The sequence below is a fragment of the Agromyces tardus genome (genome assembly GCF_003710805.1).
GTDB classification, from domain to species: Bacteria; Actinomycetota; Actinomycetes; order Actinomycetales; family Microbacteriaceae; genus Agromyces; species Agromyces tardus.
The window spans coordinates 1-57,091 of sequence record NZ_RHHB01000005.1 but is presented as its reverse complement, the minus strand read 5'-3'; the positions used below and the strand labels follow the sequence as shown (position 1 = coordinate 57,091).

Below are 57,091 nucleotides of genomic sequence, written 5' to 3'. Positions count from 1 at the left end.
GTCATCGGTGCAATCGTCGCGGTCCTCCTCGCTGTCGCGGGCGGGGTCGTGCTCTTCTTCTACGTGCAGGGCGCCGATAAGCGCGCTGCCGACGGGGCCGAATTCCAGAAGGTCTACGTCGTGAAGACGGATGTACCCGAGGGCACCCCTGGTGAGGCCATCGCCGACTTCCTCGAAGTGGATGAACTCCCCGCGATCGCCATCCAGCCCGACATCGTCACCGACCTGAGCACCCTCGAGGGACTCGTCACCAACGCGGATCTCGTTCCCGGTGAGCAGCTCATCACCGCGCGCTTCTCCGACCCGCAGGACCTGCTCGCGAACGGCGAGGTCGAGCTGCCCCCCGGCACGCAGGAGGTGACCGTTCCACTCTCGGTGGCGCGCGTCGTCGGAGGCGTCGTGAAGCCCGGTGACACCGTCGGGATCGTGTACAGCACGAACACTGACACGCGAGCGAAGGACACGGCGGTCGCGGTGACCCAGTTCATCTACCACCGCCTGCTCGTCACCCGGGTGGCCCCGGGAAGCACGTTCCTGCCGACCGATTCGACCGAGAACGGCGACGTGCAGCCGGTGGACACCATCATGGTGACCTTGGCCGTGACGACACCCCAGGTCGAGAAGATCGTCTACGGCGCGGAACAGCAGGAGGACGGTTACGGCGGTATCTGGCTCACGCTCGAGCCCGAATCCGCAGACCAATCCGGCTCGACGTCCCGCGACGGGGGGAACATCTACCAGTGACCCGCTTCCTGCTCGTCAGTCGCAGTGCGGAGTACGAAACGCGTCTCCGTAGGCTTCTGCGAGCCCGGCTGCAGATCGTGCCGGGGGAATATGTCACGTTCGGGGCGAAGGCGGTCGTCGACCGTGTCGATGATCGACCGCGCATCGCCCTCCTCGGTCCGCTGCTCAGCTTCGAGGAGACCCGAGCGCTGAGCGATGAACTCTCCGAGCGGTTCCCCGGTATCGGCCTCATCGTCGTGCGCGAGCAGCGTTCCGACCTCGAGGATTGGGTCGACGGCATCGAGATCCATGCGGTGCTGAGTCCCGAGGCGAGCGATGCGACCTCCGAGGCGCTCATCGACCGACTAGACGGCTGGCTTACCGCCTCCGGCCGCCTGCCCGACCAGGGACTTGGCGACGATGAGGAGGAGGCCCTCGACACGGGGGATCCGGAGCTCCTTGCGCTGCTGAACCCCCAGTTCGAACGGGAGTCGGCCCCCGAGGCGGCCGAGGCCGACGAAGAGGTCCCCGAGCCCGAGGTCGAGCCCGAGCCCGAGCCCCTGGAACCCGAATGGATCCTCCCGCCCATCGAGGAGGGCATCCGCACCGAGGTCATCGTGGTTGCCGCCCCGAAGGGCGGTCAGGGCAAGACGACGACCGCAATCAATCTTGCAGCCGGGCTGGCAGAGGTGGAACCGAACTCCGTCGTGCTCGTCGACGCCGATGTGCAGTTCGGCGACATCGTGAACGCCCTCGAGTTGAAGGCCCCGTACTCACTGGCCGACGTGGTCCACGCGGGCAATGATGAGGTCGCGCTGAAGGCCCTCTTCGCCCATCACGAAGATGACTTCTTCGTCATCGCGGCGCCGCCGTCCCCCGAGCTCGCGGATTCGATCAGCGGTGACGCGCTCGGCGAGCTGCTGAAGCGGCTCGCCACTATGTTCCGTTACGTGATCGTCGACACCACTCCGGGCCTCGGGGATCACACGCTGGCGGCCCTCGAGCAGGCGACCGACGGGGTCTTCGTCACGAACATGACCGTTCCGAGCCTGCGCGCCCTCCGCAAGGAGTTCGAGCTCCTTGTCACGCTCGGCCTCGTTCCGACGAACCGCCATATCGTGCTGAACTTCGTCGAGAAGAACACGGGCATCCTTAGGAAGGATGCCGAGACGATCCTGGGCGCGAAGATCGACGTGGAGATCCCCCGGTCGACGGCGGTCGTCGTGGCGTCGAACGAGGGCACACCGATGATCCATCACGACGTGCGCGATCCGGCGGCGAAGGCGCTCCGTATGGTCGTCCAGCGCATCGATCCCACTGCGGTTCCCACCCGGAAGCGCATCCACAGGAAAGCGAGGGCCTCATGAGCTTGAGCGATCGCCTCGAGCGCGCCAAGGGCGTGCATCGAGCACCCGGTCTCACCGAAACGGGATACGACCCCGGTCCCGAACTGCCCATCGTCGACGGCCAGGTTCCGACCCAGGGCCCGGAGGTGACGGAGACACTCGAGCCGGCCGCCGAGACCCCCGTCGCGGCGGAGCAGCACACGAGCACCTGGGCCGCATTGGCAGGCACCCCTGAGCAGGCACCTGTCTCCGATGCACTTGTGGAGCTGAAGGAGCGGGCAGCGCAAGAGCTCTTCCGCCGGATCGGTTCACGGCTGAACGACGCGACGCTCACCGAGGAGCAGTTGCATGCGCTCGCGCGCGAAGAACTGAGCTTCATCGTCGAGTCGGAGCAGGTCGCGCTCACGAGCGCTGAGCGCAACCGCCTCATCACCGAGATCGGTGCAGACGTCCTCGGATTCGGTCCCCTCGAACCGCTGCTCGACGACGAAGCGGTCACCGAGATCATGGTGAACCGATTCGACCAGATCTATGTCGAGCGCCTGGGCAAGCTGTACGAGTCGCGCAGCAAGTTCACGAGTGAGGCCCAGCTCCGCCGCGTGATCGAGCGCATCGTGTCTAGGGTCGGACGTCGCATCGACGAGTCCTCGCCCCTCGTCGATGCGCGTCTCGCTGACGGATCCCGCGTGAACGCGATCATTCCTCCGCTCGCGGTGGACGGATCATCGCTCACCATCCGAAAGTTCTCACGCACACCCCTGACGGTCGACGACCTCATCGGCTTCGACACGCTCACGCGCGAGATGTCGACCCTCCTCGACGCCGCGGTGCGAGCGAAGCTCAACATCCTGGTCTCGGGTGGAACCGGCACCGGTAAGACGACGCTGCTCAATGTACTGTCGGCGTTCATCCCGAATGACGAACGCATTATCACCATCGAAGATGCTGTCGAGCTTCAGCTCCAGCAGTCCCATGTGGTGCGTCTCGAGTCGAGGCCGGCGAACATCGAGGGTCGTGGAGAGATCGCGATCCGCGACCTCGTTCGCAATTCGCTGCGTATGCGGCCCGACCGCATCGTGATCGGCGAGGTCCGCGGAGGCGAGAGCCTCGACATGCTCCAAGCGATGAACACGGGTCATGAGGGCTCGATTTCGACGATTCACGCGAACTCGCCGCGTGACGCGCTCGCCCGCCTCGAGACCCTCGTGCTCATGGCGGGTATGGACTTGCCGCTTCGCGCGATCCGGGAGCAGATCGCCTCGGCGATCGACATCATCGTGCAGATCTCGCGTCTTCGCGACGGCACTCGCCGTGTCGTGAGTATCACGGAGGTGCAGGGCATGGAGGGCGAGATCATCACCATGCAGGACGCCTTCGCGTTCGACTACGGCGCCGGCGTGGACGCTGACGGTCGGTTCAGAGGGCACGCAGTGCCGACCGGCGTGCGGCCGCGTTTCGTGGACCAGTTCATCGATCTCGGTATCGATATTCCGTCGAGCATCTTCCAGTACCGGCCGCGGGAGGACTACCTCTTGGGGGAGATCCGGTGACTCTCCCGTTCGCGCTCGGGATCGTGCTCGCGCTCCTCGCGCTGCTCGCATTGGTGTTCCTGGTCATCTCGCCGCCCGTCAAGCGAGTGTCGGTCGAGCGACGGATCGCGCCGGGCACGGAGTATGTCTCCGCGCTCACGAAGGCCACGGACAAGACCGTGGCGACGATCGAGTCGGCCATGTCGCGACGGGACCAGCGCACCTTCGGCGAGGAACGCCTCGAGCTCGCAGGGGTTCGAATGACTCCCTCCGCGTTCGTCTTGGTCGTGTTCGCGTCCGGCGCGGTGCTTGCAGTGATCGGCGTCGCGATCGGCTTCGGTTCCTGGTGGTCGCTCTTCTGGGCGGTGATCCTCGCCGCTCTTGCGCCGCTCTTCGCGAACATCTTCCTCAACGTGAGGACCAGCAATCGGCGGGCGAGATTCTCAGACCAACTCGATGACACCCTCCAGTTGGTGTCGGGAAACCTGCGCGCCGGCCACGGGCTGACGCAGGCCATCGATTCCGTCGCGCGATTCGCCGACCCTCCGACGTCAGAAGAGTTCACGCGGATCGTGAACGAGTCGCGGATCGGGCGTGACCTGGGCGTAGCTCTTGCGAGTACCGCCGAGCGCATGAGATCCGACGACTTCAACTGGGCTGCGCAGGCGATCGCCATCAATCGGGAGACCGGCGGCAACCTGGCCGAGACGCTCGAGCGCACCGCTGCAACGATTCGAGAGCGCAACCAGATCCGCCGTCAGGTGAAAGCGCTGAGCGCCGAGGGGCGTCTATCGGCGATCATCCTCATCTCCCTTCCGATCGCGGTGTTCATCCTGGTGTCGTTCCTGCAGCCGGGGTACCTCGCGCCGTTCTTCGAGTCGTTCCTCGGCTGGCTGGCGCTGGCTGCCGCGGTCATCCTCATGATCGTCGGCACGGTGTGGATGTTCTTCGCCGTTCGAGTGAAGTTCTAGGGCGGAGAAATGACCATCATCGCCTACGCCGCGATCCTCGGGCTCGTCTTCGGGGTCGGACTGCTCGTGTACCTCGTGTTCGCGGCGATTCCGTCGAAATCGGACGTAGTCGCAGTCGTCGCGCCGCCGAGCGAGGCCGAGCGAGAGCGCGTCGAGCGCGCGACGTTCTCCCAGTCACTCGCGGCCGTGATGCCCAGCGGTTACACCGGCTGGGTGCAGCGCAAGATCATCTTCGCTGGAAAGGCGGGCGACTGGACGGTGGGCGGATTCCTCATCGTGCGGCTGGTCGTTACGATCGTCGTGGTCGTCATCGTGGTCGGCGCCCTGGTGTTCGGCGCGGGCATCTTCCCCAAGGTCCTCGGTGTGGCCTTCGCCGTTCTGCTCTTCGTCGTGCCCGAAGTCATCCTGAGCAGTCGGGCGGATGATCGTCAGAAGGCGATCCTGCTCGCCCTCCCCGACACCCTCGACCAGATGACCATCGCGGTCGAGGCCGGCCTCGGTTTCGAGGCGGCGATGGCCAAGGCGGCTCAAGGTAGCCGCGGGCCGCTGTCCGAGGAACTAGTCCGAACACTCCAGGACATGTCCATCGGCCGCTCGCGCAGTGACGCCTACTCCGCGCTGCTCGCCCGCACCGATTGCGACGACCTCAAGCGGTTCATTCGTGCCGTCCAGCAAGCAGACCGGTACGGTATCGCGGTCGCAGATGTACTGCGGGTTCAGGCCGGCGAGATGCGTGTACGTCGGCGGCAGCGGGCGGAGGAATCCGCGATGAAGGTGCCGATCAAGGTGGTCTTCCCGCTCGTGTTCGCCATCCTCCCCGTGCTCTTCATCGTGCTGCTCTTCCCCGCCGTGCTCGGCATCGTCGGCGCCTTCTCCTGAGTTCGAAAAGCCTCGCCCGCCCCGCGGCGTCCGTTGCCTGGGCTGGATCCCAGCGGACCGGGCGAGGTGGCATGAGCGGCGACGACGGCGACGGCTGGCGCCCCGACGTGCTCGGTGAGGGGTTCGAGCAGCTCGAGCTTCCGCTGGGGGTCGACGACGAGGGTGAGGTGGTCGCGACGCTCGTGCGGCACCGGCCGAACGCGGCGTCGCGATTCCGGTGGCCGTGGCAGAGCGAGCGCGGCGCGGCATCCGGAACCGACGTGCTCTACGTGCACGGGTGGAGCGACTACTTCTTCAACCCCGAGCTCGCCGCATTCTGGAGCGGCGCCGGCGCCCGCGCTACGAGAAAGTTGCCATCGTCTACCTCGGTGGCGCCGTATTGAGAGCCATCACGCTTTGGCTGAACGAACCGGTGAACGCGCGCTGGCGGCACGGGCACCCTCGCCGTTGATCTCGCGGCAGACTAAGCATGTGCCCACCCGCGCCGAACGATTCCTCGACCATCTCGACAAACTGAGCGGCGGGATCGAGCCGCGCTTCTTTCCGCTCGAGTCGACGAAGCCCGGGCTCAAGGGACTGACCGTCATCGTGTGGGACGACCTCCCGGAGGCGGGAATGATCACCGGCGTCACCTACGGGCTGAGCCTGGCCGAACACCCCGAGTGGCGCCTGGGCAGACCGGAACTGTGCATCAGCGTCCGATCCAACGATCTGAACTGGCCGCTGGCGATGGGGCACCTCGCCGAAACACAGCGGCGGCACAACCCGTTTCACCACGGAGACACGATCAACTTCGGCGAACGAATCGCAACGGAGTCAGTGATGACCGCGTTCCTGATCTCCGCGCCCCCGGTCCTGGATCGAGCCGACTACACGGGCATCGACGTTGGGGAGGAACTTCCTGTCAACATCACAGGGCTCTACCCGATCCATGACGGAGAGCGCCGCTTCATCAATAAGCACGGACTCGAGACTTTCTGGAATCGCGACTGGGATCCCCACGACGTCCACCGGGAGGCGGTGGCTTAGGAGTGGTCATCTGAGCGCCTGTCAGGCAATTCGTCGTTAGGCGCGGCCAGCGGCAGCGCCGCCCGAACCCATATCAAGCGTTGCTCGATGCCGAGGCGAAAGAGGAGAGACGCCGTGGAGGCGGCGCTCACCGCGTGGGCCGGGAGCGTGTCATCAGGGTGTCCAGCGTGCTGGGCGATACCTCGCCCCATGCCCTGTACGTGGCTAGCAAAGCTGGCTAGAATCGTATCGGGAGGTCTGCATGGAAACGGTCAACGTGCTCGACGCGCGCAACAACCTGTCCCGGCTGATCGCGATCGCCGAGCACGGAGGTGAGGTGGTCATCGCGCGGCGGGGCCGGGCGGTCGCGAAGATCGTGCCGATCGGTGCTCAGCCCGGGCGCACCGCGTCGTCGTTCGCGGAGTGGGCGCTCGCCAACGAGGTGCCCGCTGTCGGTGCGAGGCCGATCGGCGCGGTCGACCTGCAGATCGCGCAGGAGCGGGCGGGGTGGGACGAGCCCCTCGAGTGATCTACCTCGACAGCTGCATCGTGATCTACGCGGTCGAAGACCGCAGCGATCGCGGCGATCGCGTGCGGGCGCGGCTCGCCGAGGCTGGTGACGAGGTCGTCGCGATCAGCCCGCTCGTCGTTCAGGAGTGCCTGGTGGGTCCACTCCGTGCCGACGACCTGGCGCTGCACGACCACTACATGCGGTCGTTCGAGCACTTCGAGCTGATCGAACTCGAACTGCGGCACTTCATCCGGGCCGCCGAATTGCGAGCTCGCACGGGCGTCCGCACGCCCGATGCACTCCACCTCGCGGCTGCTCAGCTCGCGGGATGCGACGCGCTCTGGACCAACGACCGACGTCTCGCCGCAGCATCCCATGGCCTCGCCATCGACATCATCGACACCGCATCATGACTGACGGCGACGGCTGGCGCCCCGACGTGCTCGGTGAGGGGTTCGAGCAGCTCGAGCTTCCGCTGGGGGTCGACGACGAGGGTGAGGTGGTCGCGACGCTCGTGCGGCACCGGCCGAACGCGGCATCGCGATTCCGGTGGCCGTGGCAGAGCGAGCGCGGCGCGGCATCCGGAACCGACGTGCTCTACGTGCACGGGTGGAGCGACTACTTCTTCAACCCCGAGCTCGCCGCCTACTGGAGCGGCGCCGGCGCCCGCTTCTTCGCGCTCGACCTGCGCAAGTACGGGCGCAGCCTGCGCCCCGGGCAGACCCCCGGCTACGTCACCGACCTCGCCGCCTACGACGCCGACATCGAGGCGGCGCTCACCGCGATGGGGCAGGGCCGGGCGGATGCTGCGGGCCCCGGCCGCACACGACCGCTCATCCTGCTCGGCCACTCCACGGGCGGCCTCACGCTGAGCCTCTGGGCGGCGCGCAACCCCGGGCGGGCGGCGGCGCTCGTGCTCAACAGCCCGTGGCTGGAGTTCCAGCTGAGCGGCATCGGACGCGAGGCCATCGCGCCCGTCATCGGCTTCCGCGCGCGGATCAACCCGATGGGGCCGCTGCCCAATGTCGACCTCGGCTTCTACTCGCGCTCGGTCTCGAAGGACCAGGACGGCGAGTGGGAGTTCGATCACGGCTGGCGACCCGACCGGGGGTTCCCGATCCACCCCGCATGGCTCACCGCGATCCTCGCCGGGCACGCCACCGTCGCCAAGGGCATCGACGTGGGCGCGCCGGTGCTGTCCCTCCTGTCGGCGCGGTCCACGATGCTGCCTCGGTGGGATGCCGCGATGCTCACGAGCGACATCGTGCTCGTCGTCGACGACATCGCCGCACGGTCGCTGCGCCTCGCGCCGGAAGTCGCGGTCGCGCGCATCGATGGCGCCCTGCACGACGTGTTCCTGTCGCGGGAGCCGGCGCGGGCGGCGGCGTACGCCGCCATCACGCACTGGCTCGAGGGGTACGCACCGCGCTGAACGCGCCCGGCCGCCCGCCCGCCCGCGCTCGGAGCGGCGCGACTGACGGGTTACGCCCGTCACCCGGTGACCCCTTCTCCCGGTTACTCGGCCTTGCGCGCGCCCGCCTCGAGCACGTCGCCGGTCGGCAGCTCCTGGTGGCCGCCGAACTGCAGTCGCATCGCCGACAGCAGCTGGTTCGCGTAGCGGTCCTCGTCTCGGGACGCGAAGCGCTCGAAGAGGGATGCCGCGAGCACCGGCACTGGCACGCCGATGTCGACGGCGGCCTTCACCGTCCAGCGGCCCTCGCCCGAGTCCGAGACCCGTCCGGCGAGGCCATCGAGCGTGGGATTCTGCTGCAGCCCCGCGGCGGTCAGATCGAGCAGCCACGAGGAGATCACCGACCCGCGCCGCCAGAGCTCGGCGACCTTGGGCGTGTCGATCGTGAACCGGTAGAACTCGGGCTCGCCGAGCGGCGCGATCTCGGCCGAATGCTCGGCCTCGCGCATCCCGGCATCCGCGTTCTCGAGGATGTTCATGCCCTCGGCCAGGGCCGCCATGATGCCGTACTCGATGCCGTTGTGCACCATCTTCACGAAGTGGCCGGCGCCCGAGGGGCCGCAGTGCAGGTACCCGAGCTCCTCGGCCGCGAGATCGCCCTCGCGGCCGGGCGTGCGCGTGAGGTCGCCTGCGCCGGGCGCGATCGTGCGGAAGATCGGTTCCAGCGCCGCGAACGCCTCGTCGGGTCCGCCGATCATGAGGCAGTATCCGCGCTCGAGGCCGAACACGCCGCCGCTCGTTCCCACATCGAGGAAGTGGATGCCACGGTCCTGCAGCGCGGCCGCGCGCCGCACGTCGTCGCGGTAGTTCGAGTTGCCGCCGTCGATGATCATGTCGCCGGGTTCGAGCACCGCCGCGACCTGGTCGACGACGCCGCCGGTGAGTCCCGCGGGGACCATGAGCCACACCGCGCGCGGCCCGCGCAGCTTCGCCGCGAGGTCGTCGATGCTGTCGGCGCCGGTCGCCCCCTCGGCCGCGAGGGCGGCGACGGCATCCGGATTCACGTCGAACACCACGCACTCGTGCCCGTCGCGCATCAGCCGTCGGACGATGTTCGCCCCCATCCGGCCGAGCCCCACCATTCCCAGTTGCATCGCGTTCCCCTTTCGGCGGCGACCCGGTGTCTCCCGGTCGGCGCGGTCCACGCGCAGTCTAGGAAGACTGGGGCGTCGCCGCACGGGGTTCCGCCAGCGGTGGTGGGTGTGCGTTCGTCGGATGCCGCAGGCTTGGCATCGCAGGATGCCGCGGGCTCGGCGCGCTGAGCGGCATCCGCTCAGCTCGGGCCCCCGTGTCGGATGCCGCGGGCTCGGCGTGCCGCGTGGCACCCGCTCAGACCTGGGCCGCCGTGTCGGATGCCGCGGGCTTCGCGCCGCTACGCCGTCGGCGCGAACGGCCCGCGCAGCGCCGCCCACTGCAGCAGCATGATCGTCTTGGCGTCGACGATGTCGCGGCCGATGCGGTCGAGGGCGTCGTCGAAGGCGAGCTCGAGCACCTCGATGTCCTCGCCCTCGTCGGCGAGCCCGCCGCCGGCGCTCGAGCGGGTGCCGCCGCCGTAGGGCGCCGCGAAGAAGTGCAGCTTCTCGGTGACCGAGCCCGGGCTCATGTACACGTCGAACACGTGCTGCACCTCGCCCACGGTGTGCCCGGTCTCCTCCTCGGCCTCGCGACGGATCGCGGTCTCGGGGTCGTCCTCGTCGAGCAGTCCCGCCGCGGTCTCGATGAACATGCCGTCGGGATGCTCGTTCACGTACACGGGGAAGCGGAACTGCCGCGTGAGCAGCACCGTGCGCCGCTCGGCGTCGTACAGCAGGATCGTGGCGCCGTCGCCGCGGTCGTAGGTTTCGCGCTCCTCGGTGGTCCACCGGCCGTCGGCGTGCTGGAAGTCGAACGTGGTCGCCCGCGTCACGTACCAGTTCGAGGTGAGCACGCGCACGTCGCGCACCCGCACGCGCGGGTTGCGGTCGAGGTCGCGCCCTACGCGATCGAGTCCGGTGCGTCCGCGGCGGTCGGGCACGTCGACGCCCGGCTGAGGCACGCGCTGCGGTGCCTGCGCGGAGTCGTCGACCGCGCCACGTGCGGCGGCGTTGTCGGCGTCAGCCGGAGGCATCCGCTCGCCGTCGGTGCCGGCGACGCCCGTCGCGTCGCGGTGGTCGGCGTCAGCCGGAGGCATCCGCTCGCCGTCGCCATTGTTGCTGCCGCTGTCGGCCACGCCGATCAGCGGAAGTTGACGAACTGGAGGGCCACGTCGAGGTCCTTGCCCTTGAGCAGCGCCATGGTCGCCTGCAGGTCGTCGCGGCTCTTGGAGGAGACGCGCAGCTCGTCGCCCTGGATCTGCGACTTGACCGACTTGGGCGCCTCGTCGCGGATGATCTTCGAGATCTTCTTCGCGTTGTCGCTGTCGATGCCGTTCTTGAGGCCCACCTCGATGCGGAACTCCTTGCCCGACGCGAACGGCTCACCCTCGTCGAGCGAGCGCAGCGTGATGCCGCGCTTGATGAACTTGGACTCGAGCACCTCGAGCACCGCCTTCACGCGCTCCTCGGTGTTCGCCTTGAGGAGCACCTTCTCGCCCGACCACTCGACCGACGCGCCCACGTTCTTGAAGTCGTAGCGCTGCTCGACCTCCTTGCGCGCCTGGTTGACGGCGTTGTCGGCCTCCATCTTGTCGACCTTGCTCACGATGTCGAAGGTTGCATCTGCCATGCGGGCCAGTCTACTGAGCGGGCTTCCGTCCTCGCCTGCCTGCGCCGCCTCCGCCCCCCGCCCGCGGGCCCCCGCTCGGTCTGCGCGCGGGAGTGAGGTTTCTGCGCTGGAGTGGTTGAGCCAACGGCCCTCCCACGCAGAAACGTCACTCCGGCGTGCGCGGCGCGGTGCTGCCCGCCCCGCCGAGGCGAGCGCGACTCGTCCTCGACAGCGCGATGCTCGGGCGTGAAGCCATGCGCCGCAGCCGGCGAGCGGATGCCTCCCGGTCGCCGCGCCACAGTCGACTATGCGTTCCGAGCTTCCGACCACCACCCAAGGGTTCGTGCTCGCGCGAGACATGCGCGAAGCCGGGCGCGAGGCCGAGCTCTACGCGGCGGTGCAGAGCGGGCGGTTGCAGCGTGTGCGGCGAGGGGTGTACTCGGCGCCGCGACCCGACGACGGCGCGATGACACCGCCCGAGAATGACGCGCTTCGTTACCGCGCCCTCGTGCGGGCCGCGGCGCAATCGCTCGACCGTCCTGTGTTCACGAGCTACTCCGCGGCAGCGCTGCTCGAGCTGCCGGTGCTCGGCCGGTGGCCCGATTCGGTCTACGTGATGTCGCGCGATTCCAACGGGAACAGGCGACCCGGCGTCATCTCCGTCGCGCGCACCACCGACACGCACATTCGGCACGTCGGTGGCTTCGCCGTGACATCCGTGGAATTCACCCTCATCCAGCTCTGTCGACATGCCTCGCTCGGTGCGGCACTGACTGCGGTGGATGCCGCGTTGCATGCCGGGCGTACGTTCCGCGCCCCGCCCCCGCTCACCACCATCGACCGACTCGTCGAGGAGCACGAACGGTTGAAGCCGTATCCCGGCAGTCGCCGCACGGACGAGGTGCTGCGACGTGCCACGCACCTCGCCGAGACTCCGCTGGAGACCGCGAGCCGGCTCGTCATCGAGGAGCTCGGCTTCCCGCCGCCAGAGCTTCAGCGCGAACTCTGGCTGCCAGAGCTCGGCCGTCGGGCGTACCTCGACTTCGGCTGGCCCGAGTACGACATCGGCGCGGAAGCCGACGGGCGAGGCAAGTACCGCGGCAGCGGGGACGTCGAGGTGGCGATCGACACGGTGATGAAGGAGAAGGAGCGGGAGGATGAGATCCGCCGGCTCATCCGCGCCTTCACCCGGTGGGACTGGAACGAGATGTGGGCGCGCAGGCCGATCGACCGGCGGCTCCGCCGGGCGGGCCTCCCGGTCGTGCGGCGACCGAGGCGTCTGCTCGTGGCATCCGATCGTTTCGCTCTGCGCGCCAACGCGGGGGAGTGAGGTTTCTGCGGAGGAGGCCACGAGCCACTGGACCTCTGGCGCAGAAACCTCACTCCCATGCGAAAAGGGCGGGCCAGCGGGTCAGCGCAGCCAGACCGTGGCGGCGGCGGGGAGCTCGCCCGCGGCGGTGAGGCCGCCCGGCACGCTCGAGACGAGCAGCTCGAGGTTCGTGAGCTCGAGGGGCAGCGTCGCGGTCGCGTCGCCGAAGTTCGTCACCACGATCCAGCCGCCGGGGCGCTGGAATGCGAGCACGTCGGGCGTCTCGGTCGGGAGGGTGACCCACGACAGCTTCTCGGTGCCCTGCAGCTCGTGGCGCAGCGCGAGCGCTCGGCGGTACAGGTTGAGCGTCGAGTCGGGGTCGGCGTCCTGCACGTCGACCGCGTACGACGAGAACCACGCCGGCTGCGGCAGGTGCGCGGCATCCGTGGGCCCGAAGCCGAACGACGGGGCGCCCGCGACCCAGGGGAGCGGCACGCGGCATCCGTCGCGCCCGACCTCGACGCCGTGGTTGCGGAAGAACGTCGGATCCTGCCGTGACGCGTCGGGGATCTCGGCGACCTCGGGCAGGCCGAGCTCCTCGCCCTGGTACAGGTACGCGCTGCCCGGAAGGGCGAGCAGGAAGAGCGTGGCCGCCCGCGCGCGCCGCAGCCCGAGTTCGAGGTCGACCGCTGCGGGGTCGCCGCCCGCGAGCAGCCACTGCTTGCCCACGTCGCCCTCGCCGCTGTGGTCGGCGGGCAGGCCGTAGCGCGTCGCGTGGCGCACGACGTCGTGGTTGGAGAAGACCCACGTGTTCGACGAGCCCGTCTCGCCCGCGAACACCATGTTGCGGTCGACGATCTCGTGGAACTCGCCCGCGTCGAAGTTCGCGCGCAGCAGGTCGAAGTTGAACGCCTGGCCGAGGCTCGTGGGCGCGGCGTACCGGTGGCGGCGGGTGGGCTCCACCCACGCCTCGGCGACGGCGATGCGGGGCGGGTCGTACTCGTCGAACACCGCACGCCATTCGGCGTAGATGTCGTCGAGCTCCTCGCGGTCCCACAGCGGGTGCGAGCCGTCGGTGGCGAGCTTCGTGGCCTCGAGCTCGGCGTGCGAGCGCAGCGGGTAGGTGAGGTCCTTCGCGAGCGCGTGGGCCACGTCGACGCGGAATCCGTCGACGCCGCGATCCGACCAGAAGCGCAGGGTCTTCAGGAAGTCGTCGCGTACCTCGCGATTCGCCCAGTTGAGGTCGGGCTGCTCGGGAGCGAACAGGTGCAGGTAGAACTGACCGTCGCCGACGGGCTCCCAGGCGGGCCCGCCGAAGATCGACTGCCAGTCGCTCGGCGGCTGCGCGCCATCGGGCCCCTCGCCGTCGCGGAAGATGTAGCGGTCGCGCGCGGCCGATCCGCGGGGCGACGCGAGCGCCTCGCGGAACCACTCGTGCCGGTTCGACGAGTGGTTCGGCACGATGTCGGCGATCAGACGGATGCCGGCGGCGTGCAACGCCGCGATCATCTCGTCGAACTCGGCGAGCGTGCCGATCTTGGGGTCGACGTCGCGGTAGTCGTCGACGTCGTAGCCGCCGTCGGCGAGCGCCGACGGGTAGAACGGCGAGAGCCAGACCGCGTCGACGCCGAGCTCCACGAGGTAGGGGATCCGCGAGGTGATGCCCCGCAGGTCGCCGATGCCGTCGCCGTTCGCGTCGGCGAAGCTGCGCGGGTAGATCTGGTAGACGGCGGCCTGCCGCCACCAGTCGGGGTCGTTCGCGAGCACGGTGCCGGCGTCGAGGGTGGTCGGGCGGGGGGAGGTCATGCGGTGGTGCGTCCTTCCGGTGGTCGGTTGGCCTGGTGTCAGTCTGGTCGGCTCGTGGCCGGGAGTCGATGGGCTTGCGGATGCCGCGGGGCTCGGGGGTCTCGATACGCGCTTCGCGCTACTCGACCGGCGGAGGGGGGTCTCGATACGCGCTTCGCGCTACTCGACCGGCGGGCGGGGGTCTCGATGCGCGCTTCGCGCTCCTCGACCGACGGGGGCCCCGCGGCATCCGTGCACACTACTCGGGTTACTTGATCGAACCTCGCGTGACGCCCGAGATGACCCAGCGCTGCGAGAACACGTAGATCAGCAGGAGCGGCGCCATCGCCATGAGGTACGACGCGAACGCCACGGTGTAGTCGGTGTTGAACTGGCCCTGGAACACGTACTGCGCGAGCTGCAGGGTGCGGTCGCCCGGGTCGCTCAGGATCACGAGCGGCAGGATGAAGTCGTTCCACGCCCACACGCAGGTGAGGATGCCGACCGTGGCGTTCATCGGCCCGAGCAGCGGGAAGATGACCGACCAGAACACCCGCCACGTGCTCGCCCCGTCGACGCGGGCCGCCTCCTCGAGCTCGATCGGGATCGAGCGGATGTAGGCCGTGTAGATGAACACGTTGAGTGACAGGCCGAACACCGTGTACAGGATGATCATGCCGACCTGGTTGTCGAGGCCCAGCACCGCCGTCTGCTTCACGAGCGGCAGCATGATGATCGGGAAGGGGATGAACAGCGCCGCGAGCAGGTAGAAGTACGCGCTCTTGAAGAAGCGCCGGTGCAGGTTGCGCGCGATGGCGTACGCCACGATCGAGTTCGTCAGGAGCGTGAAGGCCACCGCCCCGACCGTGATGAGCGCCGTGTTGAGCAGCGCCTGCGGGAAGTTCGTGCGGGTCCACGCGTCGGCGAAGTTCTCCCACCGGATCGTGGTCGGCAGCTCGAAGCCGGTGCCGGTCGCGAGCTGGTCGGGCGTCTTCAGCGCGACCATGACCGCGAGCCAGAGCGGGATCAGCACGGTGAGCGAGCAGACCGCGATGAGCGCCGTGGCCCACCAGTTCGTCTTGCGCGTGTCATCCGACGGAGTGCGCCACCGCCGCTTGACGGGTGCCTCCTCTTCGTTCTCGGCGAGCGCGGTGACCTGCGCTGCCGTGTTCGTCACGGTGGTCATCAGAAGTCCGCCTCTCGACGCTGCAGTACTCGGAACTGGAAGAGCGACACCACGGTGATGACGATCACGAAGATCACCGCGTTCGCGGTCTGGTAGGCGAACTCGCCGCCCGTGAAGCCGCCCTTGTAGATGAGCAGCGTGATCGACTCGGTGGCCGTGCCGGGCCCGCCGTTGGTCAGCGCCACGATGTGGTCGAAGACCTGCAGGAAGCCCTTGAGGCTCAGCACCATGTTGATCGTGAAGAAGGCGCTGATGAGCGGGAACGTGATCGAGCGGAACATCCGCCAGGGCTTCGCGCCGTCGATGGATGCCGCCTCGTACAGCTCCTGCGGGATGGTCTGCAGGCCCGAGAGGTAGATGATGATCGCGAACGCACTCGCCTGCCACACGGCGAGGATCACGATCGGCACCCACGCCCAGTCGGGGTTCGAGAGCATGTTGTCGGCGATCACCGGGATGCCCGGAAGGATCTTCGGGAGCGAGTTCGAGAAGAGGAACTGGAACACGTACCCGATCACCAGGATCGCGATCACGTACGGCACGAAGAAGATGCCGCGGAACGTGTTGCGCGCCACGATCTTCGCGTTGAGCCCGAGGGCGATGGCGAGCGAGATCACGTTGGTGAGGATCGTCGCGACGATCGCGAATCCGAACGAGAACCCATAAGCGGCGAGCACGCGGTCGTCGCGGAACAGGTTCTGGTAGTTCGACAGTCCCACGAACTCCCACGTGCCGAAGCCCGCGTAGTTGGTGAAGCTGAAGAACACGCCCGCGAGCACCGGAAGGGTGTGGAAGAAGGCGAACAGCGCGAGCGCCGGCCACACCATCCAGTAGTAGGCGGGCATGGCGCGCTTCTCGCGCACGCCGCCGCCCGCCCCCGATCGCCGCGAGCCGCGCTGCGGCCCGGCGGTCGTGACCGCCCTGGTCTCCGTCATCGTCGACATGTCAGTCTCCGCTCGTGATCGTTCGGGCGGCGACCTTCGCCCACTCGTTGTCGAGTGTCTTCAACGCGGCATCCGCGTCGCCGTCGAACAGGAATTGCTGGATGATCGCCGCGAGCGGGATGCTCGGCGGGATCTGGTGGTCGATGAAGCCCGTGATCTTCTTCTCGTCGAAGTACGGCTTGACCGACTGCAGCGCCGGGTCGTCGCTGATCTTCGCGTCGACGACCGAGGGGATCATGGTCTGGGATGCCGCGAACTCCTCGATCACGTCGGGCCGGAACAGGTACTCCACGAACCGCTTCGCCTCGGCGAGGTGCGGGGTGTCCTTGCCGATGAGCACCGCGACATCCACGCCCGAGACGAGCAGCCGGTCGTCGGGGTCGTCGGTCGCCGGGTACGGGAAGATCGCCGCGTCGATGTCGGGGTTGATGCCCTTGATCGGGTTGATCGCCCAGATGCCCTGCATGAGCATCGCCACCTCGCCGTTGGCGAAGGCCGCGTTGCCGTCGTCGTAGGTCTTGCCGCGGTAGCCGTCCTGCGCGTACGAGAAGAGCTGGTACTGCTGGTCGAGCGCCTCGGGGAAGTCCTTCTCGAACGACACCTCCGAGTCGGGGCCGACGTTCTCGCCCTCCTCGCGCATCCGGTCGAAGAAGTCGCCCTGTGCGGGGTAGGCGCCGAGCGCGTTGAACGACGGCAGGCCGGTCCAGGAGTCGGCGAGCGTGCCGTAGAACGGCGTGATGCCCGCCGCCTGCAGCTTGTCGCAGACGTCGACGAACTCGTCCCACGTCTCGGGCACCTCGAGCCCCTGCTCCTCGAAGATCTTCGTGTTGTAGATCACGCCGTTCGCGTTGTTGACGTAGCCGAGTGCGTTGACCTGGCCGTCGGCGAAGCCGATGTCGGAGAGGATCTGCTGCACCGCGGGGTTGATCGTTTCGAGCAACGGGTCGCCCGTGAAGTCGTGGAAGACCCCGGCGCGCATGAGCTGGCCGAGGCCGCCGTTGCCGTTCAGGGTGATCACATCGGGCACGTCGTCTTTCACCAGGCGGGTGCGGATCGCCGTGTCGGCGTCGGCCACCTGGTTCTGCACGACGTCGATGTCGGGATTCTCCGCCTCGAAGTCGGCGATGATCCGGTCGAAGTCCTCGAGCGCCTCGCCCTTGAACTGGAAGAAGTCCAGGGTGACCTTGCCGTCGCCTCCGCCGGAGGCCGAGCAGCCCGAGAGCAGCAGCCCTCCGATCGCGAGGGCGGCGACGGCGGCAGCGGTGCGCCGTCGAGCGCGTCGCCTCCGATGGAGGTGCCTGCGGGTGGGGTCATCGGTCATGATGCGCCTCCTTGCGCGAATGGTGGTCTGTTGGTCGGGGTGTGCCGGTCGAGGAGGGCGGAGCCCGTATCGAGACCTCGGTGCGAGTGCGGGTGGGGTCTCGATACGGCTCCGCCTACTCGACCGACGGGTGGTCGGTGGCGGGAGGGGCGGAGGTGAGCTCGAGCAGCACGAGCTGGGCGGGGAACAGCACGGGCGCCTGCAGGCCCACCGTGCCGAGTTGCCGGCCGGTCAACCGGATCGGCTGCTCGGCCCAGGGGAGCGGCGATTGGCCGGGTCCGTCGGCCACGCTGCCGCCGACGATCCGCACGGTGTACCGGCGGTCGGCGTCGAGTCCCGGCAGCGTGAAGCGGCCGGGCGGGTAGGTCACGCTGGTCGAGACCTGCGTGAAGGTGAAGAGGGCGGATGCCGCGTCGGCGGCCACGACGCCGCGCACGTCGGTCGTGGCATCGGCCGTGTCGCCGTGCACGAGGGTGCCTGAGTGGATGAGCGCGCGGTGCTGCTTGTAGACGGAGACCCAGCGGGCGATGGCGTCGAGTCCGTCGTCGTCGAGCTCGGTGAGGTTCCACTCGATGCCGAGGTGCCCGAAGAGCGCGACGCCGGCGCTGAGGTCGAGCGAGACCGCGCGTCCGGTGGAGTGCACCTCGGGGCTCGTGAGGTGCGCGCCCATCATCTCGGTGGGCACGAGGAGCCCGGTGTACTTCTGGATCTGCAGGCGTTCGAGCGGGTCGAGCGTGTCCGAGGTCCAGATGCGGTCGGTGTGCTCGAGGATGCCGAGGTCGACGCGCGCGCCACCCGAGGCGCACGACTCGATCTCGAGGCCCGGGTGGCGGCGCTTGAGCGCGGCGAGCAGCCGGTAGAGCGCCTGCACGTTGTCGTGCACCCGGGCCCGGCCGGTGTCGGCGGCGCCGGCCTCGAGCAGGTCGCGGTTGTGGTCCCACTTGAGGTAGGCGATGTCGTACTCGGTGAGCAGCGCGTCGAGTCGTTCGAGCAGGTACTGCCAGGCGTCGGGATGCGCCAGGTCGAGCACGTGCTGCTGGCGGGCGGGCACGGGAAGCTCGTCGCGGCCGCGGAGGATCCAGTCGGGGTGCTGCCGGGCGAGCTCGCTGTCGAGGTTGATCATCTCGGGCTCGACCCACAGGCCGAACTCCATGCCGAGGCCGCGCACGCGCTCGATGAGCGGACCGAGCCCCGAGGGCCACACGTCGGTGTCGACGACCCAGTCGCCGAGGCCGGCGGTGTCGTCGCGGCGGCCGAGGAACCAGCCGTCGTCGAGCACGAAGCGCTCCACGCCGACGCGCGCGGCCCGCTCAGCGAGCGCGACGAGGGTGTCGTGGTCGTGGTCGAAGTACACGGCCTCCCAGGTGTTGAGCGTGACCGGGCGAGGGCGCTGCGGATGCTGCGGCCGGGCGCGCAGCTCGTCGTGGAACCGCTTCGCCAGCTCGTTCAGGCCGTCGCCCCACGAGCCGAGCGCCCACGGGGTCGTGTACCGCTCGCCCTCGGCGAGCTCGATCTCGCCGGCGCCGAGCAGCTCGCCCGCGCTGAGGAACGACTCTGCCGTGGGCGTGCGCTCGGCGAGCAGGCGGTGGTTGCCGCTCCACGCGGTGTGCACGGCGTAGACGAGACCGCGCTCGAAGCCGAAGCCCGCGCGGCCGGCGGCCAGCACGAGGCTCGCGTCGGAGCCGGGGCGTCCGCGACGGCTCTCGCGCACGTGGGTGCCGATCGTGAACGCGTGCCGCTGCGGGGAGCGCTCGCGCAGGTGGCGGCCGGTGGTGTCGAGCAGTTCGTCGAGGTCGCGCGGCAGGGGGAACGTGGGCGCGAGCGCGGTGAGCGAGTACGGCTCGGGGGAGCGGTTCTCGAGCGCGATGCGCTGACGCAGCAAGCCGGCGTTGGTCACCTCGAGCTCGATCGTGGCCGAGAGGCCGGCTGCGGCATCCGTCGCGGTGATGACGGCGGATGCCCCGTCGACCTCGATCGCCTCGGTGACGAGCTTGGTCGAGAAGTGCCGCCCGGCGCGGTGGCCGCTGAGGCCCGGGGTGCCGAGCCAGCCCGACGCCTCCTGGGGAATGACGGCGAGCGGCGCGGGCTGGTCGAGGCCGCCCGAGACGCGCTGGGGGAGTGCCGCGGTGCCGAGGGCCGCGAGCTCGTCGTCGATGAGCTCGCCCAGGTCGGGACCCCACGCGACGATCGCCGGAAGGGCGGCGTGGCGGGCGTCGAGGATGACGCTGGTGCCTCCGTTGCGGAGGTGGACGAGACCCGGGCGGCGTTGCATGAGTTATTTCTACGACAGAAATAACTAGGTTGTCAAGGTGCTACGCGGAAGGAATATCGGGGCCGTAGACGCCTGAATCGATGCAAGTTCATGCCAGAATGGAACAAACGACGCGCTGGGAGGTCCGATGACGGACACGGTCGCCGACGCCGAGGTGAGCACCTCCGCGCGGGAGCTCGCCCGTGAGGTGCTCATCCACGGGCCCATCTCGCGCGCCGAACTCGGTCGCCGCCTCGGACTCTCGCCGGCGAGCCTCACGCGCCTGAGCAAGCCGTTCCTCGAGCAGGGCCTGTTCGTCGAGGCCGCGGAGCCCGTGCAGGGCGCCATGGGTCGCCCGGCGAAGCCGCTCGACGTGCAGGTCGACGCGCGCCGCATCATCGGCGTGAAGCTGACCGGCGACGACGCCACGGGCGTGCTCACCGACCTGCGGGCGACCGCGCTCGCCGCAGCCGAGCGGCCGATCGACGACCACGACCCCGCCGCCGTCGTCGACGTGATCGCCGACCTCATCGACGAGCTCGCGGCCGAGAGCGACCGCGGCGTCGCCGGCGTCGGCATCAGCATCGGCGGCAACGTCGCCGACCAGCGTGTCGTGCTGCGCGCCCCGTTCCTCGGCTGGCGTGGCGTGCCGCTGGCCGAACTCGTCGAAGAGCGCGTCGGCGTGCCCGTCGACATCGAGAACGACGTCACCGCGCTCACCACCGCCGAGCAGTGGTTCGGCGCCGCGCGCGGCCACGACGCGTTCGCGGTCGTCACGGTCGGCGCGGGCGTCGGCTACGGCCTGGTCATGCACGACCGCGTCGTCACCACGCCCGACACGGGCATGGGCCTCGGCGGCCACCTCCCGCTCGACCCGGGCGGCCCGCTCTGCATCGACGGGCACCGCGGCTGCTCCACTGCGATGCTCTCGATCCCGAGCATCTGCTCGCAGGTGGGCGTCGCCCTCGGCCGCGAGGTGGCCTACGACGAGGTGCTCGAGCTCTCGGCCCTGGGGCATCCGGTCGCACGCTCGGTGACGGATGCCGCGGGCCGCGCCCTCGGCCGCATGCTCGCGTTCATCGCCAACCTCGCCATGGTCGACACCGTGGTGCTCTCGGGCGAGGGCATCGCGCTCTGGAACGTCGCGGGCGACGTGGCCCGTGCTGCGCTCGCCGCGGACCGCGACCCCGAGGCGACCCCCGTCGAGATCCACATCGACGACGCCGGGTTCGTGTCATGGGCGCGCGGCGCGGCCGCCGTCGCGATCCAGGCCGCGCTCGGACGACTGCGGCTGCCGCAGTAGCGCGCCGCGGCGCTACTACTGCGCAGATGCGGCACGGCCCCCGACTGCCCGGCGCCTGCCGGTCACCGCTCCGTGCGGTTACCGGCGACTCCCTGGTGCGGTTGCGCCGGTGCCGGTCACTCGGGCGGGCGCGCCGTCGACGAGCGCACGCGCAGCTCGAAGGGGAGGGGCGTCGAGTCGGGCGTGGGCGGCTCGGTGCCGGGCTCCAGCTGCTCCATCAGGATCTCGACCGCCTTCTCGCCCTGCCCGCGCGGGAACTGGGCCACCGTCGAGAGGCCGAAGAAGTCCGACAGGTCGTAGTCGTCGATGCCGATGATCGACACGTCGCGCGGCACGATCATGCCGAGGTCGCGCGCGGCGAGGATGCATCCGATCGCCATCTCGTCGGAAGCCGCGAAGATCGCCGTGGGTCGGTCGTGCGGCACGCCGAGCAGCTGCTTCGCCGCGTGGTAGCCGCCCGCGATCGTGAAGTCGGCCGGCGCGAACAGCCGCGGGTCGGGCTCGACGCCCGCATCGTGCAGCGCCGCCTCGTAGCCCAGGCGACGGTTCGTGGGCAGGTGGAAGTCGACGTCGAACTCGAGGTCGCCGCCGATGTGCGCGATGCGCCGGTGCCCGAGCGCGATGAGGTGCTCGGTCGCGAGCCGGGCGACGGCGACGTCGTCGATCGTGAGCGTGCGCACGCCCGGGATCGGACCGCCGACGCCCACGAGGGGCTTGCCGAGTTCGTGCAGGCGTTGCACCTCGTGCTCGGTGAGCTCGAGGGACACCGCGATGACCGCGTCCACGCGCTGGCGCAGGAGGAAGTGCTCGAACACGCTCGAGCGCTCGCGACCATCACCGGAGAGGTTGTACAGCGTGAGGTCGTAGCCGTGGCGGAGGAGCGCCTGCTGGGCGCCCTCGAGCACCGAGGAGAAGAACCAGCGGTTGAGGAACGGGATGACGACGCCGATGTTGCGCGTGCGCCCCGATGCGAGGCTCGAGGCGTTCGACGACACCACGTAGCCGAGCCGAGCCGCGGCATCCTCGACCTTCGCCTTCGACGCCGGCGAGACGTGGCCCCGGCCGCTGAGCGCGCGCGAGACCGTCGCGGTGGAGACCCCCGCGAGCTTCGCCACTTCCTCGATGCCGGCCATCGCTCCTCGCCCGCCGTGGGGCCTCTCGGAACCGCCCGCACACGACGTTCGATCCTATCGTCGCGCGCTCGGCGCTCCCGTGCCCCCCGAGTGCGGGGTTGCATCCGCCACTCGCCGCGCCCGCGCGGCGCGTTGCCTCGCGTCGCCCAGTACGGTAGACAAGGGCCTTTCGGGGCTTGCTCAGCGGGGGGCGGCTCGCCCACCACCGGTCTGAAGGGAAGCAGCACGTGAAGTGGGTCAAGCGCATCGTCGTGGGGCTGGCCGTGGTCTTCGCCCTGTTCTACCTGATCACCCGGCCCGAGGCCGCCGCCGACGCCGTGCAGGGCGCGTTCGCCGCCGTGTTCGCCGGCGCCGAGGCCGTGGGCAGGTTCTTCACCTCGCTCGCATCCTGACGCCATGGCGCTCTTCGGGCTCGACCCGCACGTCGAGCGGCATCTCATCGCCGACGAGGGCGAGATGATCGTCGACGAGGTGACCAAGCACTGGGCGGCGCTCGTCCTTCCGGTGCTCGAACTGTGCGCGTCACTGCTCGTGCTGCTGCTCACCGGGTTCTTCCCGAAGGACTGGTACTGGATCCCGATCCTCGGATCCATCGCGATCGCCGTGCACGCGCTCTGGCGCATCCTCGGCGTGCAGATGGACCGCTTCGTCATCACCAACATGCGGGTGTTCCGCGTGCACGGCATCCTGTCGCAGCACATCGCCACGATGCCGATCGCGCGCATCCTCGACATCTCGGTGCACGTGCCGATCATCGGCCGCATCTTCCACTACGGGCACTTCATCTTCGAGTCCGCCGCGCAGGACCAGGGGCTCCGCGAGATCCGCTACGTCGGCTCGCCCGACCAGCGCGGACTCACCATCCAGCGCGTCATCCAGCGGTCGGGACTCCGTGGCGGCGGCCGGCCCCTCGAGCCGGTGCGCCAGCCGGCGCCGCAGACGAACCCCTTCGATCAGCCCATGCGCCGGCCGGTGTGGCAGACCGCCACGACCACCGGCGAGCAGCCCACCCGTCCCATCGAGGTCGACCCGTGGTGGCGCCAGCCGCCGCCTCCCACCGACGAGAACGACGGCACCTGAGCGTCGCTCGAGCGCCCCGCGCGGCCCGGCCCGGCGCCGATTTCTCCGGCGCGGCATCCGCGGGTATCCTTGTGTGGCCCCCGGTCGTGTGCAGAACGCGGACGGGTGCGACTGGCGAGTTACCCAAGCGGCCAAAGGGATCTGACTGTAAATCAGCTGTCTACGACTTCGGGGGTTCGAATCCCTCACTCGCCACCGATCGAGGCCCCGGTTCGCCGGGGCCTCGCGCGTTTCCCGCCAGGCGTGCGAGCGTGCGCCGGGCGGGTGCCGGGCGGGCGCCGAGCGTCGCGCCGGGTCACGGGCGGATGCCTCGGCGTAGCGTTGGGGTCATGACCGCGCACGAGACCTCCGCCAGCCCCGCCGCCCTGCTCGACCTCGCCCGCGACATCGCGGAGCGCGCCGCCGGAGTCGCCCTCGAGGCACGCCGGAAGGGCATCTCGATCGCGGCCACGAAGTCGACTCCGACCGACGTCGTCACCGCCGTCGATCGCGACACCGAGACGCTCATCCGCTCGCTCATCCTCGACGCGCGGCCCGACGACGGGATCCTCGGCGAGGAGGAGGACACCCACGTCGGCACGAGCGGCATCGACTGGGTCGTCGACCCGATCGACGGCACCGTGAACCTCCTCTACGGCATCCCCGCGTGGTCGGTGAGCGTCGCGGTCGTGCAGGGGCCGCCGGACCCCGCGCATTGGCGTGCGCTCGCAGGCGTCGTCGTGAACCCGGTCTCGGGCGAGGTGTACGAGGCGAGCGCCGGCGGCGGTGCGCGTCGCAACGGCGTGGCGATCCACCCGAATCCGGATGTCGCGCTCTCCCGCGCCCTCGTCGCCACCGGGTTCGGCTACGCCGCCGAGCAGCGGCAGCGGCAGGCCCGGGCGCTGCTGCACCTGCTGCCGCGCGTGCGCGACATCCGCCGCATCGGATCGGCCGCCCTCGACCTGTGCTGGGTCGCGTCGGGCCGTCTCGACGCCTTCTACGAGTCGGGACTGAACCCGTGGGACCACGCCGCGGGTGCGCTCATCGCCCGTGAGGCCGGCGCGATCGTCGGCGGTGCCGGCGGCGGGCCCGAGAGCTCGGAGCTGCTCATCGCCGCGGCGGCGTCGGTGTACGACGACCTCGCGGCGCTCATCGCCGAGGCGCAGGCGGGCGCCTGAGGGTCACGAATCCGTCGGATTCCGCGCGAGTCCCGACGGGATCCTGCGGATTCCCGCGGGATCCTGCGGAGACCATCGGTGGCGTGCTGCGGATGCCGCCGTCAGCGCCCCCGGAATCGGTCGGATCCGGCGGTGCAACGTGGCGATCTCCCGCGAGAACGGTTACGCTTTACCGATCCGTTACCTCGGTCTCCCCACCGAGGTGATCACCTCTCCGCAACCCGACGAACCCCGACGCCGAAAGCCCCCAACACGTGCTCGAGTCCCCCCTCGTGCCCGACGGTCCCACGCCAGGCACACAGGCTCCTCTGCGGTCCGAACGACCCCTGACGCGCCGGGAGATTCGCGAGCGTGACGCCCACCGGGCCGAGCCGGTCGACCATCGAGTCGACTCCGACTCGGCCTTCGCCGTTTCCGGGGAGCCCGACGGGTTCGACGCGCTCTTCCCGGGGCTGACGCCGGCGAAGCCGACCGTCTCGGGGACGAGCGTGATCTCGGCGGTGCCGTCGGGCCGTGACCGGGGCGCCCGCGCTCGTGCCCGCGACACCTGGACCGACGAGGGCCGCGGTTCGCAGGCCGGGGTGCTGCGTGCGCCCGAGGCCGACCACGAGGCGTGGCTCGCCCGGCAGCGCGTCGCGCAATCGCTCGTCGCCGAGCAGCAGGCGGAGCTGGCCCGGGCCGTTGCCGAGCAGGCACTGGCGGCCGCCGAGCAGCAGCGCGTCGCGGAGCAGTCGCGTGTAGCCGAGGAGCGGGCGGCTGCGGAGCGGGCGGCTGCCCAGCGGGCGGCCGAGGAACGTGAGGCTGCGCAGCGTGCGGCCGAGGAACGTGAGGCTGCGCAGCGTGCGGCCGAGCAGGCGGCCGCACAGCAGCGTGCCGTCCGAGAAGAGGCCGCGCAGCGGCTCGCCGCGCAGCGTGCCGAGCAGGAACGCGTCGCCGAGCAGGAATGGGTCGCGCAGCAACGCGAGACCGAGCGACGCGCGGCCGAGCAGCGGCTCGCGGAGCGGCGCGCCGAGCAGGAGCGCATCGCCGAGCAGCAGTGGGTGGCGCAGCAGCAGCAGTGCGCCGCCGAGGAGCGGGCCGCCCTGCAGCGTGCCGCCGAGGAGCGGGCCGCGCTGCAGCGTGCCGCCGAGGAGCGGGCGCGCCGACAGCACACGACCGAGCAGCGCTCATCCGAATCCGTGCGCGGCGCCCGGGGCGCCGAGCGCCCCGATCCCGATCCCGAGCCGGTCGACGAGTTCTCCGCCCTGCTCGGGGTCGCGCTGCTTCCCGGCGGTGAGACCGGGTCCACGCGCGTGGTCGACGTTCCAGACGAGGAGTTCGCGGCATCCGCTCGTCGTGGTCGCCGCGAGCCCCGCGCCCCCAAGAAGGGCCGTCTGGGCCGGAAGGCCCGCAAGGCCGAGGTCGCGGCCTCCGCCCCGGATGTCGAGCCTGCGGCATCCGCCTTCGATCTCCTGGCCGCCTTCGATGCGCCAGACGTCGACGGCGTTGCTGCCGTCGCCCCCGCGGCAGCCGCGCCGGCCGTGTCGGCCGTCGTGCCCGTGGCCGCCGCCCCGAACCTGGCGCCCGTGGCCGCCGCGCCGATCGTCGCTCCTGCATCCGCCCGGGCCCTCCCGCCCGCTGCGTCCGGCCCCGATCGAAGCGCCGCCGTCGAAGCGCCGCACGTGGCGCCCGCCGCCCCGACCCGCGAGCAGGCTGGTCCGGCGGCTGCGCCCGGTGTTCCCACCGCGGCATCCGTCTTCGACTCGATCGCCGCCTTCGACGCCCCCGACGACGCGCACCACGTCCCCCTGGCGCCGTTCCGGCCCGCGGTCGCTCGCACCGCCACCGCTCGCGCCGCGGCGTCGCGTCCGCCGGCGCGTCGCGGTTCGCTTCGCAAGGCGATCGTGTCGCGCTCCATCAGCCTCGTCGCGATGGGCTTCGCCGCAATGCTCGCCATCGCGACCTCGGTGCCCTCGCTCTCGCTCCTCACCCCCGAGGACGTGCAGGCGATGGCGCTCAACAGCCCGGCGGGCACGGTCGACGGGCAGCGCGTCGACATCACCGGCGGCGCCTCCGCCGCTGGGGTCGGCCGCGAGAAGTACCAGGCGCAGACGATCGAGGAGTACGCCGCCGCCGCCGGCATCCGCCCCGAGGCCACGTTCACGAACGACCCGAACGGCACGATCCAGTGGCCCTTCGCGGTCGGCGTGCACATCGGCGACCGCTTCGGCTACCGCGACTGCGCCGGCTGCTCGAGCGACCACCACGGGCAGGACTTCAACCCCGGCCTCGGCGCCGAGATCCAGGCCATCGCCGACGGAGTCGTCTCGGAGTCGACCGATGACGGCGGCTCGCTCGGCGTCGTCACGATGATCGACCACGTCATCGACGGCCAGGTCATCACGAGCGTCTACGCGCACATGGAGTACGGCTCGCGCCGCTTCGAGGTGGGCGACACGGTCAAGGTGGCCGACATCGTCGGCAACACCGGCGACACCGGCATGTCCACCGGCCCCCACCTTCACTTCGAGATTCGCATCGGCGGCAAGGACGGCTACTGGGTCGACCCGCTCGTCTGGCTCTACGAGAACACCAACTGAGCGGAGGCGGCCGCGTGCCGCGCCGCCGGTAGCGCCGCCGGTCGAGTAGCGCGAAGCGCGTATCGAGGCCCGCACGCGGCGCCGCTGGTCGAGTAGCGCGAAGCGCGTATCGAGGCCTCTCGCACCGGTCCGATGGTCGAGTAGCGCGAAGCGCGTATCGAGGCCCTTGCACCGGTCCCGGCCGGCCGAGCAGGCCCGTCAGGCCGCATCCAGGCCCCGCGCAGGGCGTCGAAACGCCGTCCGCCCGCTCCTCATCGCCCCGGCACAGGGGCAGCGCCAGTCCCGGGCCGAGGTGCACAACTCCGGATGCCGGCGCCCGCCACGCGGCTCGACGGGTGCCGGTCTCGGCGCGTCCGACCCGAGATCCGGAGTTGTGCGCCGGGGGAGGCGGTCAGGCCGCCGACCGATGCGATGCGGGGCCGGCGTCTCGGGCGGGGGATCGGGCGGGCGGATCTCGATACGCGCTTCGCGCTACTCGATCGGCGGGGGCGCTTGGCGCTGCTCGATCGGCGGAGCGGATCTCGATACGCGCTTCGCGCTACTCGATCGGCGGGGGCGCTTCGCGCTACCAGATCGGCCGGACGCTGGGACGCCGGCCCGTCAGGCGCGCAGCCAGGCGGTGGTGTCGCCCGGGAGCGTGCCCGAGCTGACGTCGTCGCTCGCGAGCAGCACCTCGCCGTCGGGCAGGGCGACCGGCTCGGTGCCCGTGTTCGCCACGACGATCACGGGTCCGTTGCGGAACGCCACCACGTCGGGCGAGAACCCGCGCAGCCACTCGACGGTGCCCGTGGCGAGCTCGAACTCGCGGCGCCGGCGCAGTGCGTCCTCGTAGAGCGACAGGGTCGATCCGGCGACGCCGCGCTGGCGGTCGCGGGCGAGCCCGGCCCACTCGGCGGGCTGCGGCAGCCACGCGGCATCCGCGGGGCCGAAGCCGAAGGCGGGGGCGTCGGCCTCCCACGGGATCGGCACGCGGCATCCGTCTCGCCCGTAGCGCTCGCCGTTCGTGCGGGCCCACGTCGGGTCCTGGCGGGCGTCGTCGGGCAGGTGGATGGCCTCGGGCAGGCCGAGCTCCTCGCCCTGATAGAGGTAGGCCGAGCCGGGCAGGGCGAGCATGAGGGCGGATGCCGCGCGCGCACGCCGCAGGCCGACGACCGGGTCGGGCAGGCCGGGGCTCTTCGGGCCGATGCCGTGGCCCTGCAGGCTGTCGGCGGTGAGCGCGAGCCGCGACGCGTGACGCACGACGTCGTGGTTCGAGAGGACCCAGGTGCTGGGCGCGCCGACCGCGCCGAACACGGCGATCGAGTCGTCGATGACGCTGCGCAGGGCGGGCGCGCTCCACGGCGTCTCGAGGTAGCCGAAGTTGAACGCCTGGTGCATCTCGTCGGGGCGCACCCACTTGGCGACGCGCGGCAGCGGGTCGACCCATGCCTCGGCGGCGAGGATGCGCTCGCCGGGGTACTCGTCGAGCAGCTTGCGCCAGTCGCGGTAAATCTCGTGCACGCCGTCCTGGCCCCAGTACGGGGCGCCGTCGCCCTCGTCGCTGATCTCGGGCTCGAGCGCGACACCGGCACCGGCCGACGCGGCCCCGCCCATGCTGCCGGCGTCGGCGGGCGGCGTGTAGTCGGGCAGCCCGTCGGCCTTGATCATGCCGTGGGCCACGTCGACGCGGAAGCCGTCGACGCCGCGGTCGAGCCAGAAGCGCAGGATGCGGCGGAACTCGTCCCGCACCTCCTCGTTGGTCCAGTCGAAGTCGGGCTGCGAGCTGTCGAAGAGGTGCAGGTACCACTGGCCGGGTCGGCCGTCGGCCTCGGTAACGCGGGTCCAGGCGGGACCGCCGAAGATCGAGTTCCAGTTGTTCGGCGGCAGTTCGCCGTGCTCGCCCTTGCCCTCGCGGAACAGGTAGCGGCCACGCGCAGCGCTGCCGGGAGCGGCGGCGAGCGCCTCCTGGAACCACGGGTGCTGGTCGGACGAGTGGTTCGGCACGAGGTCGATGATGACGCGCAGCCCGAGCCGGTGCGCCTCGGCGAGCATCGCATCGAAGTCGTCGAGGGTGCCGAAGAGCGGGTCGACGTCGCAGTAGTCGGCGACGTCGTAACCGGCGTCGCGCTGCGGGGAGGTGTAGAAGGGCGAGAGCCAGACCGCGTCGATCCCGAGGCGCGCGAGCTCGGGCAGGCGCGAGCGGATGCCGGCGAGGTCGCCGATGCCGTCGCCGTTGGAATCGGCGAACGAGCGCGGGTAGATCTGGTAGATCGCGGCGGTGCGCCACCACTCGGAAGTCATGACGGACACCATACGACATCTCGTCACATCATGGAAACGCTTGCAGCACTTGGCCGTTACCCGATGGTCACGAACCGGTATCGATGCTGGAGTCCATATTTGGTAATACGCGCGCGACAGGGTATACCTGTAATCGCTTGCACATTGCGAGTACTCCACACGGAAGAACGGCCTTTCGAACTCGGTGCGCGGTTCCGGCATCCGGAACAGGGATCACAGCTCCCTCACCAGGCGAAGGCGCCGGTCTCACGCACACTGAGAAGGGCACACCAATGCGGGTGAACAAGAAGGGCCTGATCGCGGCCGGCGCAGCTGCCGTCGTCGTGACGCTCGGCCTCGCCGGCTGCGCAGGCGGCAGCGGCGCGGCCGACAAGACGGACAGCGCGGGCGGCACGCTCACGGTCTGGGTCGACGCGGAGCGTGTCGACGCGCTGCAGGGCGCAGCGGACGCGTACACCGAGAAGACCGGCGTCAAGGTCGACCTCGTCGGCAAGGACAACGCCGACATCAAGGACGACTTCATCCAGCAGGTCCCCACGGGCAAGGGCCCGGACATCACCATGGGCGCGCACGACTGGCTGGGCGAGCTCTCGACCAACGGCGTCGTGGCGCCGATCGAGCTCGGCGACTCGGCCGCCGACTACCTCCCCGTCGCGATCGACGCGTCGACCTACGAGGGCACGACCTACATGCTTCCCTACGCGGTCGAGAACATCGCCGTGCTGCGCAACGCCGACCTCGTCCCCGAGGCCGCCACGAACTTCGACGACATGATCGCCAAGGGCAAGGCCGCGGGCCTCACCCAGCCGTTCGTCGTCGAGCAGGGTGCAGAGGGCAACCCCTACCACCTCTACCCGTTCCAGACCGCCTTCGGCGCTCCGGTCTTCGGCACCAACGACCAGGGCTACGACCCCACCGACCTCCAGCTCGGCAGCGCCGGCGGCGAGGAGTTCGCGAAGTGGCTCGGCAGCCAGGGCAAGAACGGCACCGGCGTCTTCAACACCGACATCGACGGCGACATCGCCAAGCAGGCGTTCATCGACGGCAAGGCGGCCTTCTGGCTGACCGGCCCGTGGAACGTGGGCGCCGCGACCGACGCCGGCATCAACGTCGCGATCGACACCGTCCCGAGCCCGACCGGCGAGGCCGCGTCGCCGTTCGCCGGCGTCAAGGGCTTCTTCATCTCCTCGGAGTCGAAGAACAAGGTCGCCGCGAACGACTTCCTCGTGAACTACATCGGCACCGAGGACGTGCAGCTCGAGCTCTTCAAGGCCGGCAACGTCCTTCCCGCGCTCTCGGCTGCCGCTGAGACCGCCTCGAGCGACCCGATCATCGAGGGCTTCGCGGCCGTCGGTGCCGAGGCCGTTCCGATGCCCGCCATCCCCGCCATGGGTTCGGTGTGGCAGTACTGGGGCATCGCCGAGGCCGACATCATCAACGGTGCCGACCCCGTCGCGACCTGGCAGAAGCTGACCAGCGACGTGCAGGCTGCGATCAAGTAACGACCGGGCAGCTCCGGGTCGGATGCCGCGACGGCATCCGACCCGGAGCCACTCTCGTTCGAGGAAGAGCGGATGGAATGAGCACCACGATCGACGACGACGTCACGACGGAGACGCCTCCGAAGCAGACGAAACGACAGCGGCAGGCCGCGGGCATCGCGGACGCGGCATCCGGCGGACTGAAGATCCTCCTCATCAAGCTGATCGCGCTCGGCATCGTCGACGCGATCGCCGTGTACGCCCTGTTCGTGCTCGCGCTGGCCGGCCAGTGGCTGATCGCCGCGATCGTGGTGGTCGTCACGGTGTTCGTGAACTGGATCTACTTCTCGAGGCGCAAGCTGCCGGCGAAGTACCTCACGCCCGGCGTCATCTTCCTCATCCTCTTCCAGGTGTTCGTGCTCGTGTACACGGCCTACATCGGCTTCACGAACTACGGCACCGGGCACAACGGCTCGAAGGAGCAGGCGGTCTCGTCGCTCATGAGCTCCGCGCTCGAGCGCGTGCCCGACTCGCCCACCTACGGCGTCACCGTCGTCGACCAGCTCGGCACCCTGGGCCTGCTCGTGACCGACCCCGACGGCGAGGTCAGCGTGGGCACGGCGACGCAGCCGCTCACGCCCGTCGACAACGCCCAGCTCGAGGGCGGCAAGGCCGTGGCCCTCGATGGTTGGACCTCCCTGAGCTTCTCCGACGTCATCGCCCGCACCGACGAGATCACCGCGCTCGCCGTGCCGTTCTCCGACGACCCGAACGACGGCGCCATCAGCACGCCCGACGGCTCGAACGGCTACCTCTACCTCTCGACCCTCGAGTACGACGAGGCCGCGGGCACCATGACCGACCTCACGACCGGCACCGTGTACTCCGACATCGGCACGGGCGCATTCACCTCGGACGACGGCGAGGAGCTGCTGCCCGGCTGGCAGATCGTCGTGGGCTTCGACAACTTCGTGCGTGCCGTCACCGACGAGCGCCTCGCGGTGCCGCTCGTGTACGTGACCCTGTGGACCTTCGCATTCGCGCTCATCTCGGTCGCGTCGACGTTCTTCCTCGGGCTCTTCCTCGCGATCGTGTTCAACGACATGCGCATGCGCGGCCGCAAGTACTACCGCGTGCTCATGATCCTGCCGTACGCGATCCCGTCGTTCCTGTCGGCGCTCGTCTGGGCCGGCATGATGAACGAGAGCTTCGGGTTCATCAACCAGGTGCTGCTCGGCGGCGCCGACGTGCCGTGGCTCACGGATCCGTTCATGGCCAAGGTCTCGGTGCTCATCGTCAACCTGTGGCTCGGCTTCCCGTACATGTTCCTCGTCTGCACGGGTGCGCTGCAGTCGATCCCCGACGACATCCAGGAGGCCGCGACCGTCGACGGCGCCCGGCCGTGGGCGATCTTCCGCCTCATCAAGCTGCCGCTGCTGCTCGTGAGCGTCGCGCCGCTGCTGATCGCCTCGTTCGCGTTCAACTTCAACAACTTCAACGTGATCTACATGTTGACCGACGGCGGTCCACGGGATTCGAACGCGCCGATCCCGGTCGGCTTCACCGACATCCTGATCACGATGGTCTACAAGGTGGCGTTCACGGGGCAGTCGCGTGACTACGGACTCGCGAGCGCCTACTCGATCATCATCTTCATCGTGGTCGCCGTGATCTCGATCATCGCCTTCCGCCGCACCAAGTCGCTCGAGGAGCTGAACTGATGACCGATCCGCGCAACGTCCCCGGCACCGAGGCCGGGCTGCTCGAGGGCGAGCTCCTCGAGGCACGCGCCGCGTCGAAGCAGGCGGCGGCCGACGCGGCTCGCCGTCCGGGCGGCCCTGCCGCACCCGCCGCGCCCACGGGGTCGCGTCGTCCGTTCAACTTCGGCCGGTGGTTCCGCGCCACGGGGTGGCGTCACATCGTCGGCATCGTGATGATCGCGTTCTCACTGTTCCCGATCGTGTTCGTGATCTCGTCGTCGCTGAACCCGCAGGGCACGCTCACCGGCTCGAACGCCCTCTTCTCGAAGATCGGCCTCGACAGCTACGTGCGCATCCTCACCGATCCGCAGGTGCCGTTCACCACCTGGTTCGCGAACACCATGATCATCGCGACCATCACCGCCGTGGGCACGGTGTTCCTCGGCGCGCTCGCGGCGTACTCGTTCTCGCGCATGCGGTTCACGGGCCGGCGCTTCGGGCTCGTCTCGATCGTCGTGGTCCAGATGTTCCCGCAGCTGCTCGCGGTCGTCGCGATCTTCCTGCTCATGAGCGCGATCGGCGACTGGTTCCCCGCAATCGGCCTCAACACGCACATCGGCCTGATCATGGTGTACCTCGGCGGCGCGCTCGGCGTGAACACGTTCCTCATGTACGGGTTCTTCAACACGGTGCCCGCGTCGATCGACGAGGCCGCGAAGATCGACGGCGCGGGCCACGCGCGCATCTTCTTCACGATCATCCTTCGGCTCGCGGCGCCCATCCTCGCCGTGGTCGCGCTGCTCTCGTTCATCGGCTCGGTCAACGAGTTCGTCGTGGCATCCGTCATGCTCATCGACACCGAGAAGCAGACGCTCGCCGTGGGCCTCACGAAGCTCGTGTCGAACCCGCGGTACGCCGACTGGAGCGCGTTCTCGGCCGGTGCCGTGATCGCGGCCCTGCCGGTGGTGGCGCTGTTCCTCTTCCTGCAGAAGTACATCGTCGGCGGCCTCACGGCCGGCTCGGTGAAGTAGGGGCTGGACGAACCAGGCGAGCGGATGCCGCGTGCGCAGCGATGCGCGGCGGCATCCGCTTCGTCATGCCTGGGTCGTCGTGCCGTTGGTGCCGTCGGTGCCTCGGCGAGCCGGAAGGACCTCGGCCTTCGCGGTCGCGGTCGCGGTGGCTACTCGGCTACCGGGATGCGGCGGAGAACCACATTCCGGGTGATGGCCGGCGGTGACTCGAGCTCGTCGAGCAGAGGGTCGACCGTTCCGGCGGGGAGCGATCGCGCTGACGGGCGCCACTGTGGAAGCCGGACGGCCTCGGCGGCCGCATTCCCGGTAGCATGGCTCGACCCCCGCCGCTCGACGCCGATGGAGCCACGCATGGACCCCCGCGACACGCCCCCTGCAGCTGTTCCGCCCGTTCCGCCGGCGCCCGGCGCCGCGACATCCGCTGCTGTGTACTCGGCGCCGCTGCAGACGCCGGCCTACGGTTCGTACGCCCCGCCGCAGGCGCCGGGCTACGGCGCACCCGCCGGTGCCGCGGCGCCCGGCGCCTACGGCTGGAACCGCCCGCACAACGCACTCGCGTGGGTCAGCCTCGGCCTCGGGATCGGCTTCGCGCTGCTCGGCACGATCGCGTCGATCGCCGCCGTGATCTGCGGTCACATCGCCCGACGACAGATCCGCGAGCGCGGCGAGCAGGGCGACGCGGCGGCGATCTGGGGGCTCGTGCTGGGCTACCTCGGCATCGCGTTCACCGTGCTCGTCATCGGCTTCTTCCTGCTGATCTTCGCGGCCGCGGCGACCTCGTCGGGGGTGCCGAGCCGCCTGTGACGCACGATTCGGATGACGCCCGCAGAGGTGATATCCTCGTGTGGTTGCCGACTTCGGCACACGCCCCGATAGCTCAGTGGTAGAGCACTTCCATGGTAAGGAAGGGGTCGTCAGTTCAATCCTGACTCGGGGCTCTGGTTCTGCCGGTGTTGCCGGTGCAGCCTTCCCGGCGGGGTAGCTCAGGTGGTTAGAGCACACGGCTCATAATCGTGGTGTCGCGGGTTCGAGTCCCGCCCTCGCTACAATGAAACCCCCGGTCAGCCGGGGGTTTTCTCGTCGCTGGAGGGGACAACACTTGAGGCGATCGAGCCGATTCGGGGAGTATTCAACGATTATTCGGCCGGCCCGCATTTGAGGTAGCGTTCGACGGGCCGCACGCGGACTCGCTCATGGTCCCTCGCCCGGATCTCCGGGCGGTGCAAGGGGTGGACGGTGCCAGACAGGTGGCGATGCAGGGGAAGCGACTCGATGAAGCGGCCGTCGGTCCTGGGTTCGAGTCCCGCGGAATCTTTGGTTGATCCGGGTTTTCTCGTCGAGGCATTCACCTCTTCGCGGAGTCGTCAACGAGTATTCAACGCTTATCGGAGCTCGGCCCGGACTCAGACGGTGAGAAGCTCCGCAAGCTCCTGAGTCAGCGGGCCACCGGGGGAGCTGAGCGCGCGCTCCATCGCGCGCAGCATCTCCTCGATGGTGGCGAATCGAAGACTTGGTTCCCTCCGATGGGCGTGTACGCGGCCATCAGGGATTTCCTCGTGTCGTCTCAGTTGGTTTCGGATCGCTTTCGTGCCTTTGATGGCAGATCTATGGCACAGATTCGTCCGGGAACGGGTTCGACGAGCAGTTCCGCGCGAGGGATCCCGGTGAAAAGGATGAGGACGGATGCTCCGCCTCGGAGCACGGGGTCGACGGCAACACCTGCAGTCGAGCCGTGGCTGATCGATAGCGGCGGCGCGCCTGCGACATCCGCACAGCGTGAGTCGGTCGCACCGCAACCCCCGATCGGAGTAGATTCCGGATCGTCCGCGCCGTTCCGGAACGGAAGCGGCCTCAGGCGAGGAGGCTTCAATGACTGATCGAAGAATGCAGGCCGAACCTGCCCCATTCACCGCCGCGGACTTCGCCGCGAGGCTGCAGCGAGCGGCGCGGTCCGCGGAATCGGCGGGCCTGACCGGGCTGCTGCTCACCCCCGGGCCCGACCTGCTCTACCTGACCGGGTACGCGCCGGTCGCGATCACCGAACGCATCACCATGCTGGTCGTCCCCGTCGTGGGCGAGCCCACGATGATCGTCCCGAGGCTCGAACGGCCCGACGCGGAGGAAACGGCCGGTGCATCGGTCTTTCGGCTCGCGGACTGGCCCGACGGCAGCGACCCGTACGAGGCGACCGCGCGACTGCTCGGGCCGGGCCGCTACGCGTTGTCCGACTCGGCGTGGGCGATGCACCTGCTCGGCCTGCAGGGCCGGCTGCCCGACACGTCCTACGTGTCGATGACGACGGCACTCCCGATGCTGCGGGCGATCAAGGACGACGACGAGCTCGCGCGGCTGGCCGCGGCCGGCGCGGCCGCCGACGAGGCATACGGGGAAATCCTCCAGGTGCGCTTCGCCGGTCGGAGCGAGACCGACATCGGCAACGACCTCGCTACGCTGCTCCGGAGATTCGGGCACTCGCAGGTCGACTTCACCGTCGTGGGCTCGGGCCCGAACGGGGCGAACCCCCATCATGAGATGGGCGACCGGATCGTCGAGCGCGGCGACATGGTGGTGCTCGACTTCGGCGGCCTCAAGCACGGCTACGGGTCGGACACGACCCGCACGGTCCACGTGGGCGAGCCCACCGAGGAGGAGCGCGAGGTGCATGAGATCGTGCGTCGAGCCCAGCAGGCGGGATTCGAGGCGGTCCGACCGGGCGTCGAGTGCCAGGAGGTCGACCGAGCGGCGCGCGCCGTGATCACCGATGCCGGCTATGGGGAGTACTTCATCCACCGCGTCGGGCACGGGATCGGGCTCACAACGCACGAACCGCCCTACATGGTCGAGGGGGAACGTCAGCCCATGCAGCCAGGCATGTGCTTCTCGATCGAACCGGGCATCTATCTTCCGGGGCAGTTCGGCGTGCGCATCGAGGACATCGTCACGGTGACGGACGAGGGCGGGCGCCGGCTCAACCGGACGCCCCACGACATGGCGATCGTCGAGTAGCAGCGCCTCGCGACATCATGACGGTCGTCGATCGCGAGCGACCGCCTGCATCGTCCGCGCTCCGCTCGACACCCCCGCGGCCTTGGGGATAGCGTGAGCTCGGGGGTGAGATGGCCGACGCCAGTGACCGCGCGATGCTCCGCCGATTCCTCCTCGGACTCGCCGAGGGGATGAACGCGGCAGCCGAGACGGTCGACGGGATCCGCGACACGATGCTTGCCGTCTCGCGCGCGTATGGGCGGGATGACACCGACATCTTGGTGTTGCCGACGGCGATCATCGTGCAGACCGGGTCGGCGGAAGAGGGCCGGGTCGCGCTGCGGTCGACACTGACGCCGTCGTTCCGATTCGACCAGATCGCCGCGCTGTACGCGCTCGTGGGGCAGGCGAAGCGGGCGGCGATCGCACCGGTCGACGGCATCGGGCGCCTGAACGAGATCGGCGCTATGCGACCGAGCTACGGCTGGTTCGTGCGCACCTTCGGGCACGCGCTTCTCGTGACGGGCCTGGCGCTCCTGTTGACGCCGACGTGGCAGGGTGCGGTCGTGGCCTTCGTGCTGGGCGGGTTCATCGGGCTCGCGAAGCTGGTGCGATCGCAGACACTGCAGTTGGTGTTCCCCGTCTTCGCCGCGTTCGTGTGCGCACTCGCGGTGTTCCTGATCGCGCCCTACGTCGAGATCGGTGATCCGATCCGGCTGCTGATCGCCCCGCTCGCGACATTCCTCCCCGGAGGGGTGCTTACGACGGGCACGATGGAGCTCGCCGCAGGGCAGATGGTGGCGGGCGCGTCGCGTCTCGTGTTCGGTCTCGTACAGCTCGGCCTGCTGACGTTCGGCATCATCGCTGCGGGCACGGTGGTGGGCATCGAGAGCTCGAGGTACCTGTCGTTGGCGGCGTCCGACCCGTTCCCCTGGTGGACCGCGATCGGCGGCGTGCTCCTCTTCGCCGTGGGCAACTTCCTGCACTTCTCGGCGCCGTCGTCGACGTTCTGGTGGGTGCTGCTGGTGCTGTTCGTCGCCTACGCGGGACAGCAGGTCGGTCAGGTGCTGGTCGGCTCGACCGTGAGCGGGTTCGTCGGCGCCCTCGCGATGACGCCCGTCGTGCTGTGGATCGCGAGCCTCCGCCATGGCGTCCCCTCACAGCTGACGTTCCTCCCGGGCTTCTGGCTGCTGGTGCCCGGAGCCGCGGGGCTCGTCGGGCTGACCGAGGCGGTCGGCACGAGCGAGGGTCTGGAGGACTTCGCCACCGCGCTCACGTCGGTGATGTCGATCGCGCTCGGCGTGCTCATCGGCACGGCGCTCTACCGTGTGGTGCACCGCGGCGCCGACGAGATCGCCGCGTTCCATATCGAGGTGCCCGCGGCTCTGGCACAGGAGGAAGAGCCACCGTTCTGGGCCCGGATGGTCCCGGGCACTCCCAAGTCGATCTGGGGTGCGCGTCGGCGGAAACCGCCGGAAACGCCCTCGGAAGGCGGGGCCGGTAGAGGCGCGACATCCGACCCTCGCCCGCAGACGCCGGACGCCTGACTCGAGCTCGGCCGCCGGGAGAACGTGGCCGGGGCGTGCATTCAACACGCCCTCGGCGTCTATTGACGGTGATGCCGTTCGGGACCATCCTGAGTATCAGATCCGCATCTTGATGCGTTCGGTGATCGTGGCCGGTGCCTGTGGGGGGCAGCACGGAGATGCGCCAGAGTGGGAGGCGGTCGTCATGATCCAGCGGTTGTGGTCGGATCTCGGGGGGAGCAGTCACCTTCGCCCGATAGCTCTCGGATCGAGTCTCAGATGAGCGCCGCGGATGCATCGGCTGGTCGAGCCGACGCGGCGGGCATGGCCCGCACCAAGGCGCCGGCGACGGCCTATATCTCCTGGGTCGCGCTTGCGCTGATGACGACCGCATCGGTGGCGAGCCTGCGTCCCGCGCCCACGATGGCCGTCTACGGGCTGGCTTGCGTGTTCCTGTACCTGGTGCCCGCGATCGTGTTCCTGCTGCCGACTTCGCTGGTGTCGGCGGAGCTCGCGTCGGGCTGGAAGGGCGGCGTCTACAACTGGGTGGCCACTGGCATCTCGAAGCCGATGGGCTTCCTCGCCGTCTGGTGCCAGTTCGCCATGACGATCTTCTATTACCCGACCCTGCTCGGGTTCGTCGCCTCGACGCTCGCCTACGTGATCAACCCCGAATTGGCGAGCAACGGCGTCTGGACGGCGCTCGTGATCGTGGTCTGCTACTGGTCGGGCGTGTTCATCTCGTCGCGCGGCACCAAGGGCGTCGCAGGCCTCGCCAGCGGCGGCCTCATCATCGGAACGCTGATTCCGGGTGCCCTGCTGATCCTGCTCGGCGCGGTCTATCTCGGCCAGGGCAACCCGTCGGCCGCGCCCATGACCGCGGCGAACTTCTTTCCGCAGTGGGCCGGTCTCGCGAGCCTCGTGCTGATCGTCAACAACTTTCTCTCGTACAGCGGCATGGAGATGAATGCCGTGCATGTGTCGTCGCTGCGAAACCCCGCCAAGCACTTCCCGCGCGCGATCTTCCTGGCGATGGGGCTGGTGCTGTTGATCTTCATCCTGCCGGCGCTCGCGATCAGCTGGATCGTTCCGGCCGAAGAGCTCTCGCTCACCGCCGGTGTGATGCAGGCGTTCGACGCGGTGCTCGCGGTGTTCGACTGGCAGTGGCTCACTCCGATCATCGGCATCGCGCTCGTCGCGGCCTCGCTTGGCGGCATGCTGACCTGGCTTGCCGGGCCGTCGAAGGGCCTGCTGTTGATCTCGCGCCAGGAGGGGTACCTGCCGCCCTTCCTGCAGAAGTTGAACAAGCATGGCGTGCAGCAGAACCTGCTTGTGACGCAGGGGATCATCACGACCGTGATCGCTCTCGGCTACGCGCTCATTCCCGACGTATCCAGTGCGTACTGGATCTTCTCGGTGATCACGACGCAGGTGTACCTGATCATGTACCTGCTCATGTTCGTGGCGGCCGTGCGCCTGCGGCGTAGCCATCCCGACCACCCGCGCGGCTACCGGGCGCCGATGCTCATCGGCCTGTGCGGTGTCGGCTTCGCGGCCTCGCTCGCCGCGCTGCTCGTCGGCTTCATCCCGCCGTCGCAGTTCGGCGGCGGCAACCCGTGGATCTACTTCGTGATCGTCGCCGGCGGCGCGCTCGGCCTCGGCCTGCTCGTACCCTGGCTGTTCTACCGATTCCGGAAGCCGTCGTGGAAGCTCCCGGAGGCATCCGCTGAGTCGGAGGAGGTGGCGAAATGAGCACTGGAACCGAGGAACAGAGCCCGCGCCAGCGATCGGTGCTCTACATCGTCGTGTCCGTCGTCCTCATCATCCTCGCCGTGTGGGCGGTGATCGCCTTTGCCTCCGCTCGAGAGAGCCAGCGGGCCGAGGAGAAGGCGTCTCAGCTCGTCCAGGTGCTCGAGGATGCCGGTGCGACGGCGCCGCCGGCGCCCGAGATCATCGCCCGCGTACTGGGCGATGACGGCGGGGCCGTGTGCGCCAATCCGAATCAGGCACTCAGCCGTGCAACGCTGTACGGAATGTTGACGACCGGCGCGGGCGGCCCGGGCGAGCGCCCGGTGATCGTCGACAACAAGGTCTTGAAGGGTCAACTCGCGATCATCGAGGTGTACTGCCCGGACGAGCTGGAGGACTTCCGGCAGTTCGTCGACAGCCTCGAGACGACCGACTCGGCGAACGGATGAGCGTGGATCTGCGCACTCGCATCGGCGAGCTGATGGAGCGGGTGCGCCCTGAACTCGCGGAACTCGTCGCCTTCCGATCGGTCGCCGACCCGCGGCAGTTTCCGCCCGAGGAGTGCGCGAAGACGGCCGAGTGGGTGCGCGGCCGATTCCAGCAGCTCGGCTTCGCCGACGCGCGCCTCGAGCGCACGCCCGACGGCAGCGACGCCGTCGTCGGTTTCCGCCCGTGCGGCGATCCGGGTGCCGCGACCGTGTTGCTGTACGCGCACTACGACGTGCAGCCGCCCCTCGACGAGTCCGCCTGGCGCACACCGCCGTTCGAGCTCACCGAGGTGGACGGCCGCTGGTACGGACGGGGCGCGGCGGACTGCAAGGGGAACATCCTGATGCACTTGCTCGCACTTCGGGCGCTCGGCGACGACGTGCCGGTCAACCTCAAGCTCGTCGTCGAGGGTTCCGAAGAGCAGGGCACGGGAGGGCTCGAGGCGTTCGTGGCCGCGAACCCCGAACTGCTGCGCGCCGACGCGATCCTCGTGTGCGACACGGGCAATGCCGCCGTGGGGCATCCCGCTGCGACGGTGACGCTGCGCGGGATGGCGAACGTGGTGGTGACAGTCGAGTCGATGGCGTCCGAGGTGCACTCGGGCATGTTCGGCGGTCCCGCGCCCGATGCGCTCGCGGCGCTGATCGCGATCCTCGCCTCGCTGCGCGACTCGGCCGGCAACACGACGATCGCAGGGCTCGACGCCTCCCGGCGCTGGGAGGGCGCGCCGTACCCGCCCGAGCAGTTCCGCACCGACGCGGGAGTGCTCGAAGGAGTCGAGTTGCTCGGCGACGGAACCGTGTCGGACATGTTGTGGGCGCGCCCTGCCGTCACCGTGCTCGGCATCGACAGCCCGCCGGTGGTCGGCTCGACGGCCGCGATCGTCCCCCGCGCGGCCGCGCGGCTGAACCTTCGGGTGCCGCCCGGCATGGCCGCGGATGCCGCGCACGACGCGCTCGTCGCACACCTGCGCGCCGCCGCACCGTGGGGCGTGCACGTGGAGGTGGAGACCGAGGCGGTCGGCTCGCCGTTCGAGGCCGAGACCGACGGGCCGGCGTACCGGGCGATGGCAGCCGCGATGCAGGAGGCCTACGGCGTCCCCATGACGACGCTCGGCCAGGGCGGCTCGATCCCGCTGTGCAACGTGTTCGCCGATACGTATCCCGGTGCCGAGATCATCCTCATGGGCGTCGAGGAGCCGCTCGCCCTCATCCACGCGCCCAACGAGAGCGTCGATCCGACCGAGATCGAGCGGCTGGCCCTGAGCGAGGCGCTGTTCCTGCGCGCGTACGGAGCGCCCCTCGACTGATCACCGACGTGCACGACCGGGTGGGCGGATGCTGCGGCATCCGCCGACCGTCGCGTACACGCCGCGTACGCGGCATCCGCTCGGCACTCAGGTCGCAGGCGTGGCGGGCTCGCCCGGCACTGTGGGCTCGACCTGAGGCTCACGCGGGCCGCGGATGCGCTTCCAGATGAAGTCGACCACCACCGCCAGCACGATGATCGCGACGAGGGCGATCGCGGTGGCGGGCTCGTTGACGAGCGTCGTCGTCACGAACACCACGAACGTGCCGAGCGTCGCCACGAGGGCGATGATCAGCACGATGAGGCTCGCGCCGGTTTTTTTGTAGAGCCGGAAGTGGGCGATCGTCACCGACGAGAACACGAGCAGCGCCACGGCGCTGCCGATCGAGGCGATCTTGTTCAGGTCGAAGAGCGTGACGAAGATGATCGTGAGCGCCGCGATCCCGAGCAGCCCGATCGGCGCACGGCGGATCGAGCGGCCGAACACCGGCGGGAACTGGCCGACCGAGGCGAGGTGCCGCGTCATCCCGACCGAGGGGTACAGGCTCGCGTTCACCGCACCGGCCGTCGAAAAGAGCGCCGTGATCACCATGAGCACGTACCCCCAGTCGCCGAGTACCGGGCGGGCCGCCTCGGCGAGCGCGGTGGTGCCATACGCGACGACCTGGTCGGCCGTGAGGGTGCCGAAGACCCCGAGGGCGACGGCCACGTACACGGTCGTCGCGATGGCGAGCGCGAGGTACACGGCCCGCGGCAATTGGCGCTTCGGCTGTGGAAGGTCCTTCGCAGTGAAGGTGATGACACCGAAGCCCAGGAACGCGAAGAACGTGAGCGCGACGCTCGCGATGATCTCGCGCACGCCCGGGTACCCGGCGGGGTCGAGCAGGGCCGGGTCCCAGTTCGCGATCGTCGCGATCGCGAACACGGTGAGGATGCCGAGGACGATCTTCACGATCACGGACTGCACCCTGGCGACCGCGTTCGAGCCCACCGCGTTGAGCGCGGTCATCACCAGCACGAGCAGGACCGCGAAGACCTTGGCCCACGTCGGGTCGTTGCCTGCGACCACCGAACTCGCGTACCCACCGAACGACGATGCGACCATCGCGGCGACGATCGAGCCCGTCACGTAGAACAGCCAGGCGACGATGCCCGCGAAGTGCCCCTCGCCGAAACCCCGGGCGATGAAGGCGAGCAGGCCGCCACCCGATGGGAAGGTCGCGCCGAGCTTCGCGAAGGAGTACCCCTGCAGCCCGGCAATTGCGCCGGCGATGAGGAACGACAGCCAGACGGCCGATCCAGCGACGGCACCCGCCGCCCCGAGCAGGGCGAAGATGCCCGCGCCGACCATCGACCCCACACCGATAAAGGTGGCCTGGGCGACGGTCATACGCCGAGCAGGTTCTGTGGTCGACATCGCCGTCCTCTCGATCGCTCCCGCGCGTCGGGTGTGGCGAAAGCCTACCGAGGGCGCACTCGCGCCGTCACGACTTTCGTGCGCCGCCGCGAGCCAATCTTGGCCGTGCATGAGTCGCTACAACTCAACCAACGTCCTGGCGTCCTGCGACGACCCGCCTGGGTTGCTGAGCACCTCCGATATCAATGCATGACGGACCGAGGGTAGCCCGCTCGATGGAACACCGTGCCGGCTCCCATACCGTGGTCTCCGCGGCCGGTGTCGGGGGTCGGCCATCCGGTCCGCCCCTTCACGAGACCGCCCGCGCCACTTACGTTCGTCGGGCGCGTCCGGGTGGCATGATGTGACCACGCTCATGGTCGGGGGATCTGAATGTGGAATCGAACAAGGACGACGGGGTTCCTCGCAACTGCCGTGGTATCGATCGTGGTCGTGGTGGGTCTCTCCGGCTGCACCGAAGGCGCCAGCAGCGTCGACCGGGCCAAGGCCCAGGTCACCGCGAAGGAGAAGGCCGTCGCGAGCGCCCAGGCGGAGCTGGATGCCGCGTCGACGGAGTTCTGCGGAGCAAGCCGGGACTACATCGACGCACTTGATCGGTACGGCGACGTGCTGAACGACACCGCGCCCACCGTCGGCGACGTCAGGGTGGCAGGAAAAGACCTCGCCGATCCCCGCGACGACGCGTTCGATGGCGCGGAGGCCGCGGTCGACGCGCAGCAGGCCCTCGTCGTCGCCCAGCAGGACCTCGCGGAGGCGCAGGCCGCTCTGGCCGCGGCCGAGGCAGGGGCCTCCAGCTCGCCCGCGGTCGCCGAGCCGACCCCGCCTCCGACCAGCACGCCGCTGGCGCCCGCGGCCACCGTCGATCGGGTGAAGCAGGCCGATGCCGACTTCGAGGCCGCGCAGGCCTCCATCACCGAGCAGACGCCCCTGGCGGAAGCATCCGAGCAGTTCAACAGCGCGGTCGTCGCGCTCGAGATGGCGTGGCTCAAGCTCTTCGCCGATGCCGGATGCCTCACCGAGGAGCAGCAGGTGCAGGCCGCGGCGGCCGTCAGCGCGTACACGTTCGCGCTGCAGCAGGACCTCGCCACGGCTGGGTACTACTCCGGTACCGTCGACGGCGTGTCGGGGCCGCTCACCGTGCAAGCGGTCGAAGACCTTCAGGAGGCGAACGGGTTGCCGGTGACGGGCACGGTCGACAAGGCGACCGCTGCGGCGCTCCAGGCCGAACTGGTGGCGCTCGGTGGAGCTGCCGCCCAAGAGTCGCTGGCGTCGACGGCCGCCGTGCAGCAGACGCTCAAGCTCGCCGGTTTCTGGGACGGGGCGGTCGACGGAGTGTGGACCGATGACCTCACCGCAGCGATGCAGGCGTTCCAGACTGCGCTCGGAGTCGAGCCGACGGGCGCGGTGGATGCCGCGACGATCGCCGCCTTCGAACGTGCGATCGCCGAGCTCACCGCGCCGGACCCCTCGCCGAGCCCGTCGGCGACGCCGACGGACGCGCCCGCGAGTTCGTGACCGGAGCCCGGGTGCCGCGTCCTCTTCGATGAGGTCGGATGCCGGGGCTGATGCGCTGGAGGCCGGTTACTGGTCGCCCGACTGAGGTGCTGAGCAGTCGAGCTGCGCCTGCACGGCCCTGGACACAGGGCTTCCGCTGAAGCTGCGGACTCGGCAAACCAACGAGTGATCTACATCGACCCGCAGACAACCTACGAAGGCCACACCCTCTGCTCTAGCCTGGTTCCCGCAGATTCTGGGATGAACGGACTTGTGTTGGACGATTTCACCCCAGGTGATAAGCCGTTCAACATCGCCGATAGCCTGGTGTCCCAGCAGTCCGTTCATCCGACGGATCTCGGGACCACGCTCTATTCGGACGCGGTGGAGGCCGCTCTCGTGGGTGTCTACTAGCCCGAGCTCGTCAAGCGGGCGTATCCACACCAGAACCGAGAAACGAGAGAGACGTGGTATCAACGCACAACACGGAGACGCAGGGTGGAGAGAGCGCAGGGCCACGGCGCACTGCGGTGTATGTCTTCTTCCTGGGTGTGCTGCTGCCGGCGTTTATTGCCTTCGCCCGTTGGTTCGATATTGCGCTTGAGAACACAAGGTTCGGCGAGGAATTGATGCGGAGCCCGACCGAGTTCTTGACCGATATCACGCTTCAGGTCACGGCGCTGGTCATTGCCTTGTCGACGGGGGCCCTCGGCGCGATTTGGTTTCGCGAGCGAAGGCGAGGAAGACGTTTCACTTGGATCGGCTATTTCATCGCTGCAGCGTTGACATTGTTATCGGCCAATCTTTACGTCCTTTTTGGGCTGCATCCGTCGTGAGCTCGCTCGTTGTTCGCGGACCACGATCCGCTCAGATCTGGTCACATTGTCGAAGCTGGAACGGTGGACCTCCCGCCCCGCCCGGCATGAGTCGCAATCCGAGCAATGCGGGCGTGGTGTGTGCGCTGTCGCCGTGCCGGACTCAACTCCTTGACCATGAGCGCTCGAGGAGAGCATTGCCTCAGAGGAGTCTGCTGCACGGAGCGGTGACTCCTGATCTGTGATGTCGAGACACCACGGTGATGATCCCATCGCTGCTCGATCTGCCAACGTCACGGAGCCGGGCGAGACTGGGCTCTTGGTGGGGCACCGGGTCGGCAGAGGGGGCGAGACCTCGGGTGACTCGATGCGCGCACGCTTATTCAACGAATATGCACTCGATCTCACCCGAGACGTTCCCATCTCATTCGAGTACCATCGCTCCCGCAGCATCCGTTCTCTCAAGGAATCCCGGGCCAGTCCGAGACCATCCGATATTTCGGTTTCGAGGAGAAAGACTCGTGAACGGTCTCGTCCGATCCGTGGTGTCGCGGGTTCGAGTCCCGCCCTCGCTACAACAGCAGAATCCGCGACTCTCAGACCGATTCTCACTCCCTCGTCTCGATTCGCGTGACCACGTCTGAGCATGACCTGGTGCGATCCGGGCGTGCGAAGGTCATCGACGGGCAGTCGATGTCCGGCTTCCGCGGACGAACCTGCTTCCTCTGACGTCGCGCGCGCAAGCGCTGACGACGGCCGCCGCCCGCTTACGGCCGCACGATCTCGAACCACAGCGGGAAGTCGTCGAGCAGGCCGAAGATCCGAGCGACCACGTCGGTCTCGTCGCCGATCGCGATGTCGGATGCTGCGACGAGTTCGTCGAGCGGCCGCCCGCCGAACAGCGCTTGGGCCAGGGCGGCTTTCGTCGAACTCGCCGTGGCGTCCGGTTCGGGGTGCTGCGCATCGGCGGTGTACACGAGTACGCCGTTGCGCACCTCGAGCAGGTAGTCGACCGGTCCGCCGGGCGCGTCTTCGACGGTCCAGACCACCGATGCGGCGAGGTCGCCGGCGCGCTCGGCGTTCAGCTTGATGCCCGCGTAGTCGAGGATCATCTCCGTCGTCATCGCGGCGAACACGTCGGCCGTGGCGAGGTCGATGCTACCGAGATCGCGGACGCCCTGCCGGAGTTCGAGCGCGGCCATGAGGTACTCGTTGCGCCAGGTCGCATTCTCGGCCTGGTAGCCGAGCTGCTCGAGAGCGTCGGCTTGCAGCTCTGCGGCGTCGGTGTTGGCAGGGTCGGCGAACATGACGTGCGTGAGCACCTCGGCGACCCACCGGTAGTCACCATCGTCGAATGCGGAGCGGGCCTTCTCGAGAACGCCGTCGGCGCCGCCCATGTATTCCACGTAGCGCCGGCCGGCCTCCGTGGGGGGCAGCGGGTGCAGGTGTGCGGGGTGGGAGTCGTACCATCCCAGGTACCGCTGGTAGACGGCCTTGGCGTTGTGATTCAGCGAGCCGTAGTAGCCGTGGCTGTACCACTGGGCGTCCAGGCCAGCCGGCAGCCGCAGCTGCTCGGCGATCTCGATCGGCGTCCCGCCGAGGTTGGCGAGGCGGAGTGTCTGGTCGTGGATGAACTTGTACAGGTCGCGCTGATCGCGGAGATACTCGCGCACGTCGTCGGCGCCCCATCGCGGCCAGCCGTGCTGGCCGAGGATGACCTCGGTGTCCGCCCCGAACAAGCGGATCGTCTCGTTCAGGGTCTTCCACCACGTCGCGGCGTCGCGCACTTGGGCGCCGCGCAGCGTGTAGAGGTTGTGCATCAGGTGGTTCACGTCCTCGGCCGCGCAGAGCACCCGTCGTTGCGGGAAGTGGACGAGGAACTCGGCGGGGGCCTCGGTGCCCGGCGCCATCTGGAAGACCATCTCGACGCCGTCGATGGTGCGGGTCTCACCAGTGCGCGTGATGAGGTCGGTTGGCGGAACGAGCGTCGCGCTGCCCCCGGTGGACAGGGCGCTCGCCAGTCCGGCGTTCACCTGTCCACGGGGCCCGGTCGCAAGCATGGGACCGTACATGTAGATGCCGCGGCGCAGCATCGCCGTTCCGGCGTAGATGTTCTCGGCGACCGCCTCGTAGACCATCCCGTCGGGCGCGATCACCGGGACCGACCCGGCGCCGTCGACCATGGCCCGCGATCCGCCGTAGTGGTCGCCGTGGCTGTGCGTGTAGATGACGGCCGAGACGGGGCGGTCGCCGCGGTGCGCACGGTACAGGGCGAGCGCTGCAGCCGCGGTCTCGGTGAACGACAGGGGGTCGATCACGATGACTCCGGTGTCGCCCTCGACGAGCGTCATGTTGGCGAGGTCGAATCCGCGCACCTGGTACACGCCCTCGACGACCTCGAACAGGCCGTGGTGCGCGGTCACCTGCGCGTGCCGCCAGAGGCTCGGGTGCACTTCGTCGGGCGCGTCGTCGGCCTCGTGCACGAAGGCATGCGCGTCGATGTCGATGACCGGGGTTCCATCCGCACGGCGGATCACCGGGTCGTCGAGCGTGCCGATGAAGCCGCGCGCCGCGTCCTCGTAGTCGCGCCGATCGGCGAGCGGGAGTCCATCCCGCGCCGCGCGATTCGCCGCCGTCGTATGTTCGGTCGCCGGCTTCGAACCGTACGCTCCACCCACTGCCATCCCCGTTCCCCCTACAGACCGCGGGGAGTGCCCGCCCCCGCAACGATCACGATAGCCAAGGCCGCCGGCGACAGCGAGACCGCGCCGCGGCGTGGGACCGGCCTGGTGCGGCCATCCCGGGAAGCACACCGCCATGGCGCGGCGGGACCTGATGCCTTCCTTCAGGTTGCGCATCTGTCCGGTCGGGCGGGCATGCCGCCGGTGAGCCTGGCGAGACTCGATGTGCGCACGCCGTTCGCGGATTCCCGGATGGAATTTGCGGGAGGGTGCATCCGAACCCGGCCTTCGGGCGGAAGTAAGGGTATCGGGTGAATTCGCACCCGCCGATTGAAGGGGAAGTTCAATGAAGCGCATTCTCGCTACCGGATTCATCGCCGCTCTCGCCACGTTCGGCGTTGCCGGTACCGCCCACGCTGCGCCCGCCGACGCTGCCTGCTTCGGCCAGGTGCACAAGACCATCAACACCGAGGGTGCCCTCGGATTCACGAATGTCGGCGACGTGGTCCAGGCGATCGGCGGCCAGGGCAAGAACGACGTGGCCCGCGGGATCTGCGGCGACTGAGATGCCCTGACGGGATCGGTGCCGGCGTCGGCGGCTCGGAATCTCGGTTCCGAGCCGCCGACGCGACCACGAATGTCGCTTCGCACCTCGCGGCCGCGATCGACCACCGTTGAGTCAGCCATCCGCCCGCCGGATGAGGGCGCGCACGAACGCGACGGCCGCCACGACGATGGCGATCGCCGAACCGATGATCGCGATGCCCAGCAACGTGTGCACGATGGCGACCCAGGGGAAGGTCGAGTCGCCGAAATCGAACGGGAACACCGCCCAGAGCTGGATCATCGCCGCCAGGCCGACGCTGGTCGTCACGATGTCGCCGAACGACTTCAGCCATGCCCGGTCGAAGATGAGGTTCACGACGTTGGCGACGACGCCGACCGCGAGCGACGCATTGATCCAGGGCAGCACCTCGACGGTTTCGTCGGTGAGGAAGGGGAGGACCTGCCATCCGGGCCAGACGTTGCCCAGGTAGAGCAGGAGCAGGTTGACGAACGCCGCGACCGCGAATCCGAATCGTCGCGCAGCGGGGCCGGGCGGCTGACGCCGTCCTGGTCTCCGGCTCTCGGTCTCCGGCGAGTCCGCGGTCATGTTGCCAGCCTCGTGTTCGTCGGCATTCGCGCACAGGGCCGAACGGCCCGGTTGCGTCAACGGAACATCGCCCGGCTGACTCCGGACGTTCCAGCCGTGCCGGGTAGACTCGCCTCGCCACCATTCCACTCCACGGCCATCGAGGATGCGCTGGATGCTTCTCGAGATCGCCGCCGGCGGCTGGGTACTGCTGGTCATCGCCGCGCTCATCGTCGGGATCTCCAAGACGGCGCTGCCCGGCGCCGCCACGCTCTCGGTCGCGATCTTCGCCGGCGTGCTCCCGTCGCGTGCCTCCACCGCGACGCTCCTGCTGCTCCTCATCGTCGGCGACGTGTTCGCGCTGTGGGCGTACCACCGCCACGCCGACTGGCGCACGCTGCTGCGGCTCGCGCCCGCCGTGGTCGCGGGGCTGCTGGTGGGGGTGGTGTTCCTCGCGTTCGCCGACGACGGGGCCGTTCGGCGGGTCATCGGCGTCATCCTGCTCGTCGTCGTCGCCTTCACGCTGTGGCAGCGCAGGGGCGGCGACGTGATCGCGCCGCGCCGGTCGGTGGCCGTCGCCTACGGGTCGCTGGGCGGGTTCACGACGATGGTGGCCAACGCCGGCGGACCGGTGATGTCGATGTACTTCCTGGCCGCCCGGTTCCCGGTGAAGGCGTTCCTGGGCACCGCGGCGTGGTTCTTCGCGCTCGTCAACATCGCCAAGGTGCCGTTCGCGATCGGGCTCGGCCTGTTGACCACGCACGCGGTGCTCATCGATCTCGTGCTCGTGCCGGCCGTGCTCATCGGTGCGTTCGTGGGCAGGCGCATCGCCGATCGGATCGACCAGACGCTCTTCGAGCGCATCGTCATCGTGCTCACCGTGGTCGGCGCGATCTACCTGCTGCTCTGAACGATCGCGCCCCTCGTTCGGGGTATGGCGAGCAGCTCCGCGGCGGTCTATCGTTCGCGTGTGCAGGGCTCTCGACTCGTCACGGGCGCTGCGCGTGGGGGGTGTCGAACATGACTCCGGAAGAGCATGCGCGATCGTACGCGAGGGCGTTTCCTCACTTCGTCGGAAGAGGCGGGGCGCTGGAGACCTGGGACCAGAAGTGCGGATCACTGGTCTTCAGATACATCGACCGCGAGTTCGGGTGGAGCCCGTTCCCATCCGCCGACATCAGCAGTGCGCGCCGTGCCGCCAACGGTTCGGGGCACCTGGACCCGACCGCGGCCAACGCGCCCGCGCTGGCATTCCATTTCTGGGATATCGCGGGCATCGAGAACGGCCATGTCGGCGTCGGCATGACGAGTGGCGGCGGCATGCTCTTCATGGCCAACGCGTCGGTGACGGAGGACCTCGGCGACGCCATCGGGTTCGCGTCCGTCGACCACTACACGGCCGCGAAGGCTCCCCGCGCAACGTATCTCGGCTGGGCGACGAACTACGCCGGCGGCCGTCCGAACCCCGCCGCGGTCGCGGCCGCCGTCGGCGGCCTCCGCAAGAAGAAGGAGTACCCCATGTTCTCCATCATTCCCGCCGTCGACAGCGGGATCTGGGTGCAATCCACGGTCACGGGTCGGCGCACGCACGTCCTGACGCCGTATCACCTCGGGTTGCTGAAGCGCATGCGCGACAACGACGGTACGGACACGATGTTCCTGCAGGAGCTCGACATCGTCCGCATCTACCTGGAGGGGATCGGCCCCGACCAACTCGCCGCCGTCTCCGCCAACGAGCTCATCGAGGAGTTCCGACCGGAATTCGACAAGCTCGGGCCGATCGGGAACACGACCCCGCTGGACCTCGACGAGACCTTCGCGGAACGGATCAGGTCGCGCGGCGTTCAGTGAGCCCGGATCGGCTGCGCGCCGCGGTCCGCGTCGCGCTGCGCGCGGCGGGCGTCGACACGGTCGACCCGAAGCTGCGCGCGGGCCGCCGCGGCGCCGGCATGGACGCGGTCGAGCAGCGACCCGCACCGGCAGGGCGAGATCGCGCACGCGCGCGGCAGATCGTCGTCGTGATCTGACCGTCGGCTCGCGATCGGACTCGGGAGGGGTTCTCCGTGCGCGATGGGCCAGACTGAGGGCACACCAAACAGGGGAGCGACGATGGAGTCTCGGTATCTCGGTGCGTCCGGGTTCAAGATCTCGGCGATCACGTACGGCAACTGGCTGACCCACGGATCGCAGATCGAGGCCGACGCGGCCACGGCGTGCGTGCACGCCGCGCTCGACGCCGGGATCACCACGTTCGACACGGCCGACGTGTACGCGAACACCCGGGCGGAGTCGGTGCTCGGCGACGCCCTGCGAGGACATCGCCGCCAGTCCCTCGAGATCTTCACCAAGGTGTTCGGCCCCACCGGGCCCAAGGGGCACAACGACGTGGGCCTCTCCCGGAAGCACATCCTCGAGTCGATCGACGGATCGCTCGCCCGCCTCGGCACGGACTACGTGGACCTCTACCAGGCCCATCGCTACGACTACTTCACTCCGCTCGACGAGACCATGCAGGCGTTCGCCGACGTGGTCCGAGCCGGCAAGGCCCTCTACATCGGAGTGAGCGAGTGGACCGCCGACGAGCTCCGGGCGGCGGCACCGCTCGCGAAGGAGCTGCGGATCCAGCTCATCTCCAACCAGCCGCAGTACTCCGCCCTCTGGCGCGTGATCGAGGCCGAGGTCGTGCCGACCTCGAAGGAGCTCGGCATCTCGCAGATCGTGTGGTCGCCGATCGCACAGGGCGTGCTCACCGGCAAGTACCTTCCCGGCAAGCCGCATCCCGAGGGCAGCCGTGCCACGGACGACAAGGGCGGGGCCGGTGCGATCCGCCGCTTCCTCACCGACGACGTGCTCACCCGGGTCCAGGGCTTGCAGCCGATCGCCCAGGAGCTCTCGCTCTCGCTCGCCCAGCTCGCGGTCGCGTGGGTGCTGCAGAACGAGAACGTCGCGACTGCGATCATCGGCGCGTCGCGCCCCGAGCAGGTGCGGGAGAACGTGGCCGCGTCAGGGGTGGTCATCCCCGAGGAGCTCATGCGCCGGATCGACGACGTGCTCGGCGACGCCGTCGAGCGGGATCCGCGCCGCACCGACGAGAGCTCGCCGAAGTTCCGCGAAGCCTGATCGACGGATGCCGCGGGGCGCCGGCGCCTCCGCACCCGCCGCCTACACCACCTCGAATGCGCCAGAAGTGGCAGCGCAGCGACGCGCGAAGACCGGCGGGAACCGCGGGTCGTGCGGCGAGACGTGCACGTTGCCCGGGCGACCGAGTCCGAGGTGATCTCGCAACGTCGTGCCCTCGTACTCGGCGGGGAAGACGCCGAGCCGCTGCAGCTCCGGAACCGCCTGCGTCGCGAACGCCTCGAACTGCGCCGGCTGCGTGGCGGAGAGCACGTTGAACCCGTCGACCGCTCCGGCGTCGCCCCATGCCGCGAGCTCCGCGGCGACCTCCGCGCCCGTGCCCACGATGATCGACGCGCTGAACGAGGCCGCAACCACCAGGTGGCGCAGCGTCGGGGGATGCTCGCCGGAGGGAGCGCGGCCGGTGCGTTCCGCGACGATCTCGACGAGTTCCTGCCCGGCCGGGCTGAACGCCGAGACGAGCGACGGCGTGACCGGATCGTCGGGGTCGAGTCCGGCGACGTTCAGGCCGATGAGGTGCGACACCGAGGCGAGCGACCGGTTGCCGGGGAAGCCGGCGGGCGGCTCGCCATCCCAGTCGTCGGCGATCCGCACGAGCCCGCTGAGCTCGTCGGCGATCTGCTGGGCGTGCTCCCGGGTCTCGCCGATGATCGGGAGGATGGGCACGACGACCTTGAGCGTTCGGTCGTCGCGTCCCGACTCGAACGCGAGCGATCGCAGCTCCTCGCGCACGGCTGCCGCCTGCTGCCATCCGGAGACCGCGACGAGGGCGAGGTCTGCACTCGTCGCGGCGAAGAGCCGCGAACGAGCCGAGGAGCCCGAGTGCATGATCGGCACGTGGCCCTGAACCGGGCGCACGGCGTTGAGCGACCCGTCCACGCTGAGGTGCGCGCCACTGAACCGGGCGTCGTGCAGCTTCGCCGGATCGAGCAGCACTCCGCTGTCGGCGTCCGCCACGAACGCGTCGTCCTCGAACGAGTCCCACAGTCGCCGCAGCACCGTCTCGAACTCGTGTGCGCGGTCGTACCGAGACTCGTTGGTCGCGGCGAAGTCGCGGCCGTGGTTCTCGGCGACGCGCAGGTCGGCGCCGGTGACCAGGTTCACGCCGGCGCGTCCGCCGCTCAGCAGGTCGGCCGAGGCGGTGGCCCGGGCGATCGCGTACGGGTCGGCGTAGCTCGTGTTCACGGTCGCGATGAGGCCGATGCGCTCGGTCACGCCCGCGAGGTACGCGATCGCACTGAGTGGATCCACTCGCGCGAGCAGGTGCGGGTCCCGCCACTCCAGGTCGGGGCCGGTGGCGAGCCAGTCGCCGAAGAAGAGGTAGTCGAGCCGCGCGGACTCGGCGACCTCTGCGGCACGGCGGAGCACGGCGGCATCCTGCCGGGGGTCCCGGTGGGCGCCGGGGTGACGCCAGCCCGAAGGGTACGCGCCGATCGTTCGGATCATCGCGCCGATGATGAGTCGTGTCATGTGTTCGACCTCCCGCCCCGAACCTACGAAGGGGCCCCGGCGATCTCGACACCGCCTGTCACACGGAGGAATCGGAGGCCACAGTCCGCAATGCCGCGTCACGCGAGGTCACGCCTGACCCGTTCGAGCGCGGTGCGTCGACTCCTCTGCGGCGTTCGATGACACGCCCCGATCCCTGGGTGTGACCGGATGTTGCGAATGCAACGGTCCGTGACCGGCCCGCTGGCGCAGCCGACCCCGACGGCGCACAGTGACCTCCATGACGACGACCGACGCACCCGCGACCACCCTCGACCAGACCGCCTTCGCCCTCGAATGGGAGGACTGGCATCGCGCACATGAGGCGCGCCGCGCCGACCCCGAGGGGTTGCTCGCGGTCACCGCCGTGCACTGGCTCGACCAGACCCCGCGGCGCCTCGACGGCGTGCCCGGGGTGTGGTCGACCGGCGACGACGGGCCCGTCGTCGAGCTCTCCGCCGACGAGGAGCTCGAGCAGGACGGCGTCCGCATCATCCACCGCCACGCCTTCGGACCCATCGCCGAGCGCGCCGGCGTCACCGTGCGCTCGGGCGACGTCGTGATCGAGGTCGCCCGCCGCGGCGGCCAGGACATCGTGCGGCCCCGCGATCCGGCGCACCCGTACCTCGCCCGCTTCCGCGGCACTCCGACCTACGCGCCCGACCCGCGTTGGGTCGCCCACGGGCGATTCCGCCCGTTCGGATCCCCCCGCGAGGTGACCGTCGGCTCGGCGGCCGAGGGACTGCAGCACGTCTACGCCGCGCCGGGCGAGGTCGAGTTCGAGTTGGGCGGCGAGGTGTTCCGCCTGATCGCCTTCAACGGCCACGCGCCCGGCACGCTCACGGTCCTGTTCACGGATGCCACGAGCGGCCTCACGACGTACGCGGCGAACCGGAGCCTCGACATCGCGGCACCCGACGCCGCCGGCGCCCTGACGCTCGACTTCAACCGCGCGGTGAACCTGCCGTGCGCGTACACCGACCACGCGACCTGCCCGCTGCCCCCGGCCGAGAACCGCCTCACGGTCGGCATCGAGGCGGGCGAGCAGACGCCGCTCCAGCGACACCGGGCCTGACGCATGGACGGCGCGATGCACCCGTCCGCGGCGAAGCCCCTCGGCGACGTCGAGCGAGCGGACCGGCCCTCGTGACCCCGTCCGGCACCGACACCGAGGTCGTCGTGGTCGGCGGCGGCGCGATGGGATCGTCCGCCGCCTGGCACCTCGCCCGGCGCGGCCGCGAGGTCACGCTCCTCGAGCGCTTCGATCCCGGTCACGCGCACGGCGCGTCGCACGGCGCCTCTCGCAACTTCAACCTCGCCTACTCCGAGCCCACCCACGTCGCGATGCTCCTCGAGTCGCAGCTCGCGTGGCGCGAGCTCGAGGCGGAGACGGGCGCGTCCCTCCTCGCGCAGGTCGGGCTCGTCGACCACGGCGACGACGCCGGTCACGAGGAGGTGCGCGATGCGCTCGGCGCCGTCGGCATCCCGAGCGAGTCCGTGCCGGCGGAGGCGGCGCGGCGGCGCTGGCCGGGCATCCGCTTCGAGACCCGCGCGCTGTACCTCCCCACCGCCGGTCGGCTCCACGCGGATGCCGCGGTGCGGGCGTTCCAGCAGGCGGCGGCCGCGCGCGGCGCGGTCGTGCGCCATCGGACGCCGGTGCGCGCATCCGCGTCGAACGCAGCGATCGCGTGCACGTCGAGACCGACGCCGGCACGATCGTGGCGCGCCACGTGGTCGTGACCGCCGGAGCGTGGACCTCGAAGCTCCTCGGCGGGCTCGTGCCGTTGCCCCGCCTCGTCGTCACCCAGGAGCAGCCCGCGCACTTCGCGGTGCGCGACGCCGCGCTCGACTGGCCGGGGTTCAACCACCGGCCGGGGCCCCGCGACGCGTGGTGGTACTCGGGGGTCTACGGCATGCTCACGCCGGGTGAGGGTGTGAAGGCGGGCTGGCACGGCGTCGGGCCGGTGGTCGACGCCGACCTGCGCGACTACGAGGCCGAGCCCGTGCAGTTCGCGGCCCTGCGCCGCTATGCCCGCGAGTGGCTGCCCGGCGTCGACGCGGAGGTCGCGACGCCGATCAGCTGCACCTACACGACGACGCCCGATTCGGTGTTCGTGCTCGACTCCGCCGGTCCCGTCACCGTGGGGGCGGGTTTCTCGGGGCACGGATTCAAGTTCACGCCGGCGGTCGGGCGGATCCTCGCCGACCTCGTCGACGGGCGCCCGGCACCCGGCGTCTTCCGGCTGCGGCGCTTCGCCGCGGCCTGATGCGTTCGGCGTTCCGCCGACGGCCCGGGAGCCGACCCGCCCACGCCGCATGAGCTCCGCGTGGGCGTAGGAGTTCGACATGCGGCATCGACGGAATTCGTCACATTCGCCGGCTCCGGAACCGGGCTCCGGGCCGTCACGACGGCGGAATGACGCGCGGTGACGATTTCGGTCGCCCCGTGTATCGCCGCGTTGCCGGGCCTCCGGGGCGCTGCATAGCTTCGAGACATCCGCCCGGGAACGGCCCGAGCGGAACCGATCGATGAGCAGGACGGAGCGAACGATGACCACCCAGTTGAGCGTGCGGTTCGTGAGCGCGGACGATGAGCTGGCGAAGCCGTTGCTCGCCGACCTCGAGCGCGAGTACGACGACCGCTACGGCGAGTTCTTCGGAGAGCCCGCCAGCGTCGAGCTCCGCCGCTATCCCGCGTCGGAGTTCGCTCCGCCGTGGGGCGCGTTCCTCGTGCTCCTCGAGCGCGGCGAGCCGGTCGCCGGGGGCGCGTTCAAGCGATTCGACGAGCGCACCGCCGAGCTCAAGCGGGTATGGACGCATCCCGACCACCGGGGTCGCGGCCTCGGCCGGCGCGTCGTCGCCGAGCTCGAGGCGGCGGCGAGCCACCGCGGCTACACCGCGGTGACGCTCACCACCGGACCGCGCCAGCCCGAGGCGATCGCGCTGTACCTCGCGAGCGGGTACACGCCTCGCTTCGACACCTCGCTGCCGCCGGAGCAGGTCGGCATCCACGCATTCGACAAGTCACTCGTCACCGAAGGAGTCCGCGCATGAGCCGCATCCTCGCCCGCCGGTCGGAGGGGACGGCGACGTTGGCCGGCGCCGTCGTCGCCCCGGCCCCCGCCGACGCTCCGACCGGCGCCCAGGCGGCGGGTGCCGTGGGCGCCGAGGGGCAGCCCGTCGCGGCCGTCCCGCCCACGGACGCCGCC

Annotated in this window: 50 protein-coding genes and 3 tRNA genes (1 of these 53 cut by a window edge); 39 read left to right on the top strand and 14 right to left on the bottom strand. The window is 69.6% G+C overall.

What is annotated here, in order from left to right; translation table 11 throughout:
- The 10 genes from cpaB to EDM22_RS05035 form a co-directional block, all read left to right on the top strand.
- Positions 1–744: the 3' portion of a Flp pilus assembly protein CpaB gene (cpaB, locus tag EDM22_RS05085; RefSeq protein ID WP_122935986.1), read on the top strand. 9 nt of this gene lie to the left of the window's left edge; the window shows 744 of its 753 coding nt (coding positions 10–753); the start codon falls outside the window, past its left edge; it ends in the stop codon at positions 742–744.
- Positions 745–821: 77 nt separating this feature from the next.
- Positions 822–2,090 carry a CpaE/TadZ family protein gene (locus EDM22_RS05080; RefSeq protein ID WP_122935985.1) on the top strand — a complete coding sequence of 423 codons (1,269 nt, stop codon included), beginning with the start codon at positions 822–824 and terminating at the stop codon, positions 2,088–2,090.
- Positions 2,087–3,619 (top strand): TadA family conjugal transfer-associated ATPase, encoded by a 1,533-nt coding sequence (locus EDM22_RS05075; protein WP_122935984.1) that lies wholly within the window; start codon positions 2,087–2,089, stop codon positions 3,617–3,619. The genes EDM22_RS05080 and EDM22_RS05075 overlap by 4 nt, the downstream gene beginning before the upstream one ends.
- 23 nt (positions 3,620–3,642) lie before the next feature.
- The gene (locus tag EDM22_RS05070) at positions 3,643–4,569 is read left to right on the top strand and encodes a type II secretion system F family protein (protein ID WP_245989212.1); all 927 of its coding nucleotides are present in this window, start codon (positions 3,643–3,645) and stop codon (positions 4,567–4,569) included.
- A 9-nt stretch (positions 4,570–4,578) separates the two neighbouring features.
- Complete coding sequence (locus tag EDM22_RS05065) at positions 4,579–5,448, top strand: type II secretion system F family protein (protein ID WP_122935983.1); 870 nt, start codon at positions 4,579–4,581, stop codon at positions 5,446–5,448.
- Between the two features lie 71 nt (positions 5,449–5,519).
- Positions 5,520–5,831, top strand: a complete 312-nt coding sequence (locus EDM22_RS19795; protein WP_212591893.1) for a hypothetical protein — start codon at positions 5,520–5,522, stop codon at positions 5,829–5,831.
- A gap of 88 nt (positions 5,832–5,919) precedes the next feature.
- Complete coding sequence (locus EDM22_RS05055) at positions 5,920–6,477, top strand: suppressor of fused domain protein (protein ID WP_122935982.1); 558 nt, start codon at positions 5,920–5,922, stop codon at positions 6,475–6,477.
- Between the two features lie 241 nt (positions 6,478–6,718).
- On the top strand, positions 6,719–6,985 hold the full coding sequence (locus EDM22_RS05045) for a type II toxin-antitoxin system Phd/YefM family antitoxin (RefSeq protein ID WP_122935980.1): 267 nt from the start codon (positions 6,719–6,721) through the stop codon (positions 6,983–6,985).
- Positions 6,982–7,380 carry a type II toxin-antitoxin system VapC family toxin gene (locus EDM22_RS05040; RefSeq protein WP_170964025.1) on the top strand — a complete coding sequence of 133 codons (399 nt, stop codon included), beginning with the start codon at positions 6,982–6,984 and terminating at the stop codon, positions 7,378–7,380. Before EDM22_RS05045 ends, EDM22_RS05040 begins: the two co-directional genes overlap by 4 nt.
- A complete protein-coding gene (locus EDM22_RS05035; RefSeq protein WP_122935978.1) occupies positions 7,377–8,399 on the top strand; it encodes an alpha/beta hydrolase in 1,023 nt (340 codons plus the stop codon). The genes EDM22_RS05040 and EDM22_RS05035 overlap by 4 nt, the downstream gene beginning before the upstream one ends.
- Positions 8,400–8,482: 83 nt before the next feature.
- Here EDM22_RS05035 and gnd read toward each other — a convergent pair whose 3' ends face one another.
- The 3 genes from gnd to EDM22_RS05020 form a co-directional block, all read right to left on the bottom strand.
- On the bottom strand, positions 8,483–9,532 hold the full coding sequence (gene gnd, locus EDM22_RS05030; RefSeq protein WP_122935977.1) for a phosphogluconate dehydrogenase (NAD(+)-dependent, decarboxylating): 1,050 nt from the start codon (positions 9,530–9,532) through the stop codon (positions 8,483–8,485).
- Positions 9,533–9,810: 278 nt separating this feature from the next.
- Positions 9,811–10,647 carry an NUDIX domain-containing protein gene (locus EDM22_RS05025; RefSeq protein WP_245989210.1) on the bottom strand — a complete coding sequence of 279 codons (837 nt, stop codon included), beginning with the start codon at positions 10,645–10,647 and terminating at the stop codon, positions 9,811–9,813.
- 5 nt (positions 10,648–10,652) lie between these two features.
- Positions 10,653–11,141 carry a YajQ family cyclic di-GMP-binding protein gene (locus EDM22_RS05020; protein ID WP_122935976.1) on the bottom strand — a complete coding sequence of 163 codons (489 nt, stop codon included), beginning with the start codon at positions 11,139–11,141 and terminating at the stop codon, positions 10,653–10,655.
- Between the two features lie 286 nt (positions 11,142–11,427).
- On the opposite strand from EDM22_RS05020, the gene EDM22_RS05015 reads away from it, so the two are divergent.
- Entirely contained in the window at positions 11,428–12,450 is a 1,023-nt protein-coding gene (locus tag EDM22_RS05015) for a type IV toxin-antitoxin system AbiEi family antitoxin domain-containing protein (RefSeq protein ID WP_122935975.1), read from the top strand.
- An 81-nt stretch (positions 12,451–12,531) separates the two neighbouring features.
- On the opposite strand, the gene EDM22_RS05010 is transcribed toward EDM22_RS05015, so the two are convergent.
- The 5 genes from EDM22_RS05010 to EDM22_RS04990 all read right to left on the bottom strand — a co-directional run bounded on the left by EDM22_RS05010 (position 12,532) and on the right by EDM22_RS04990 (position 19,937).
- A complete protein-coding gene (locus EDM22_RS05010; RefSeq protein WP_122935974.1) occupies positions 12,532–14,235 on the bottom strand; it encodes a glycoside hydrolase family 13 protein in 1,704 nt (567 codons plus the stop codon).
- A gap of 247 nt (positions 14,236–14,482) precedes the next feature.
- On the bottom strand, positions 14,483–15,400 hold the full coding sequence (locus EDM22_RS05005) for a carbohydrate ABC transporter permease (RefSeq protein ID WP_122935973.1): 918 nt from the start codon (positions 15,398–15,400) through the stop codon (positions 14,483–14,485).
- A complete protein-coding gene (locus EDM22_RS05000) occupies positions 15,400–16,344 on the bottom strand; it encodes a carbohydrate ABC transporter permease (RefSeq protein WP_376917762.1) in 945 nt (314 codons plus the stop codon). The genes EDM22_RS05005 and EDM22_RS05000 overlap by 1 nt, the downstream gene beginning before the upstream one ends.
- A 1-nt stretch (position 16,345) precedes the next feature.
- A complete protein-coding gene (locus EDM22_RS04995) occupies positions 16,346–17,665 on the bottom strand; it encodes an ABC transporter substrate-binding protein (RefSeq protein WP_122935972.1) in 1,320 nt (439 codons plus the stop codon).
- 115 nt (positions 17,666–17,780) lie between these two features.
- Entirely contained in the window at positions 17,781–19,937 is a 2,157-nt protein-coding gene (locus EDM22_RS04990; protein ID WP_122935971.1) for an alpha-galactosidase, read from the bottom strand.
- Between the two features lie 127 nt (positions 19,938–20,064).
- On the opposite strand from EDM22_RS04990, the gene EDM22_RS04985 reads away from it, so the two are divergent.
- On the top strand, positions 20,065–21,219 hold the full coding sequence (locus tag EDM22_RS04985) for an ROK family transcriptional regulator (protein WP_122935970.1): 1,155 nt from the start codon (positions 20,065–20,067) through the stop codon (positions 21,217–21,219).
- A 116-nt stretch (positions 21,220–21,335) separates the two neighbouring features.
- Here the strand turns inward: EDM22_RS04985 and EDM22_RS04980 are convergent, their stop codons facing one another.
- Positions 21,336–22,352 carry a LacI family DNA-binding transcriptional regulator gene (locus EDM22_RS04980; protein WP_122935969.1) on the bottom strand — a complete coding sequence of 339 codons (1,017 nt, stop codon included), beginning with the start codon at positions 22,350–22,352 and terminating at the stop codon, positions 21,336–21,338.
- Positions 22,353–22,579: 227 nt separating this feature from the next.
- Between EDM22_RS04980 and EDM22_RS19460 the strand changes: the two genes are divergently transcribed.
- The 5 genes from EDM22_RS19460 (at position 22,580) to EDM22_RS19315 (ending at position 27,168) form a co-directional block, all read left to right on the top strand.
- Complete coding sequence (locus tag EDM22_RS19460; protein ID WP_170964024.1) at positions 22,580–22,744, top strand: hypothetical protein; 165 nt, start codon at positions 22,580–22,582, stop codon at positions 22,742–22,744.
- A gap of 4 nt (positions 22,745–22,748) precedes the next feature.
- A complete protein-coding gene (locus tag EDM22_RS04975) occupies positions 22,749–23,432 on the top strand; it encodes a PH domain-containing protein (protein ID WP_122935968.1) in 684 nt (227 codons plus the stop codon).
- A 113-nt stretch (positions 23,433–23,545) separates the two neighbouring features.
- Positions 23,546–23,627 (top strand) — tRNA-Tyr (locus tag EDM22_RS04970).
- Between the two features lie 134 nt (positions 23,628–23,761).
- Positions 23,762–24,589, top strand: a complete 828-nt coding sequence (locus tag EDM22_RS04965) for an inositol monophosphatase family protein (RefSeq protein WP_122935967.1) — start codon at positions 23,762–23,764, stop codon at positions 24,587–24,589.
- A gap of 254 nt (positions 24,590–24,843) precedes the next feature.
- Positions 24,844–27,168 carry a M23 family metallopeptidase gene (locus EDM22_RS19315; protein WP_138708031.1) on the top strand — a complete coding sequence of 775 codons (2,325 nt, stop codon included), beginning with the start codon at positions 24,844–24,846 and terminating at the stop codon, positions 27,166–27,168.
- Between the two features lie 600 nt (positions 27,169–27,768).
- On the opposite strand, the gene EDM22_RS04950 is transcribed toward EDM22_RS19315, so the two are convergent.
- On the bottom strand, positions 27,769–29,448 hold the full coding sequence (locus EDM22_RS04950) for a glycoside hydrolase family 13 protein (protein ID WP_245989209.1): 1,680 nt from the start codon (positions 29,446–29,448) through the stop codon (positions 27,769–27,771).
- Between the two features lie 272 nt (positions 29,449–29,720).
- Between EDM22_RS04950 and EDM22_RS04945 the strand changes: the two genes are divergently transcribed.
- From EDM22_RS04945 to EDM22_RS04895, 11 genes are all read left to right on the top strand, one after another.
- Positions 29,721–30,950, top strand: coding sequence for a sugar ABC transporter substrate-binding protein (locus tag EDM22_RS04945; RefSeq protein ID WP_122935963.1), 1,230 nt, complete (start codon positions 29,721–29,723; stop codon positions 30,948–30,950).
- A gap of 77 nt (positions 30,951–31,027) precedes the next feature.
- Positions 31,028–32,650 carry an ABC transporter permease subunit gene (locus EDM22_RS04940; protein ID WP_122935962.1) on the top strand — a complete coding sequence of 541 codons (1,623 nt, stop codon included), beginning with the start codon at positions 31,028–31,030 and terminating at the stop codon, positions 32,648–32,650.
- Complete coding sequence (locus EDM22_RS04935; RefSeq protein WP_122935961.1) at positions 32,650–33,660, top strand: sugar ABC transporter permease; 1,011 nt, start codon at positions 32,650–32,652, stop codon at positions 33,658–33,660. The genes EDM22_RS04940 and EDM22_RS04935 overlap by 1 nt, the downstream gene beginning before the upstream one ends.
- A gap of 351 nt (positions 33,661–34,011) precedes the next feature.
- Positions 34,012–34,464, top strand: a complete 453-nt coding sequence (locus EDM22_RS19455; protein ID WP_170964023.1) for a DUF4190 domain-containing protein — start codon at positions 34,012–34,014, stop codon at positions 34,462–34,464.
- Between the two features lie 62 nt (positions 34,465–34,526).
- A tRNA-Thr gene (locus EDM22_RS04925) sits at positions 34,527–34,598 on the top strand.
- A 34-nt stretch (positions 34,599–34,632) separates the two neighbouring features.
- A tRNA-Met gene (locus EDM22_RS04920) sits at positions 34,633–34,706 on the top strand.
- 823 nt (positions 34,707–35,529) lie between these two features.
- Positions 35,530–36,666, top strand: coding sequence for an aminopeptidase P family protein (locus EDM22_RS04915; protein WP_122935959.1), 1,137 nt, complete (start codon positions 35,530–35,532; stop codon positions 36,664–36,666).
- 110 nt (positions 36,667–36,776) lie between these two features.
- The gene (locus EDM22_RS04910; RefSeq protein WP_122935958.1) at positions 36,777–38,192 is read left to right on the top strand and encodes a threonine/serine exporter family protein; all 1,416 of its coding nucleotides are present in this window, start codon (positions 36,777–36,779) and stop codon (positions 38,190–38,192) included.
- Positions 38,193–38,495: 303 nt separating this feature from the next.
- Entirely contained in the window at positions 38,496–39,923 is a 1,428-nt protein-coding gene (gene gadC, locus EDM22_RS04905; RefSeq protein ID WP_212591892.1) for a glutamate/gamma-aminobutyrate antiporter GadC, read from the top strand.
- On the top strand, positions 39,920–40,369 hold the full coding sequence (locus EDM22_RS04900) for a flagellar basal body-associated FliL family protein (protein ID WP_122935956.1): 450 nt from the start codon (positions 39,920–39,922) through the stop codon (positions 40,367–40,369). Before gadC ends, EDM22_RS04900 begins: the two co-directional genes overlap by 4 nt.
- Before the next feature lie 2 nt (positions 40,370–40,371).
- Complete coding sequence (locus EDM22_RS04895) at positions 40,372–41,718, top strand: dipeptidase (RefSeq protein WP_122935955.1); 1,347 nt, start codon at positions 40,372–40,374, stop codon at positions 41,716–41,718.
- Between the two features lie 87 nt (positions 41,719–41,805).
- On the opposite strand, the gene EDM22_RS04890 is transcribed toward EDM22_RS04895, so the two are convergent.
- Entirely contained in the window at positions 41,806–43,134 is a 1,329-nt protein-coding gene (locus EDM22_RS04890; protein WP_122935954.1) for an APC family permease, read from the bottom strand.
- 414 nt (positions 43,135–43,548) lie between these two features.
- Here EDM22_RS04890 and EDM22_RS04885 point away from each other — a divergent pair, with 414 nt between their 5' ends.
- Together EDM22_RS04885 and EDM22_RS04875 are read left to right on the top strand one after the other, a co-directional pair.
- A complete protein-coding gene (locus EDM22_RS04885; RefSeq protein ID WP_245989207.1) occupies positions 43,549–44,649 on the top strand; it encodes a peptidoglycan-binding domain-containing protein in 1,101 nt (366 codons plus the stop codon).
- Positions 44,650–45,158: 509 nt separating this feature from the next.
- On the top strand, positions 45,159–45,464 hold the full coding sequence (locus EDM22_RS04875; RefSeq protein WP_122935951.1) for a hypothetical protein: 306 nt from the start codon (positions 45,159–45,161) through the stop codon (positions 45,462–45,464).
- Between the two features lie 746 nt (positions 45,465–46,210).
- On the opposite strand, the gene EDM22_RS04870 is transcribed toward EDM22_RS04875, so the two are convergent.
- Positions 46,211–48,127 carry an alkyl/aryl-sulfatase gene (locus tag EDM22_RS04870; RefSeq protein ID WP_170964022.1) on the bottom strand — a complete coding sequence of 639 codons (1,917 nt, stop codon included), beginning with the start codon at positions 48,125–48,127 and terminating at the stop codon, positions 46,211–46,213.
- A 343-nt stretch (positions 48,128–48,470) separates the two neighbouring features.
- Between EDM22_RS04870 and EDM22_RS19450 the strand changes: the two genes are divergently transcribed.
- Positions 48,471–48,689: a hypothetical protein gene (locus EDM22_RS19450; protein ID WP_170964021.1), complete on the top strand. Its 219-nt coding sequence runs from the start codon at positions 48,471–48,473 to the stop codon at positions 48,687–48,689.
- Between the two features lie 114 nt (positions 48,690–48,803).
- On the opposite strand, the gene EDM22_RS04865 is transcribed toward EDM22_RS19450, so the two are convergent.
- A complete protein-coding gene (locus EDM22_RS04865) occupies positions 48,804–49,277 on the bottom strand; it encodes a hypothetical protein (protein ID WP_122935949.1) in 474 nt (157 codons plus the stop codon).
- A gap of 154 nt (positions 49,278–49,431) precedes the next feature.
- Here EDM22_RS04865 and EDM22_RS04860 point away from each other — a divergent pair, with 154 nt between their 5' ends.
- From EDM22_RS04860 to EDM22_RS04845, 4 genes are all read left to right on the top strand, one after another.
- Entirely contained in the window at positions 49,432–50,166 is a 735-nt protein-coding gene (locus EDM22_RS04860; RefSeq protein WP_122935948.1) for a sulfite exporter TauE/SafE family protein, read from the top strand.
- Positions 50,167–50,267: 101 nt separating this feature from the next.
- The gene (locus EDM22_RS04855) at positions 50,268–51,107 is read left to right on the top strand and encodes a hypothetical protein (protein ID WP_138708030.1); all 840 of its coding nucleotides are present in this window, start codon (positions 50,268–50,270) and stop codon (positions 51,105–51,107) included.
- Entirely contained in the window at positions 51,104–51,283 is a 180-nt protein-coding gene (locus tag EDM22_RS04850; protein ID WP_122935946.1) for a hypothetical protein, read from the top strand. Before EDM22_RS04855 ends, EDM22_RS04850 begins: the two co-directional genes overlap by 4 nt.
- An 82-nt stretch (positions 51,284–51,365) precedes the next feature.
- Positions 51,366–52,376, top strand: coding sequence for an aldo/keto reductase family protein (locus EDM22_RS04845; protein WP_122935945.1), 1,011 nt, complete (start codon positions 51,366–51,368; stop codon positions 52,374–52,376).
- 42 nt (positions 52,377–52,418) lie between these two features.
- Here EDM22_RS04845 and EDM22_RS04840 read toward each other — a convergent pair whose 3' ends face one another.
- Positions 52,419–53,864 (bottom strand): NtaA/DmoA family FMN-dependent monooxygenase, encoded by a 1,446-nt coding sequence (locus EDM22_RS04840; RefSeq protein WP_122935944.1) that lies wholly within the window; start codon positions 53,862–53,864, stop codon positions 52,419–52,421.
- 259 nt (positions 53,865–54,123) lie between these two features.
- Here EDM22_RS04840 and EDM22_RS04835 point away from each other — a divergent pair, with 259 nt between their 5' ends.
- The 4 genes from EDM22_RS04835 to EDM22_RS04825 all read left to right on the top strand — a co-directional run bounded on the left by EDM22_RS04835 (position 54,124) and on the right by EDM22_RS04825 (position 56,936).
- The gene (locus tag EDM22_RS04835) at positions 54,124–54,957 is read left to right on the top strand and encodes a DUF1684 domain-containing protein (protein WP_122935943.1); all 834 of its coding nucleotides are present in this window, start codon (positions 54,124–54,126) and stop codon (positions 54,955–54,957) included.
- A gap of 71 nt (positions 54,958–55,028) precedes the next feature.
- A complete protein-coding gene (locus EDM22_RS20225; RefSeq protein ID WP_342768501.1) occupies positions 55,029–55,622 on the top strand; it encodes an FAD-dependent oxidoreductase in 594 nt (197 codons plus the stop codon).
- A complete protein-coding gene (locus EDM22_RS20220; RefSeq protein ID WP_342768500.1) occupies positions 55,571–56,149 on the top strand; it encodes an FAD-dependent oxidoreductase in 579 nt (192 codons plus the stop codon). Before EDM22_RS20225 ends, EDM22_RS20220 begins: the two co-directional genes overlap by 52 nt.
- A gap of 262 nt (positions 56,150–56,411) precedes the next feature.
- Positions 56,412–56,936, top strand: a complete 525-nt coding sequence (locus tag EDM22_RS04825) for a GNAT family N-acetyltransferase (RefSeq protein WP_122935942.1) — start codon at positions 56,412–56,414, stop codon at positions 56,934–56,936.
- Positions 56,937–57,091: the final 155 nt, after the last annotated feature.

Bases quoted from the DNA above. Each gene is read 5' to 3' on its own strand.
- EDM22_RS05075 (WP_122935984.1), top strand. From the start codon at position 2,087: ATGAGCTTGAGCGATCGCCTCGAGCGCGCCAAGGGCGTGCATCGAGCA.
- EDM22_RS05065 (WP_122935983.1), top strand. From the start codon at position 4,579: ATGACCATCATCGCCTACGCCGCGATCCTCGGGCTCGTCTTCGGGGTC.
- EDM22_RS19795 (WP_212591893.1), top strand. From the start codon at position 5,520: ATGAGCGGCGACGACGGCGACGGCTGGCGCCCCGACGTGCTCGGTGAG.
- EDM22_RS05045 (WP_122935980.1), top strand. From the start codon at position 6,719: ATGGAAACGGTCAACGTGCTCGACGCGCGCAACAACCTGTCCCGGCTG.
- EDM22_RS05035 (WP_122935978.1), top strand. From the start codon at position 7,377: ATGACTGACGGCGACGGCTGGCGCCCCGACGTGCTCGGTGAGGGGTTC.
- gnd (WP_122935977.1), bottom strand. From the start codon at position 9,532: ATGCAACTGGGAATGGTGGGGCTCGGCCGGATGGGGGCGAACATCGTC.
- EDM22_RS05020 (WP_122935976.1), bottom strand. From the start codon at position 11,141: ATGGCAGATGCAACCTTCGACATCGTGAGCAAGGTCGACAAGATGGAG.
- EDM22_RS05015 (WP_122935975.1), top strand. From the start codon at position 11,428: ATGCGTTCCGAGCTTCCGACCACCACCCAAGGGTTCGTGCTCGCGCGA.
- EDM22_RS05010 (WP_122935974.1), bottom strand. From the start codon at position 14,235: ATGACCTCCCCCCGCCCGACCACCCTCGACGCCGGCACCGTGCTCGCG.
- EDM22_RS05005 (WP_122935973.1), bottom strand. From the start codon at position 15,400: ATGACCACCGTGACGAACACGGCAGCGCAGGTCACCGCGCTCGCCGAG.
- EDM22_RS05000 (WP_376917762.1), bottom strand. From the start codon at position 16,344: ATGTCGACGATGACGGAGACCAGGGCGGTCACGACCGCCGGGCCGCAG.
- EDM22_RS04995 (WP_122935972.1), bottom strand. From the start codon at position 17,665: ATGACCGATGACCCCACCCGCAGGCACCTCCATCGGAGGCGACGCGCT.
- EDM22_RS04990 (WP_122935971.1), bottom strand. From the start codon at position 19,937: ATGCAACGCCGCCCGGGTCTCGTCCACCTCCGCAACGGAGGCACCAGC.
- EDM22_RS04985 (WP_122935970.1), top strand. From the start codon at position 20,065: ATGACGGACACGGTCGCCGACGCCGAGGTGAGCACCTCCGCGCGGGAG.
- EDM22_RS04980 (WP_122935969.1), bottom strand. From the start codon at position 22,352: ATGGCCGGCATCGAGGAAGTGGCGAAGCTCGCGGGGGTCTCCACCGCG.
- EDM22_RS04975 (WP_122935968.1), top strand. From the start codon at position 22,749: ATGGCGCTCTTCGGGCTCGACCCGCACGTCGAGCGGCATCTCATCGCC.
- EDM22_RS04965 (WP_122935967.1), top strand. From the start codon at position 23,762: ATGACCGCGCACGAGACCTCCGCCAGCCCCGCCGCCCTGCTCGACCTC.
- EDM22_RS04950 (WP_245989209.1), bottom strand. From the start codon at position 29,448: ATGACTTCCGAGTGGTGGCGCACCGCCGCGATCTACCAGATCTACCCG.
- EDM22_RS04945 (WP_122935963.1), top strand. From the start codon at position 29,721: ATGCGGGTGAACAAGAAGGGCCTGATCGCGGCCGGCGCAGCTGCCGTC.
- EDM22_RS04940 (WP_122935962.1), top strand. From the start codon at position 31,028: ATGAGCACCACGATCGACGACGACGTCACGACGGAGACGCCTCCGAAG.
- EDM22_RS04935 (WP_122935961.1), top strand. From the start codon at position 32,650: ATGACCGATCCGCGCAACGTCCCCGGCACCGAGGCCGGGCTGCTCGAG.
- EDM22_RS19455 (WP_170964023.1), top strand. From the start codon at position 34,012: ATGGACCCCCGCGACACGCCCCCTGCAGCTGTTCCGCCCGTTCCGCCG.
- EDM22_RS04915 (WP_122935959.1), top strand. From the start codon at position 35,530: ATGACTGATCGAAGAATGCAGGCCGAACCTGCCCCATTCACCGCCGCG.
- EDM22_RS04910 (WP_122935958.1), top strand. From the start codon at position 36,777: ATGGCCGACGCCAGTGACCGCGCGATGCTCCGCCGATTCCTCCTCGGA.
- gadC (WP_212591892.1), top strand. From the start codon at position 38,496: ATGGCCCGCACCAAGGCGCCGGCGACGGCCTATATCTCCTGGGTCGCG.
- EDM22_RS04900 (WP_122935956.1), top strand. From the start codon at position 39,920: ATGAGCACTGGAACCGAGGAACAGAGCCCGCGCCAGCGATCGGTGCTC.
- EDM22_RS04890 (WP_122935954.1), bottom strand. From the start codon at position 43,134: ATGTCGACCACAGAACCTGCTCGGCGTATGACCGTCGCCCAGGCCACC.
- EDM22_RS04870 (WP_170964022.1), bottom strand. From the start codon at position 48,127: ATGGCAGTGGGTGGAGCGTACGGTTCGAAGCCGGCGACCGAACATACG.
- EDM22_RS19450 (WP_170964021.1), top strand. From the start codon at position 48,471: ATGAAGCGCATTCTCGCTACCGGATTCATCGCCGCTCTCGCCACGTTC.
- EDM22_RS04865 (WP_122935949.1), bottom strand. From the start codon at position 49,277: ATGACCGCGGACTCGCCGGAGACCGAGAGCCGGAGACCAGGACGGCGT.
- EDM22_RS04860 (WP_122935948.1), top strand. From the start codon at position 49,432: ATGCTTCTCGAGATCGCCGCCGGCGGCTGGGTACTGCTGGTCATCGCC.
- EDM22_RS04845 (WP_122935945.1), top strand. From the start codon at position 51,366: ATGGAGTCTCGGTATCTCGGTGCGTCCGGGTTCAAGATCTCGGCGATC.
- EDM22_RS04840 (WP_122935944.1), bottom strand. From the start codon at position 53,864: ATGACACGACTCATCATCGGCGCGATGATCCGAACGATCGGCGCGTAC.
- EDM22_RS04835 (WP_122935943.1), top strand. From the start codon at position 54,124: ATGACGACGACCGACGCACCCGCGACCACCCTCGACCAGACCGCCTTC.
- EDM22_RS04825 (WP_122935942.1), top strand. From the start codon at position 56,412: ATGAGCAGGACGGAGCGAACGATGACCACCCAGTTGAGCGTGCGGTTC.